This window comes from Paenibacillus daejeonensis DSM 15491, from assembly GCF_000378385.1.
Taxonomy (GTDB): Bacteria; Bacillota; Bacilli; order Paenibacillales; family Paenibacillaceae; genus Paenibacillus_D; species Paenibacillus_D daejeonensis.
The window spans coordinates 1-57671 of sequence record NZ_KB899667.1 but is presented as its reverse complement, the minus strand read 5'-3'; the positions used below and the strand labels follow the sequence as shown (position 1 = coordinate 57671).

The 57671-nt window shown below is 54.6% G+C and carries 40 protein-coding genes, 7 tRNA genes, 1 rRNA gene and 1 riboswitch (1 of these 49 running past the window's edge); of the genes, 5 read left to right on the top strand and 43 right to left on the bottom strand.

The genetic code is table 11. The features are described 5' to 3' along the window. From F556_RS34855 to F556_RS34850, 3 genes are all read right to left on the bottom strand, one after another. Positions 1–1199, bottom strand: the 5' portion of a protein-coding gene (locus F556_RS34855; protein ID WP_211222629.1) for an extracellular solute-binding protein. The gene continues 76 nt to the left of window position 1, outside the view; only the first 1199 of its 1275 coding nucleotides appear in the window; the start codon lies at positions 1197–1199; the stop codon falls past the left edge of the window. An 83-nt stretch (positions 1200–1282) separates the two neighbouring features. Continuing rightward, positions 1283–2920 (bottom strand): helix-turn-helix domain-containing protein, encoded by a 1638-nt coding sequence (locus F556_RS0122105; RefSeq protein ID WP_020619179.1) that lies wholly within the window; start codon positions 2918–2920, stop codon positions 1283–1285. Further along, positions 2910–4727, bottom strand: coding sequence for a cache domain-containing sensor histidine kinase (locus tag F556_RS34850; protein WP_020619178.1), 1818 nt, complete (start codon positions 4725–4727; stop codon positions 2910–2912). Before F556_RS34850 ends, F556_RS0122105 begins: the two co-directional genes overlap by 11 nt. Positions 4728–5048: 321 nt before the next feature. On the opposite strand from F556_RS34850, the gene F556_RS34845 reads away from it, so the two are divergent. The 3 genes from F556_RS34845 to F556_RS34840 all read left to right on the top strand — a co-directional run bounded on the left by F556_RS34845 (position 5049) and on the right by F556_RS34840 (position 12883). Beyond that, positions 5049–7946, top strand: coding sequence for a glycoside hydrolase family 66 protein (locus F556_RS34845; RefSeq protein ID WP_020619177.1), 2898 nt, complete (start codon positions 5049–5051; stop codon positions 7944–7946). A 107-nt stretch (positions 7947–8053) separates the two neighbouring features. After that, positions 8054–11899 carry a TIM-barrel domain-containing protein gene (locus tag F556_RS0122090; protein ID WP_020619176.1) on the top strand — a complete coding sequence of 1282 codons (3846 nt, stop codon included), beginning with the start codon at positions 8054–8056 and terminating at the stop codon, positions 11897–11899. A 266-nt stretch (positions 11900–12165) separates the two neighbouring features. After that, positions 12166–12318, top strand: a riboswitch (cyclic di-AMP (ydaO/yuaA leader). 133 nt (positions 12319–12451) lie between these two features. Beyond that, positions 12452–12883, top strand: coding sequence for an adenine nucleotide alpha hydrolase family protein (locus tag F556_RS34840; RefSeq protein ID WP_020619175.1), 432 nt, complete (start codon positions 12452–12454; stop codon positions 12881–12883). Between the two features lie 98 nt (positions 12884–12981). On the opposite strand, the gene F556_RS0122080 is transcribed toward F556_RS34840, so the two are convergent. From F556_RS0122080 to mgrA, 20 genes are all read right to left on the bottom strand, one after another. Then, positions 12982–15282, bottom strand: a complete 2301-nt coding sequence (locus F556_RS0122080) for a helix-turn-helix domain-containing protein (protein WP_020619174.1) — start codon at positions 15280–15282, stop codon at positions 12982–12984. Positions 15283–15446: 164 nt separating this feature from the next. Continuing rightward, a complete protein-coding gene (locus F556_RS0122075; RefSeq protein ID WP_040717578.1) occupies positions 15447–17447 on the bottom strand; it encodes a beta-galactosidase in 2001 nt (666 codons plus the stop codon). A 2-nt stretch (positions 17448–17449) separates the two neighbouring features. Continuing rightward, positions 17450–18277 carry a carbohydrate ABC transporter permease gene (locus F556_RS0122070; protein WP_020619172.1) on the bottom strand — a complete coding sequence of 276 codons (828 nt, stop codon included), beginning with the start codon at positions 18275–18277 and terminating at the stop codon, positions 17450–17452. Then, a complete protein-coding gene (locus F556_RS0122065) occupies positions 18274–19158 on the bottom strand; it encodes a carbohydrate ABC transporter permease (RefSeq protein WP_020619171.1) in 885 nt (294 codons plus the stop codon). Before F556_RS0122065 ends, F556_RS0122070 begins: the two co-directional genes overlap by 4 nt. A gap of 94 nt (positions 19159–19252) precedes the next feature. Next, positions 19253–20551, bottom strand: a complete 1299-nt coding sequence (locus F556_RS0122060; RefSeq protein WP_026297439.1) for an ABC transporter substrate-binding protein — start codon at positions 20549–20551, stop codon at positions 19253–19255. 104 nt (positions 20552–20655) lie between these two features. Further along, complete coding sequence (locus tag F556_RS0122055; protein WP_020619169.1) at positions 20656–21720, bottom strand: response regulator; 1065 nt, start codon at positions 21718–21720, stop codon at positions 20656–20658. Continuing rightward, entirely contained in the window at positions 21717–23492 is a 1776-nt protein-coding gene (locus F556_RS0122050; protein WP_020619168.1) for a sensor histidine kinase, read from the bottom strand. The genes F556_RS0122055 and F556_RS0122050 overlap by 4 nt, the downstream gene beginning before the upstream one ends. Before the next feature lie 400 nt (positions 23493–23892). Further along, positions 23893–24768 carry a carbohydrate ABC transporter permease gene (locus F556_RS0122045; RefSeq protein WP_020619167.1) on the bottom strand — a complete coding sequence of 292 codons (876 nt, stop codon included), beginning with the start codon at positions 24766–24768 and terminating at the stop codon, positions 23893–23895. A 40-nt stretch (positions 24769–24808) separates the two neighbouring features. After that, entirely contained in the window at positions 24809–25732 is a 924-nt protein-coding gene (locus F556_RS0122040) for an ABC transporter permease (protein WP_020619166.1), read from the bottom strand. A 154-nt stretch (positions 25733–25886) separates the two neighbouring features. Further along, a complete protein-coding gene (locus tag F556_RS0122035) occupies positions 25887–27368 on the bottom strand; it encodes an extracellular solute-binding protein (RefSeq protein WP_051108782.1) in 1482 nt (493 codons plus the stop codon). Between the two features lie 319 nt (positions 27369–27687). Next, positions 27688–28527 carry a creatininase family protein gene (locus tag F556_RS0122030; protein WP_020619164.1) on the bottom strand — a complete coding sequence of 280 codons (840 nt, stop codon included), beginning with the start codon at positions 28525–28527 and terminating at the stop codon, positions 27688–27690. Then, complete coding sequence (locus F556_RS0122025; protein ID WP_020619163.1) at positions 28520–30238, bottom strand: CocE/NonD family hydrolase; 1719 nt, start codon at positions 30236–30238, stop codon at positions 28520–28522. The genes F556_RS0122030 and F556_RS0122025 overlap by 8 nt, the downstream gene beginning before the upstream one ends. A 268-nt stretch (positions 30239–30506) precedes the next feature. Next, a complete protein-coding gene (locus tag F556_RS0122020; RefSeq protein WP_020619162.1) occupies positions 30507–31577 on the bottom strand; it encodes an ABC transporter substrate-binding protein in 1071 nt (356 codons plus the stop codon). A 25-nt stretch (positions 31578–31602) separates the two neighbouring features. Beyond that, complete coding sequence (locus tag F556_RS0122015) at positions 31603–32907, bottom strand: amidohydrolase family protein (RefSeq protein ID WP_157272906.1); 1305 nt, start codon at positions 32905–32907, stop codon at positions 31603–31605. A 214-nt stretch (positions 32908–33121) separates the two neighbouring features. Next, the gene (locus F556_RS0122010; RefSeq protein WP_020619160.1) at positions 33122–33994 is read right to left on the bottom strand and encodes an ABC transporter permease; all 873 of its coding nucleotides are present in this window, start codon (positions 33992–33994) and stop codon (positions 33122–33124) included. A 5-nt stretch (positions 33995–33999) separates the two neighbouring features. Further along, positions 34000–35340, bottom strand: a complete 1341-nt coding sequence (locus F556_RS0122005; protein WP_020619159.1) for an FAD-binding oxidoreductase — start codon at positions 35338–35340, stop codon at positions 34000–34002. A gap of 25 nt (positions 35341–35365) precedes the next feature. Beyond that, on the bottom strand, positions 35366–36139 hold the full coding sequence (locus F556_RS0122000) for an ABC transporter ATP-binding protein (RefSeq protein WP_040717573.1): 774 nt from the start codon (positions 36137–36139) through the stop codon (positions 35366–35368). A 411-nt stretch (positions 36140–36550) separates the two neighbouring features. Next, positions 36551–37282 carry a class I SAM-dependent methyltransferase gene (locus F556_RS0121995; protein WP_020619157.1) on the bottom strand — a complete coding sequence of 244 codons (732 nt, stop codon included), beginning with the start codon at positions 37280–37282 and terminating at the stop codon, positions 36551–36553. A gap of 23 nt (positions 37283–37305) precedes the next feature. Then, positions 37306–38151: an alpha/beta hydrolase gene (locus F556_RS34835; protein ID WP_020619156.1), complete on the bottom strand. Its 846-nt coding sequence runs from the start codon at positions 38149–38151 to the stop codon at positions 37306–37308. Between the two features lie 130 nt (positions 38152–38281). Further along, positions 38282–39280 (bottom strand): L-glyceraldehyde 3-phosphate reductase, encoded by a 999-nt coding sequence (gene mgrA / locus F556_RS0121985; RefSeq protein WP_020619155.1) that lies wholly within the window; start codon positions 39278–39280, stop codon positions 38282–38284. 275 nt (positions 39281–39555) lie between these two features. Between mgrA and F556_RS38005 the strand changes: the two genes are divergently transcribed. Continuing rightward, on the top strand, positions 39556–39732 hold the full coding sequence (locus F556_RS38005; protein WP_020619154.1) for a hypothetical protein: 177 nt from the start codon (positions 39556–39558) through the stop codon (positions 39730–39732). Positions 39733–40121: 389 nt separating this feature from the next. Continuing rightward, positions 40122–40814, top strand: coding sequence for a hypothetical protein (locus F556_RS0121975; protein ID WP_020619153.1), 693 nt, complete (start codon positions 40122–40124; stop codon positions 40812–40814). A gap of 56 nt (positions 40815–40870) precedes the next feature. Here the strand turns inward: F556_RS0121975 and larC are convergent, their stop codons facing one another. The 20 genes from larC to F556_RS0121870 form a co-directional block, all read right to left on the bottom strand. Then, positions 40871–42265: a nickel pincer cofactor biosynthesis protein LarC gene (larC, locus tag F556_RS0121970; RefSeq protein WP_020619152.1), complete on the bottom strand. Its 1395-nt coding sequence runs from the start codon at positions 42263–42265 to the stop codon at positions 40871–40873. Further along, positions 42265–42942, bottom strand: coding sequence for a nickel pincer cofactor biosynthesis protein LarB (gene larB, locus F556_RS0121965; protein ID WP_020619151.1), 678 nt, complete (start codon positions 42940–42942; stop codon positions 42265–42267). Before larB ends, larC begins: the two co-directional genes overlap by 1 nt. Then, on the bottom strand, positions 42939–43772 hold the full coding sequence (gene larE, locus F556_RS0121960) for an ATP-dependent sacrificial sulfur transferase LarE (protein WP_020619150.1): 834 nt from the start codon (positions 43770–43772) through the stop codon (positions 42939–42941). Before larE ends, larB begins: the two co-directional genes overlap by 4 nt. Before the next feature lie 63 nt (positions 43773–43835). Then, complete coding sequence (locus F556_RS34830) at positions 43836–45443, bottom strand: gluconokinase (RefSeq protein ID WP_020619149.1); 1608 nt, start codon at positions 45441–45443, stop codon at positions 43836–43838. Next, positions 45440–46717, bottom strand: a complete 1278-nt coding sequence (locus F556_RS0121950; RefSeq protein ID WP_020619148.1) for a nickel pincer cofactor-dependent isomerase, group 22 — start codon at positions 46715–46717, stop codon at positions 45440–45442. Before F556_RS0121950 ends, F556_RS34830 begins: the two co-directional genes overlap by 4 nt. After that, entirely contained in the window at positions 46714–47481 is a 768-nt protein-coding gene (locus tag F556_RS0121945) for an SDR family oxidoreductase (RefSeq protein WP_020619147.1), read from the bottom strand. Before F556_RS0121945 ends, F556_RS0121950 begins: the two co-directional genes overlap by 4 nt. 180 nt (positions 47482–47661) lie before the next feature. Then, positions 47662–48528 carry a helix-turn-helix transcriptional regulator gene (locus F556_RS0121940; RefSeq protein ID WP_020619146.1) on the bottom strand — a complete coding sequence of 289 codons (867 nt, stop codon included), beginning with the start codon at positions 48526–48528 and terminating at the stop codon, positions 47662–47664. 148 nt (positions 48529–48676) lie between these two features. Next, positions 48677–51820: an alpha-mannosidase gene (locus F556_RS0121935; protein ID WP_020619145.1), complete on the bottom strand. Its 3144-nt coding sequence runs from the start codon at positions 51818–51820 to the stop codon at positions 48677–48679. A 98-nt stretch (positions 51821–51918) separates the two neighbouring features. After that, positions 51919–52977: a LacI family DNA-binding transcriptional regulator gene (locus F556_RS34825; protein WP_020619144.1), complete on the bottom strand. Its 1059-nt coding sequence runs from the start codon at positions 52975–52977 to the stop codon at positions 51919–51921. 113 nt (positions 52978–53090) lie between these two features. Further along, positions 53091–54386, bottom strand: a complete 1296-nt coding sequence (locus tag F556_RS0121925) for a glycosyltransferase family 2 protein (RefSeq protein WP_020619143.1) — start codon at positions 54384–54386, stop codon at positions 53091–53093. Between the two features lie 161 nt (positions 54387–54547). Continuing rightward, complete coding sequence (locus F556_RS0121915) at positions 54548–55426, bottom strand: GGDEF domain-containing protein (RefSeq protein ID WP_020619141.1); 879 nt, start codon at positions 55424–55426, stop codon at positions 54548–54550. Between the two features lie 43 nt (positions 55427–55469). After that, the gene (locus F556_RS0121910) at positions 55470–56567 is read right to left on the bottom strand and encodes a hypothetical protein (RefSeq protein ID WP_026297437.1); all 1098 of its coding nucleotides are present in this window, start codon (positions 56565–56567) and stop codon (positions 55470–55472) included. Between the two features lie 181 nt (positions 56568–56748). Next, a tRNA-Leu gene (locus F556_RS0121905) sits at positions 56749–56829 on the bottom strand. Between the two features lie 9 nt (positions 56830–56838). After that, a tRNA-Lys gene (locus tag F556_RS0121900) sits at positions 56839–56911 on the bottom strand. Positions 56912–56926: 15 nt separating this feature from the next. Next, positions 56927–57001, bottom strand: a tRNA-Gln gene (locus F556_RS0121895). An 8-nt stretch (positions 57002–57009) separates the two neighbouring features. After that, positions 57010–57085: transfer RNA gene (locus F556_RS0121890), tRNA-Val, on the bottom strand. A 5-nt stretch (positions 57086–57090) separates the two neighbouring features. Next, positions 57091–57165, bottom strand: a tRNA-Glu gene (locus F556_RS0121885). A gap of 12 nt (positions 57166–57177) precedes the next feature. Beyond that, a tRNA-Thr gene (locus F556_RS0121880) sits at positions 57178–57253 on the bottom strand. Positions 57254–57256: 3 nt separating this feature from the next. After that, positions 57257–57332, bottom strand: a tRNA-Asn gene (locus tag F556_RS0121875). Between the two features lie 70 nt (positions 57333–57402). After that, positions 57403–57671 (bottom strand): 23S ribosomal RNA (locus tag F556_RS0121870); the annotation flags it as partial.

Genomic DNA, 57671 nt, shown 5'->3' with positions numbered 1-57671 from the left:
AGGATGCGTTCAATCATGCGCGCGAACTCGTCATCGATCTGTGTCCAGGCCGGAACGGGAGGTCTAGGCAGCGCATGATCCAGCTGCGCCGAATACGGCGTAAACCAGGCCTCCCCTCCCGCCGGTTGAACGTCGCGAATGGTTGGGATCAATCCTGTGCGAGCCATGAGCAGCTGCGGCTGCGGCTGCATCATCCAGCGAATGAAGGTCCAAGCGGCCTCGGAATACCTAGTGTTGCTAAATAACACTAAGTTCTCCCCACCGATGATTGAGGTTCCGGGTCTGACGTCATCCGGGAATGGGGCCACCTGCATATCCGACAGCACCTCTGCATGCTCGCCGTCCCGATTGGCGGAGTAAAACCAATGCGCCTCGTCGATCATGAGCAGATCGCCCTTGAGGAGGCCGTCCCAGGTGCCCGGATCGCCGGTCAGAATGGAGCGGCTGATGATTCCGCGCGTCACCCAATCCTGCAGCTTGGCAATTGCCGCTAAACTCTGGGAACTGTCCAGATAGCCACTCGCACGTGTATAGCCCTCATCTGTCAACTGACCGCCGAACGTCCAGAAGTAAGGCAGCGTACCCCAGGATGCTGCGCAGCAGATGCCGACACTAGAGAGGCCAGGGTAGCTGCTATTGAGTTGTTCCTGCGCCGCAATCAACTGACCAAAGGTGGACGGCGGCTCGGACAGCCCCGCCTCCCGCAGCAAACGCATGTTGAAAATGGCAGCCTTGGTGTTGGCGTTGACGGGTAGACCGTAATAGCCCTCACCGTAACGGTTCGTCTCGAGCAGGGAGCCGATGAACTGCGTCTGCAGCGTATCGAACCCCTCCAGCTCAGAGAGCTCCGTCAGCAAACCCTGCTTGGCAAACTCCGGCACCCAAATGATATCCATCCGCATTACGTCTGGCTGCTGGCCGTCAGCTGCGGAAGCCATAATATTAGTCTTGAGCTGCTCGGTGTAATCCTTGCGCACGTCTTGGATGCGAATCTCCGGATGATCCTGCTCGAAGAGCGGCAGAACTTCCTCACGAAAGACCCTTTCCTCGAGCTCACTGTAGGTATGCCAGAATTCCAACGTCGTGCGGGCTGCCTCGGACGGGGGCTCCGCTGCTTCGGGCGGTCCGTTGTCTGGCACCAGACTGCGGGGGGCGCAGGCAGTGAGCAGTGCGGCCATGAGCAGCAGAGCAGCTATCACAGGAAACCCAGAGGTTCGCACACCTCGGGGCCGCCTATGCTTTCTCTGCCATCTTAGCCCGGCTATAGCATCATTCTTTCTTGTCATTCTCCACGCCCCCCCTTCCCATCCGACTGCTCGCCTCCTGCTCCACTAGCAGCTCGCATCCGGTATTCTGCTGGGGTGCAGCCGACCTCGCGCTTGAACAGCTTCAGGAAATGCTTGGGCGAGTTGAAGCCCGACATCTGCCCGATGTCATGAATCTTCAGACTGGTATCCGCCAGCATCTGCTTGGCGTAATGCACCCGCAGCCGGATGACAAAATCAATGTAATTGAGACCGGTTCGTTTCTTGAACTGCTCGCTAAAGTAGTTCTTGCTCATGTGCACATGGTCTGCCACCATCTGCAGCGACAGCTCGCGTCGGTAATGCTCCTGAATATACGCTAGGGCCAGCTGGATGATATGGGCACTGCCGGAATCACCCGGCAGCAGCTCCACGCCCTCGCTTGCCCACTGACGCTCATACTCCTGACGGACGCGATTCATGAGCTCCCGCAATGTGCCGATGGTCCGAATATGCTGCAGCTGATCGAGAATGGTTAACATCATCTGCTCTGACTTGTGCTTGTACCCGCGCGACCATAGGATAGTCAGCAGACTCTGCGCCTGCGAGATGACTTCAGCCCGGCTATAGGTACGAGCCTGCCAGACGTCATAGAGTGCCTCTAACGCCTTGCGTCCGTCCTCCTCGTCGGCAGATGCACAAGCGCGAGAGAATTGCTCCCGGAGCGAATGGAACGGGCCGTGCCAGTCCTCTGGCTGGGCAAGCGATTCGGGTTGCTGCTGGGTGGCAATCTTGCCGGCGAAGCAGCGGCCCTCTCCTGCAAAGAAAGACTCAAAGCTCGCGATCTTGGCCCAGCGGCACGCTTCGGGCAGTGTCTTCCAGTGATGAAAGGCCGGTGAAACCCCCACCGTGAACAAGAGCCCGGTTTCTAACTGCAGCTGCCGCTGAGCCCCCTCCACAGCGGCGAAGCCGTCACGATCCTGGTCGGAGAGCAGGGTCAGGAACTCTTCTTCGCCCATGATAAAAGAGACACTCCGCGGCAGCAGCCGGGGCAGGTGGGACATCGCAGTCTCCAGCTGCAGGAGATGATCTAACGCGCCTTCGGCTTCGCCAGCCTGCGGGACGTGGCGCCAGATTGAAGTCATGAGCGGCCCCCGCATCCACTCGGGCATCCAGGCCGGTGTGGTGCGTTGGCCTGCAAGAATATTGCGCAGCTCTCCCTCCAGGCGCCGCAGTTGGGTACTGTGCTCCACCTGGGCCACCCGCGCCTCCTCCCGAATGTGCTCCTGCTGTTCGTCCAACTTGGCCTTGCAGGTGCGGACGATTGCGAGCAGGTCCTCGGGCTCCATGGTTGGCTTGAGCAGATAATCGACAACCACACCCAGCTTGACGGCTTCACGGGCATATTCAAAATCATTGTAGCTGGACACCAGGATCGCCTGCACCCGGGGATTCAGTGTCTTAGCCTGGCGGACCAGCTCCAGACCGTCCATGATCGGCATCTTGATATCTGTAATCAGAATATCGGCCGGTTCTTCCTGCAGCTTTTTGAGCGCCGCCTCGCCGTTGGATGCCTCCCCCAAGAGGCGCAACCCTTCCTCCTCCCATACGATGCAAGAGATCAGGCCATAACGAATCATGGGTTCATCATCGGCGACAAATACGTTATACGGCATCGTCCACATCCTCCTTCAGGATCAATCGGAGCTCTACCTGCGTGCCTACGCCCGGCTCACTGCTGATCCGCAGTCCACTCTGTTCGCCATAGTAGAGTTGGATGGTCTCATGCACATGGCTCAGCCCAATACCGAGCATGCCTGAGCGTGAAGAGTCCCCCGGACGGAGCAGCTCTTCGAGCCGCTCCGGCGGGATGCCTACACCATCATCCGCAATACTCAAACCAAGCTGTCTGTGGCTGCCCATGGACCCCTGGCTGATCGTAATGGAGATGCACCCGCCCGTTTCTTTGGGAGCGATGCCGTGGAAGATCGCATTCTCCACGACGGGCTGCAGCAGCATGCGCGGTATGGATACATTCAGCAGCGCCGGATCGCAGTCCACCACCAGCTCCAGCCGGGCATCATAGCGAAAGCGCTGAATGACCATATATTTGTCAATCAGGCTCAGCTCATCCCGGATCGTCAGGAACGGCCCCCGCTTCTCCATGCTGGCCTCCATCAGCTGAACCAGTGCGGAGATGCCGTTATACACACCGTCATACCGCTTGAACTTCACCATCCAGCGGATCGTAGACAGGGTGTTATAGAGAAAATGGGGATTGATCTGGTGGCGCAGCGCCCGCATCTCGGCCTCTCTCTTCTTGGACTCCTCCGTGTTCACCTGTAGAATCAGCTGCTCGATCTGACGCAGCATCCGGTTGAACTGCCGGCTCAGCTGTCCCACCTCATCCTGTGAGGTGACCTCGCTGACGGCACGAAAATTGCTCTTCTCAATTTGTGCCATCTGGCGCATCAGCTGCTTGAGGGGCGAGGTGATGCGACGGGAGAATAACCAGCTAACGAACGAGGCGAGCAGCAGCAGAATGCCGGAATATAGCCAGATCTTGTATTGGATATTCTGAATATCCCCGACAATCTCGCTGATCGGTACACTGCCAATAACCAGCCAGCCGCTCTGCATAGGCGAGGACACCGCATAGTAGCGCACGTCGCCCAGGTCCAGCTCAAACTCGGGCGGAAGACTGCCGCGCTGACGCATGCTTTCCCATTCTGTACTTCTGAGCATCTCACCGCTCCAGCTCTGCGCATCCGAATCAATCATCAAGCGGTCCTCGGCATCCACCACAAAAAATTTGCCCGTCTTCCCGAGCCGAATCCGATCAATGGCTTGCAGTACGACAGGACCATCCAAGTTAATCACGATGGCCCCGATGGTCTCGCGCGTCTGCAAATTGCGCAGCGGCTTCACGTAGGTCAGCACCAGCTCCGTATTGGAGCCGCCCCCACTGAACGGGTCGTATTGCAAGGGCAGCCACCGGTCGTCCGACCGCCCCTCGACCACATCGGTGTACCAGTCATGGTCTCCAAGCGTGTAACGGCGGACCTTGGAGGTATTGAACAAGCCGCTGCCCCAATTGCTGCCCTCCTCTTGCAACAAATAAATGCTCCGAATGAACGAATTGGTATACACCAGATTGTTAAGCAATTGATCAACCGTTTCTTTGATACGGAAGCGTTCATCTACCGTGAGCGCGCCACGCGACTCTTCCTGGATCACTCGCTGAATCGTTGCGTCCCGCGAGATTTGGAGGCTCATGTCACTGGCCACGGTCAGAATGAGCGACATATAATCAGCCGACTGCTTGGCGGATTGTCTCGTTGACTCACGTACCTGGTCAGCGATAATCCCGGTGGAATCTCGATAATACAACAGGCTGGTAAAAGTAATCGATACTCCCAGCATCAGCAGCATGGTTACGACCAGTTTGGTCGACAGACGGCGACTGAACCAGTTTCGGAGCATCTCCGCCGCCCCCTTTTCTCCAGAGAATTCTGCCGCGGCAGTGTCATTATTTGTATTGTCATCCAGGACTGCTCTGCAAGTAAAGCAAAAGAAAAGGGTTCATTTAAAATGACGAAAATAGCATACCAAATCGGAATAAACTGCCTCATCGCCATTACCTATAACGCGCTATAATGGGAGGAGCTCCCATACGATGGGGACAAACCCGAGACTAGCAAATAGGGAGCGCCAGCTTCATACCAAAGGGAAAGGAGAGGCAGCGAAAGGTCGAATGTAAGCGGTTACTACCCTAGTATATCATGAGAAAGCAGGTGACAGTTAATGGCAATCCAAAAGAAAGGCTGGCTGCTTCTTGTCCTTGCCCTGCTGCTTGTCTTGCCTCCCTGGCAACCGGCAGGCTTGGAGCAAACCGCTCTTGCAGCAAGCGGCACTGTCGAGCGCGTCTATACGGACAAATCCCGGTATGATCCCGGCGACCCTGTCGTCATTACGGCGCAAATCCGCAATACAGATTCCGCTGCCTGGACAGGTACCGTCCAGCTCCGGATTCATCATTTGGAATCCCAAGTGCATACGGCAACCCAGACGGTGACAATTGGCGGCGGACAAGCTCAGGACGTCCTCTTTACCTGGACAAGCCCCGCGACTGATTTCAAAGGGTATCTGGCCGATATCGATGCTGGTGCGCTCGGCAGTGGAACAACCGCAATTGATATCTCGAGCGATTTTACCCGCTATCCACGCTATGGTTATGTGAGTGAGTTCCATCCCGATGAGACGGCCACTGAGAGTGCCGCCAAGATCGACGAGCTCGCCCAGGAATACAAAATCAACGCTTGGCAGTTCTATGATTGGATGTGGCGCCATGAGACCATGATTAAGCGGACCGGCAGTACCATCGATCCGACCTGGATCGATCTGTTCAACCGCGAGATCTCCTGGCAGACACTCCAGAACCAAATCGATGCCGTCCACGCCCAGAACGGTGCTGCTATGGCTTACGCGATGGTCTACGCTGCCCGTGAAGATTACGAGAGCTACGGCGTCGACCACGAATGGGGCATCTTTCAGGACCCCAACCGCCTGAAACAGCTGGACGTCGATTTTGGCAACAACTCGACCTATATGTACCTCTTCAACCCCGCCAATCCCGATTGGCAGGACTTCATCAATGCTCAGTATCTTGACGCTGTAAACACCGCAGGCTTCGACGGCATCCACGTCGATCAGATGGGGCAACGCAACAATGTCTACGACTACTGGGGCAATCCACTCGACTTCCCATCGACCTTCACACCCTTCATCAACGAAGCCAAATCGGTTCTTACCTCCAACAACCCAGACAAAGACAACATCACCTTCAACATCGTCGACGGCACCGTGAACGGCTGGGCCGCGAATGACGTCAGTACGAATGCCGATGCCGACTTCCTCTATAGCGAAATCTGGCATCTCTCGGACAGCTACATTCAGCTTAAGGATTACATTGACAGTCTCAAAGCAAACAGCGGCAACAAAGCCGTTGTCCTGGCTGCGTACATGAATTACCGCGAAAATATCGGCGACCGCTACGAAGCTGAGAGCGCGACACTGACGGGTACGGCCACCAATACCAATCACGGTGGGTACACGGGCAGCGGGTTCGTGGACCAGTTCGCTGATCCCGGCGACGCTGTCACCTTCTCCATCACCGTGCCGGAGGATGGGTATTACTCGCTCGTCTTCCGATTCGCCAACAATTCAGGCTTCACGGCCACGCGCAACCTGTACGTGAACAATCAGTTCGAGATCGAGCTGCCGTTTCAGAACCAGCCAAACTGGGGCACCTGGTCGCATGAGACCTGGCACCAGGTTGAACTGACGGCGGGTACGCACACGATCAAGCTCGCCTATGATTCCGGCAACACCGGGGCGATTAACCTGGACAGTCTGACGCTCGGTACGTTTGACCCGCACTCTATCCGTCTGGCCAATGCGATGATGGCTGCCAGTGGAGCCACACACATCGAGCTTGGCGAGGATAGCCAGATGCTGGCGCACGAGTATTATCCGAATCGCAGCAAGAGCATGCGCAGCGAGCTCAAGGACGCGATGAAGCAGCATTACAATTTCATCACCGCCTATGAGAATCTGCTATTCGATCCCGATGTTGTCGACAATGACTCAGGCAGCCAGTTCGTCAATTTGGACATGGTATCCGCCAGCGGCGATGCTTCGCCCAACACCGTCTGGCACCAGGTGAAACGGACACCAGAGTACAATATCGTCCACTTCATCAACCTGGTGAACAACGACGATCAGTGGCGCAACAGTGCCAATGCTCCGACCAGCCATACCAACATCGCCACCAAGGTGTATCTGAGCCCCGACGAGACCGTATCGGGCGTCTATCTGGCCTCGCCAGATCATGACGATAACCGGACCCAGTCGCTGGCTTACACCACCGGCACGGATATCCATGGCGACTATGTCTCCTTCACCCTGCCGTCGCTCGACTACTGGAGCATGGTTTACATGAAGCGCTCGTTCACGCCACCGGTCGATAACATTTATGAGGCTGAGCTGGCGATCAAATCCGCCACAGCCTACAACAACAATCACAGTGGCTATACCGGCACCGGATTCGTCGATCAATTCAGCTCTATTAATGACGGCGTGTCCTTCATCGTACCGTCGGATGGCGAGGATTACGCACTGCGCTTCCGGTATAGCAACGGCGGCACCGCGGCGACCAAGGATGTTTTTGTCGATGGACGCTACGCCGGTCTGGTCCACTTCCCGAACACGGGTGGCTGGGATCAATGGGGCTACGCCGAGCTGACTGTCTCGTTGCCGCCAGGCTACCGCAGCATCGTACTCTGGCACGGGGACCCCAACTATGGTGCGATTAATCTCGACCATATGGAGCTGGCCAAGACGTACATCTGGCAATTCGACCGGCAGATTACGTCCGTTCCTGAGGGCTACCGCGTCACCTTCCGCGCCGGACTGCCGGGCTGGGTCCACTGGGGCGTGAATGGCTGGCAGAATGTCACGGACACGAAGCTGGTCGCCAACGGTTCGACCAATGGCAATCTTGATTATGAGAGCTCCATCGGACCGTTCACATCCGGGGACAGCGTTGATTTCACCTTCCTCTGGGATGACAATAACAACGGCATCCTCGAACCCTCCGTGGACCGTTGGGAAGGCACGGATTTTGAAATTGAAATAGATTGAGGCTTAAATCAAGTTCAAAAAGGTCGCTTTTCAGCAAATGCTTCCCAGAAATACATCGTGATCAAAAGTGGCCTTTTTGAACAACTACTAAATTGGGAGGTATATCTATGTCTTTACCTGTCCACAAGCCTTTCGTGCGGCGCATGCTGGCCGTCCTGCTTGCTCTGGCGCTGATCCTGCCGATTGTCCCGCCATGGCAAGAGGCAGCGGCAGCTGGCCTTGGCAACGTGACGGCTGTCACCGCCAGCGGCGACAGCCTCACCCTGACCCTTGACAACGGCACGAGTGCCAGCGACATACTCGATCTGGACGTGTTGAGCGAGGAGCTGTTCCGGGTCGACTACCGCCCGTCCGGTACCACACCTTCGCCGAGCACCCCGATGATTGACCCGGACGCCTCATGGGACGCCGTAGGCGCAACCATCGACACGTCGGGCGATCCGATTCTCGTCACGACACCGCGCATGCGGATCGAGATTACCCGAAGCCCGGCACGTATGACTGTCAAAAAAGCCGACGGCACCACGCTGCTCTGGGAGCCTTCCACTGGCGGTGTCTTCGAGGATGGCGTGCGTTTCCTGCGCAATAGCACGGACAATATCTACGGGATTCGCAGCTTCAACGCCCAGGAGGATGTAGGCGGCCTGCTGCGCAACAACTCGGATCATCCGGCCCATGCCGGTCAGCAAGGCGACGCTGGCGGCCCGTTCATGTGGTCGACGGCTGGCTACGGTGTACTCGTTGACAGCGACGGTGGCTATCCGTACTCGGATACAACCGGCAAGCTGGAATTCTATTATGGCGGCACCCCGACCGAAGGCCGCCGCTATACGAAGACCAATGTCGAGTACTACATCATGGTCGGCGAGCCCAAGGAGATCATGACCTCCTATGCTCAGGTCACCGGCACTTCACCGATGCTGCCGAAGTGGTCGCTTGGCTTCATGAACTTCGAATGGGGAATTGACCAGGCCGAGATGGAAGCGCATGTGGACGGCTATCGGGCCCGCAACATCCCGATAGACGCTTTCGCTCTCGACTATGACTGGATGCGCTACGGCGAGGACAATTACGGCGAGTTCCGTTGGAATACGGATAACTTCCCGGATGCCGCGACGACGGCGCTCAAGGACAACATGGAGGAGCAAGGCATCCACATGATTGGGATCCGCAAGCCGCGGATCATTACGCGCGACTTCGGCAATCAGCGGACTCAGCAATACTATGATGCAGATAGTAATAATTATTTCTACCCTGGACACAACGAATATACCGATTATTTCATTCCTGTCACCGTACGCAGCTTCGACCCGTATCCACAGGCCGCCCGCGACTGGTGGTGGGAGAACTCGATCGACGCCTTCGACAAAGGCATCGTCGGCTGGTGGAACGATGAGACCGACAAGGTCGACTCCGGGGCAGCGCAATACTGGTTCGGCAACTTCTCGACCGCCTTCACCTCGCAGGCCATGTATGACGGCCAACGCGATTATACCAATGACGGGGTCCGCGTCTGGCAGACGGCCCGCAGCTTCTACCCTGGTGCGCAGCGCTATGGCACGACGCTCTGGTCCGGCGATATCGGCACCCAGTTCTACAAGGGCGAGCTCTTCAACTGGGCCCCAGGCATGCAGGAGCAGCCGCGCATTATGCTCTCCTCGGCTAATCTGGGACAACCCAAGTGGGGCATGGACACCGGCGGCTTCAACAGCTTGGGCGGTTCCAGCGGGCCGAACCCGAGTCCGGAGCTATATACGCGCTGGATGCAGTTCGGTGCCTTCACCCCGGTCTTCCGGGTCCATGGCAATTACAATCAGCAGCGCCAGCCATGGCTGTACGGTGCGACAGCCGAGGAAGTCTCCAAGGCGGTTATGCACACACGCTATTCCTTGATTCCTTATATGTATGCCTATGAACGCGAAGCGAGCGAGACGGGCCTGGGCCTGATCAAGCCGTTGCTCTTCGACTACCCGAACGATCCGCAGGCAGCCGACTATACCGAAGCCTGGATGTTCGGCGACTGGCTGCTCGTGGCCCCTGTCCTCGGCGAAGAGCAGCATAGCAAGCAGATCTATCTGCCTGCCGGGACCTGGATTGATTACCATCGCGGCCATGTGTACAACGGCGGCCAGACGATCCATTATCCGGTCAACGCCGATACGTGGACGGACATTCCGCTCTTCGTGAAGCAAGGCGCGATTATTCCGAACCAGCAGGTGCTGGACTATGTCGACCAGGAAACGGTGACTACTGTAAACGTCGATATCTTCCCAAGCACGGCTGAGACGAGCTTCACGTACTATGACGACGACGGCAGCAGCTACGATTATGAGACAGGCGGCTCCTTCGAGCAGCAGCTTACCGCCCAGAACCTGGGCACCAGCGTACGTGTCGAAGTGGGCGCAGGCTCGGGCAGCTATATCCCGGATGTCGAGCACTATCTGCTCAAAATCCATGGCCGCGCAGGCACCGCTGTTACAGCAGCGAGCAGTGCACTGACCGCCTATAGCGATCTGAATGCGCTGCAAGCAGCCACAGGCAGCGGCTGGGCGACAGGCCGGGATATCTACGGCGACGTCACCTATGTCAAAGTTCCCGCAGCGGCCTCATCCGCCACCACCATTCAAGTGAGCGGCTCAGCGCCTGTCGCAGCTACACATGCCACTTACGAAGCCGAAAACGCCTCGCTCTCGGGCACGACGCCAACGACCAGAGCGAGCATCAATACCAACCACAGCGGGTACTCCGGCTCCGGATTTGTCGATAAGCTCGACCTGCCGGGCGCAGCCGTTACCTTCTATGCCAACACAGCTGTAGGCGGAGACTATGAAGTAGATCTGCGCTACGCTAACGGTTCAAGCACAGCCAAGACATTGAGCGTCTACGTGAATAGCGACCGCGTGCAACAGCTGTCGCTTGCCGGTACGGGTGCCTGGAATCAATGGGGGACAGCAACGACGACCCTGCCGCTGACCGCAGGACAGAACATCATTACGTACAAATATGATACCGACGCTGGCGACAGCGGCGGGGTCAATCTGGATAACATCCGTGTGCCATTCGAGCCGGTTCAGGCCGAGTATGCAGCCGAAAGCGCCCGGCTTGCTGGCGGCGCCTCGACCAACCAGAACCACTGGTTCTACCAAGGCGCAGCCTTTGTCGATGGCATGACCGGCATCGGTTCCGATACGACGTTTGATGTGTATGTGCCGAGCGCCGGCAGCTACAACCTGTCGCTCCGGTATGCCAACGGCACCGCCGCCACCCAGACGCTGAGCGCTATTGTGAACGGTGCTGCACCATCAACCGTTAGCTTCCCAAGTCCCGGCATGAACTGGAACCTGTGGAACGAGCACACGATGACGGCCACACTGACGGCCGGCCGGAACACGATCAGCTTCCGCAGAAACAGTGGCAATAGCGGCAATGTCAATCTTGATCGTCTGACCGTCTCCGCAGGAACCATCACCACGCTAACCAGTGAGCGTAATCTGCTGGACAATGGTGACTTTGAGCGCGACACAGCCTTTAACAGCAACTGGACACAGTGGCAGCCGACCGGCCAGCCTTCAGCCTTCGGTATTGATAACGGCACAGCCCTTCATCCGCCGGAAGGTCCAGCCCGGCGCAATCAGCGAGCCTACTTCCACAGCGATAACGCGTACCAGCAGAGCATTCATCAGGTAGTGAACGTGCCCGTGAACAATGCCTCGTATCGGCTCGAAGCCAAGGTGCGGCTGAAGAACGCGACGCCGACTACCGCACGCGCTGAAGTACAGGATTACGGCGGCTCGCCACTGTACTTTAACATCAGCAATGACGGCGTCTGGAAGACGATTGTCATCGACAACATCAACGTCACCAGCGGGGTTATTGATGTCGGCTTCTATGTCGACTCGCCGGGCTTCAGTACACTGCATATTGATGAAGTCCAGCTGACCTTGAACGAGTAATAACGAGACTTATGGCCCATTGCTGCTCTTTTTCGAGCAGAATGGGCCATTTTTGTCGAAAAAACATGATTACGACCCTTTTAAATAGGGAATAGTATAGAGAGGAGCTTAAAGAAGATTTTTGCCCGTCTGCATACGGCTTGAACCGATTAATACGCTTACATCGCCTGGAATGAACGAATTTTGACTTAAAATCACCGAAAATGGGTTTTACATTGGCTGCAAACAGGAGTAAGATGCCAAGAGTAAGATTTTTTCCAAAACCGCATAGCAAAGCGCTGAATTCCTGATGCATCAGGAAACGGGGGAACCAAACGAAGCGGCAGCCAGCTTCAGGGGTGAATCCTTAAGTAAGAAGGACGGGTACTCTCAAACCCGAATCCGACAGCTAACCTCGTAAGCGTATTGAGAGAGAAGAACCTCCCTGTGCGTTCGATATACACGAACCCTGGGAGCAGGATTTCTCTGCTCCCAGGGTTCTTTATGGTGAAACCGTCCAGCAGGTTAGATCGATCAACTCATGTCAGACATGACTAAAGGAGCCGAATAACAATGACAAACGACGAAAAACTGATGGTATGCATCTCTTGCGGACCCAATGGAGAGAAACTGATTGACCGCGGAGGCCAGCTAGCCGAAGTATTGGAGTCACCGCTCTATGTGCTGGCGGTTACCCCTTCGGGCAAGTCCGAAACCGAGCTGCAACCACGTATCGCTTCCTGGCAAGCGAAATGCTCGGAGCAAGGCGCAACCCTAATCGTCAGACAGCCAGAGCATCAGAAGATTACTGAGCTTATCGCAAAAACCGCGAAAGACCACGGCATCACCCAACTAATCATCGGTCAATGCGGTCAAACGCGTTGGCAGGAAATTATGCAAGGTTCAATCGTGAATGAGCTGCTCAAGCGGATTGAAGATATCGATCTGCATGTGGTTTCCGTCGAGCGCAATGATGTGCTGACACCGGTTAGCGTAGGCGTATAGCTCCCGCACCGATAGCAAGATCTCCACAGAGCTGACTATATAGAGAGGGGTCCCTTCGGGGCCCCTCTCCTCTATGTCTTTTTTACTATGCTCTATACTTAGGCTTTGGCGTATTGGCTTCTGTACTGACCAGGCGTCATCCCCTCTTGCTTGCGAAACGCCCGGATGAAGTTATGCGAGTTGGTGTAGCGAAGCCGGTCCGCAATATCTTTTACCGTCATATCCGTTTCGGTCAGCCATTGCTTTGCCAACTGGAGACGATAAATGGCCAGGTAGCTGCTGAAGGTGTGGCCGGTTTCTTTTTTGAAGACACTGCTGAGATAACTCGGGTTATAATGCAGCTTCGCTGCGCAATCCTCCAGTGTGAACTCCGTATCATAGTGATGCTGAATCAGATGAATGATCTTCTCCGACAGCTTCCGGTCCTGCGACTCGCTTCGCTCGCCAAAGATGGTGACCAGCGGAATGACTAGCTTCTCCTTGAACCACTCCTCGATCTCTTCGCTCACATGCAGCGAGAGCACCTCTTCATAGACTGAAGCCTTATGGGTACCGGTCTTGCCAAAGCTGACTCCCGCTTCCTGTCCTACAATGAGTAAACGATTCAGCAGACGCACCACCGAGATTTGATACGATTCCGGATGACTAACCGCCTGTGTGGCCTCTTCCATCCAGTTGCCCAGCGCTTGTAACGCCTCCGCCTCATTGGCTGTTCGAATGGCATCCATCAACTCATGCTCGGTCCGGTCAGGATATTCGTAAATGACTGAAGGCTTGCCTGAATTCACGCTGCTGAACGGGATAATGACGCCTTTGCCCAGCCGCAGCCGATGCCGGAGTGCCTCCAGCGCCTCCTGATGCGCTCGGGGGGTTAACATGATATCTTGATATGGAAGCGCGATACCGACGCTAATGGACAGCTTAAGGTACTTCTCCACCGCAGCCATGACTTCTCCTGCTAATTGACTGAACGCCTCCTCCACCGCCTCCATCTCATCCAGATCGTAACCCACCAGAATGACCAGTGAACGGTCCATCATGACCACGGGCAGCCGGTTGCTCGCGGGAATGAGTTCCTCCGCAATATTCATGGTCGCAAATAATAGCAGCTCGCTGTCCTGGGTTTCGTAACGTGTATTGTCCAGCGTGTCTACCTGGATAGCCAGCACGGTCATGAGCTTCCAGGTGCCGGCCAATTCGCGGAAGCCAAAATAGGTCAGCTTCTCGTCAATCTCCGACGGATGGAGGCTGCCGCTGAACCAGCGATAGAGAAACAGAGAACTGATCTGCTGGGCGTGATTGCGAATTTCATGCTCCAGGCGGGAATTGGAATGAAACAAATGCTTGATATGCTCCTCAATGACCTGCACTTCGCTCTTGGGAGCGCTGGTTCGATCAAAGGGCCGGCCTCCAATCATCTGCATCAGACGGTCAAACGGTGAATACAGGTTACGCGTGCCCAGCCATACAAACAAGATGGAGAAGCCGATGATACCCAGGCAGATGAAGACGGTCAGCCAGCCGATCTGCCGTGACTCCTTGGTCAAATGCTCGATAGAAACCAGGGACAGATAAATCCAGTCGTTAAAGGGAGACTTATAGTAAGTCAAACTGTACGCCTGATTATTATGCTCCACTTGCAACTGACCATCTGTATCGGCAAATTCGATATCCGAGGCAAGGACCGGGTGATCCGACAATCGTGTCCCGATTTGCGCCGTATCCCGGTGTACCATGATCTGCCGTTCCTTGTTCAATACGATGACTTCACCCGGCTGGTCGCTGTCCGTAATCATCGCTGCGATACTACAAGCTGGAATATTGGCCATGGCAAGCCCATACTTCCCTGTAGGCGCATTGGGCAGCTTGATCATGAAGCTGATCAGGTGCGGACACGTATGACTGGAGATCGCCTCTGCGAAATCCTGCTTGCTCAGAAGCGTCCAGGCAGCCGGGTATTCCATATCCAGGTACGAGAGAAAGGTGTCCCGGTCCGGATACTCACTCAAGCGTTTGATTCCCGAATTGCGTACCAGCCAGTCCTGCCGCGCGTTATACACGATGACCTCCTCCACCTTGGTGTCAAAGGATTGCAGATGTACAATTTCACTGCGAAGGTTGTTGTACAGCTGAAAATTAACCGCTTCCAATTTATTGTATAATGCATCCTCCATGACCTGTGAGTCCGCCATCTTGATCATGGTGTGTTCTACCGTCTGCAGTACAAGCTCGATATTGGAATTTACCTGTCTCAGGAATTGAACTTCCCCCTGATTGACCCGGTTCTGAACCTGCTTGGAGGATTGAATATAGGAAAACGCGCCGATGAACACAACGGGAATAATGCTGAGGACGCAGCCGAATAGAATCATTTTGACAAACAGGCTTTTTCTGTGCACCCGGTCCGCCTCCTTCTTGTAGCGAGATGCTGCAGCCAGCGGCCGCTTCTACATATTCGACAAATATCCACTATTCCCTTGTAGATACCCGGGCAAACCTGGCCTCATCTCTTGGCACACACAATTAAAAAAGGATGACCGCTCATCTTGGTCACCCCTTCATGTTATTCAATGACAATGGCAAATCCCCAGGCAGATAATGTGATGGCGTCCCCTTGCTTGACGCGCTGGTCTTGCAAGACATCTGTTCCTCCTTCATGCGGATAGGTGAAGACAGCTGGCTCTCCTGCATAATTAAAATAATATCTGACCTGCCGTCCCTGTCGGTTCCTGCCTGAGCGGACAATGATCGGAAAGGACAGCTCCTGGTTCCGGCCCCACAGGCCAGCTGCCGTCACCGCATGTCTCAGCGCACGCTGCATCGATTGTGCATCGAGGAAGCCGCCGATATAAGTAGCCTGCCCCCTGCCATACCGGTTATGGGTGACTGCCGCATATTCCCCCCACTGCGGATGGTCGTAGCTCGCCAGCACCTGGGCAGTCGTCACTGTCAGCAGCTCCATCCAGCCTACAACCTTGCCCTCTGCCCCATCCGGCAGCAGCGGACCACGCAGCCCCACTTCATGCGGCTGTACGAATTGGGTATACGACACGCCACAAGCTTCCGCTACCACGCCAGGCTGAACCGTCGTGCGGACCTTCACTGCATCATTGGCAAAGCCGCTCTTGAAGGAATAGACCACATGCCCACCGCCAGCCGTATACTCGTTCAGCCGCTTTAACGTGGCATCAGGCGCCGCATAAAGTGCCGGGACGACGATTAATTCGTATTCAGCCAGCAATTCTTCCGATGCATCAGCCGGGATGAAATCACAACCGATATTCATACGGTACAAGGGGTCGTACATTGCCCGGACCACATCATTGTAGGTTCGGCCGTCGGGCAGCTTGAACCACTCCAACGCGGTTAAGGATTCATTGCTGACCATCACCGCCACCTTGTTGGCGACCTGCAGGTCGATAAGTTGATCACTAAGTCTGGCAAAATCGCGTCCAATCGTCTTCGCTTCCTCATAGACCGGATTGGGCTGGAAGTCATGGCTGAGCAGCCCCTTCCAATACGTCTCGAAGGAATTATGGATCGAATGCCAATGCCAATATGCCACCAGATTGGCGCCGGAAGCCAGATGACTAAAAGCCAACTGCCGCAGCTGTCCAGGGTACGGTGTCCAATGCGGGAAGGCCTGCGCCTGTGTCTCGAGTACCAAATAGTTGGTCCGCTTCAGCGAGCGCGCCATATCGCCGCCGAACGCGATCTCTGTGCCTGTCAGCTCATGCTGGGAAGGATGATAGATATCGACACCAGCGATATCCATCGCCTGAGCTGCCTTAAAATGATCTACCCGCGGCTGCACGCCGTAAGAATAGCCTCTCCATTCAAAGTCGAAGTTCTGGGTAACAAACTGCCCCTCCTGCTTATATTCGTTGACGAGCGCGACCTGCCACGCCAAGAAGTCTGTAACCAGCTGTCGCTGGAAACGGGCAAACTCGGCGCCGAGGCTGCCATTAATCGTCCCCACTGTCGAAGGGAAGTCTTCCCAGCTATTGACCCGATTGCTCCAATAATCCAGGCCCAGCGCATGGTTAAGCTTGTCCGTTGTCCCGTACTTCTCGCGCATCGCTTGCACAAACCGTGCCTGAACATTGGGTCCTGCCGTATCATAGTGCTTGGTTTCGTTGTCTACCTGGTAGCCGATGACAGCCGGATGGCAGCTAACCCGCTCGATCAACCGGCGGATGATCCGTTCCGCATAATAGAGATAGACGGGGTGTGTAATATCCATGATTTGCCTTGCGCCATACTTGCCCTGGCCTCTGGGTGTCTCTGCAAGCACGTCGGGGTGCTGCTTGACCATCCAGGCTGGAATCGCATAGGTAGGTGTCCCGACGATGACATGGATACCCGCTTCATGCATGGCATCCAGCACCCGGTCAACCGACGTGAAGTCGAAGACGCCGTTGTGCGGTTCATGCGTGCTCCAGGTCGACTCCGCAATCCGCACCATATTGATACCGGCATCCTTCATCATTGCGATATCCTCTTGCAAGCGATCATAGGGCATATATTCATCATAATACGCCACACCATACATCAGTTTGTTCAGCATCAGCCTTTGACCGCTCCTTCCGTAATGCCTGCCATAATATAACGTTGAAAAAACATGAAAATCAGCACGACCGGAATCGCTGTCAGAACCAGTGCCGCCAGTACCAGCGACCACTCTGTGTTATACTCCCCAAACAGCTTGTTGGTGGAGATAATCAGCGTATAGGAGTCGGCGTTGGTCAGCATAAGCAGCGGCAGCAGAAAATCGTTCCAGATCCAGAGAAAGTCCAGTATCGCGATCGTCACTGTAATCGGCAGCAGCAATGGAAAGATAATCCGAAAGTACGTTTGCCACTCGTTGCAGCCGTCGATATGGGCCGATTCCTCCAGCTCCCGCGGCACACCTTTGACAAAGCCATGGTACAGGAAAATCGCCATATTGACGCCCAAACCGATGTAGATCAGCGAAAGGCCATAGATCGAGCCCTGCACATTCAACTCCTTCGCCATCCGGGTCAGAGGAATCATAATCGAATGAAACGGCACCATCATGGAAGCGACGAACAGGTAGAAGATGAACTGGCTCAGACGGCCGGGGGTACGTGACAGCTTATACCCTGCCAATGAAGCACATAGAAGAATGCCGCCAATGCCCAGTACGGAGACCGTTATGGAGTTGGCCAGGCTGCTCATCATCGAGAGTCGGGCAAAAGCTTCCGTGTAGTTGTCTAGCCGCAAGGATGTCGGCAGCGCTGTAAAGGAAGCAAACATCTCGCCTTGTGTTTTGAAGGAATTAATAATGGCCAGATAGATCGGAAACACGGCGATCAGGGAAGCGAGGACAAGCGCCAGCGTAATGAGCAGAGAAGAAAAACGTCCGGTCCTCATGCCTCCACCTCCCGCCGCTTCGTGATGCTGATCTGAATGAACGTGAAAATAAGAATAACAAGAAATAAAATGACGGACTTGGCACTGGCGTATCCGTATCGGAAGTTATTGGAGAAGGCCTCTTCATAAATATTCAAAGTAATGACTTGCGTTGAGCGTCCCGGCCCACCACCTGTCAAGCCGTAGACAACCTCGAACACCTTGAAGGCCCCGTTGAGCGTCAAGAACAGACAGATCGTAATCGCATGCGTAATCATTGGCAGGGTTACATGACGCAACACTTGCCAGGGCCTGGCCCCGTCAATCACCGCCGCTTCCCGAAGCGACTGCGGGACGCCTTGCAGTGCAGCCAGATAAATGATCATCATGTAGCCAACACCGTTCCACAATGAGACGATGAGGATGCTGTAGAACGAGGTGCCAGGATCGCCGAGCCAAGATTGATTAAGGAAGCCTAAGCCTGCTCTTTCCCCCAATTGTGGCAGCACCTGAGAGAAGACGAACGTCCACATGAACGCGCTAATGATCGTGCTGATCATATTCGGCATGAACAGCACAGTACGGAACAAGCCCTTGCTGCGAAACTTCGTCTCAATAAACAAGGCCAGCAGCAGCGCGAAGACATTTTGCAGTACCAGCATGAACATCACATACTTCAGAGTGAACCATAAGGAATGGACGAAGTCCGGATCCTCTCGCAGCGCTTCAACAAAATTGGCAAAGCCGATGAATTCATAGGCTCTATTCAAGCCGTTCCAATCGGTAAAGCTGTAGTACATGCCGCCTATGGTCGGGACCAGCAAAAACAAGGTGTACAAAATAAAAGCCGGCATTACAAACGCAGCCAGCGACAGCAGCCTCTTGTAGCTTTTAGCAGCCATGGCAGCTTCACTCCTTCATCCGGTGTCTAGAAAACCGCGGGACAATTGTCTTGAGCCCAATGGCCCGCGGCCTGCTCTGTTAGCTGTTCTACTTCTACTTGTTCACCTTGTTGTAATCCTTCCAGGCCTTGTCGAGCGCCTTCAGCACAGCATCCTGGTCCATTTGGCCAGCTACATAGGATTGGAGTGCCTTGCCTACTTCATCCTTAACAGCCTGTGGAATTCGGGGATCCTGATAAGACTTGCCTTCCTGTACGTACGCCGTTGCGTCGTCCACCCACGGGTAGCTCTTGAACGTATGCACCGTCGCGATGGGGTTGAATTTCAGTGCCTCGTACAAGACATTGGATTCTTGATCGTCCAGCAGGAAGTTCAGGAACTCCAGCGACAACTCTTTGTTCTTGGTATCTGCGTACATGGCCATCGAGGACGATACGCTCAGATTTATGAGTGACGCATCGGGATTCTCGCTTACCGGCAAGGCGGCGACACCGAAGTCGATATCCGGATTGGATTTTAGAATCGTATCGGCGTACCACGGTCCTTGCAGCCACATGGCGGCTTTGCCTTGTGCGAAGGCCGCAGCTCCATCATCCGGACCAACCTCCAGCGCACGGTCTGTACCGTTGCTGTTGACCAGATCAATAATGTCGAACATGGATTTCATTTCACTGAACGAGCCTTTGTCTTCATTCATCCGTTCAACGAAATCCTTCATACCGTCTTCTGTCTGGATTGCAGCTCCCACGGTCAATGGAAGGAACAACTGCGGAACCCAGGCTTCCTTGTAGGAGAGAATAAATGGTGTGATGTTCTGCTCGTTCAACTTGGCGATGACCGCCTCCATCTCTGACAACGTTGCTGGCGGGGTCAGTCCGTTCTCCTCAAAAATTTGCTTGTTGTACAAGTACCCCCAGGAGAGAGACTCGAGCGGCACGGCCACGACCTGACCCTCGCTGTTCGTCACTGCTGGCTTGACACTGTCCAGCAGCTTGCCTGCAAATGGCTGATCCGACAGGTCCGCCAGATAACCGGCTTTGGAATACTGCGGAATGTCATTGATGGCATGGATGACGAACAAGTCCGGTGCATCGTTGGAAGCCAGTCTGGTCTTCAGAATTTGGGCAGCATTGTCCTGGTTGGGCATCTCCACTTGAACTGTCAGATCAATATTTTTCTCTGCTTTGACCTTTGCTTTAAATTTCTCGATATGCGCATCATATTGCTCCTTGAACCGCGGCTGTGCAATGAACATTTTCAGTGTCGCGCTTGTTGCTTTCTCGCCGCCGGCTGCGCTTCCGTCATTCGTCCCCGTTTGCGCGTTGCTTCCGCAGCCTGCCAGCAGAGCCAGGCTTAATACCAGTCCGACAAGGACACTCCCTTTTTTCTTCATCATTGTGAGACCTCCCAGAGGTTTGTTTGGTGATTACGCTTTCATTATAGATCTAACATGTAAGCGTTTAATTGGACGGAATTAACCTGTCGGATTGGATAATATTAAGGACGACCTTGTTTACGCATTTCTCCGGGAGCCACGCCATAGTGCTTTTTGAACACGCGATAAAAATAAGACATATCCTCATAGCCCGTCATTTCTGCGATCGTTTTAATGGAGAACTCCTCTTCCTCCAGCCATGCTTTGGCCTGCTCCATCCGGCGCTGCAGCACATAGTCCATCACAGTAATGCCGTAGGTTTGTTTATACAGCTTGCTCAAATATTCTTTGCTCACGAAGAAGATGCGCGCTACCTGCTCCAGCGACAACGGCTCCGCAAAGTGAAGATCGATATACGTCCGCACCTCGTCCAGCTTGAACTTGTGCTTGAGCTTGCGGTTCTGCTCCACCCGATGCATGGCCGCTCCGTATCTGTCCGCCATCGCCGCAACCGACTGCTCCAGAGTGTCGTAACGCATTACGGCTTCCGGCTCGGGCTCCAGCCCATTGACTGCCAGCAGCTCTGCCAGCAGCAGCTCCAGCTCATGACGAATACGCTCCGCCAGTGCCGCATCCTGTTCGCTGCCATTGCCGCCTTGGTTTAACTCTTGGGCCATCCGATCGCACGTGGCTCGGATCCCGTCCTCATGAAGATTATTGAAGTGCAGCCTCAGGAGATGCTTCAAGCTGGAGAGCGATTGCTGCGCCTCTCTGTCGAGCGCCGCCAATCGCGGCTGAGCGGAGCTGCGTGACTGCTCCGCTAGTAGCTTGCAACGGCCCAGCGTATCATTCAGCTCCTCAGGGTCGATTGGCTTCAATAGGTATTCGACCGCCTGATGACGAACAGCGGGCTTCGTATATTTGAAATCGTCGTAGCCGCTAACAACGATAATTTGTATTTTGGGCAGCAGCTGACGGATTTGCTCCAGCAGCCAGATGCCATCGGTCCCCGGCATTCTCATATCAGTAATCAGTATGGTTGGCTGCAGCCGCTCTGCGAGCTCCAACGCCGACTGGCCGTCCTCTGCCTCTCCGACGATCTCCAGGTCCAGCTCCTCCCAAGCTCCGAGCGTTCGGATCATGTCTCTGTTCCATCGCTCGTCGTCCACAATAATGACACTCATCATCCGTGCTCCCCCTCCTCTTCGTGTGCAGGAATCCGAAATGAAATCGTCGTTCCCGCGCCTGGCCTGCTCTTGATAGACAACCGATTGTCGTCTCCGAAGTGCAGACGCAGCCGCGACGCAACGTTAGACAAACCGATCCTGCCATTAGTGGACCACATCTGCTCATGTGACGCATCCATCCTGTTCAGAACCTCCGATCTTCTAGATTCCGTCATCCCCGCCCCGTTGTCGCACACCTCAATCAGAACATCCGGATATTGATACAGCACTCTAATGTCCAGATTCCAACTGCCCGCTTGCTGCTCCAACCCATGTACAAACGCATTTTCCACGAGGGGCTGGAGCGTCAGTCGCGGCAGCTTGCAAGCCAATGCCGCATCATCGACGTGAAGAGAGCTGTTCAACCTCGACTCATAGCGCCATTGCTGAATATATAAATAATGTCGCAAATGCTCTACCTCTTCCTTAATCGTAGCCAAATCGTTAGGCTCACGAATGATGTAGCGGAACATCTGACTTAGCGCGCGGATAATCGCGTAGCTCTCCGCAGGTGTGCTTCTGAACAAGGTGCTTCCGATCAATTGCAGCGTATTCTGGAGGAAGTGAGGATTAATCTGAGCCTGCAGCGCCTTCAACTCCGCTGTTTGCTTCTCCAGCTTCATACTATATTCATTCTTAATATGCTCACGAATACGGCTGGTCAGATTGGCGAATTTTGTCTCCAATAGTCCAATCTCATCTGTACGTCCGCTCGGGACCACCGGATGATCCTTCATTGGGTTCAACACCTGCATGGAACGCGCCAAGCGGGTAATCGGCCGAGCAAGCCGCCAGGCCAGGATGCCAGCTGTCACAATTGCAGCAATGACCGAAATCGCTCCGATAATGAGTCCGTTCGTCATCGTTCTCCAAGCGCTCTGGTTAATGAAAGCATCAGGAATCAGCTTGAGCATAATCAGATCGCTTGGCTCAACTCGATCATAGAACACATAGTGTCCATCGATTCTCCCATAGCCAAGCTCACCCGCCCGCGCCGCAGCTTCAGTAATCATGCGCTGCGATAGCTCCTGGCCGTCGGGATGGTACAGCACTTCTCCGCTCCCGTTCGCTATCAATACCGTATGACGCGTTCCGGGATTCAGCAACTCCAGTGCTTGATCCAGCATGGACCATTTCAGGGTAAACGCGATACCGCCGTAGGGTTGTCTTGTCTCGAATCGGTTGATGCTGCGAATCAGCTTGAACTGTCCGGGCTGCCCCGGAAGCGGCATGATTACACTGGCTTCGCCACTCTCGAATAGCTCTGCGTATTCTGGCGGTGACGTTGTCTGCGGCAGAATATTGCTGCCGTCCGAATTAATGACAAACCGTTTCTGGGCGTCTGGAAGATACAGCTCTATAGCCGTTACATTCTTGTTGGCGGAGTAGTAACTCGCTGTCAGCCCCTCCAGCAGATTACGCTGCGCGGTATATTGACTGGAGAGTTCTGCTTGGTCAACATACCTTAAATAATCGTTTAGATTCTGATTAATCATAATGGAATACATCAAATTATTGAGCTGCACGAACTGATCGCTCAGATACAGACGCGTCCAGGTCATGTTCGTCAGATTCGACTCTACGACCTCGGCTTCAATGGACTTTCGATTCGTGTCGGCCGCCATGCCGGTGACGACGGCAACTGGAACCGAAGCAACCAGAATCATCGCAAGCATCAGCTTGCTGCGGATACTGCTCCGCAAGCCGGTCAGGTAACGCCATATCTCTCGCATCCTATCGCTCTCCCCTGGTACATCCTCTGCCGAGTTCTCTTGATTCGTATAGATTCTGCGGCTGTATTAAGAAGAATACCAACGTTAAAACGTTTTCACCATGTAAAATTATAGGAGTCTATATACAAGAATAAACTTCATCCGTGGGACAATTCTAAGAGAGTGCACTCCAAGCTCTGATGGCGACCTGGTGCGTTCAACGGACAATCAGCGGGTTGCCGAGCAAATAGAGGAACAAAAAGTGCGTTTCAGAGGGCGCGTGGCGGGAGTCCGAGCAAATAGAGGAACAAAAGTGCGTTACTGCGAAGGTTGGCGGATTGCAGGGCAAGCCTATGCACAAAAAAAACCGCTCTTCGAGGAGCGGCTTCCCTTATTCTATTATTCTTCACGCATTGAAGGATTACGCCTTCACGGAACCAAGCAATGCACCCTTGGTAAAGTGTTTCTGCAGAAACGGATAGAGCAGCAGAATCGGCATCGTCGCGACGACAATGACAGCCATCTTGACCGATTGCGCAGGCGGCGGGACGTCGGTATAGACCGAGTTGTCAAAGTTCATGCCGCCAGCCAGGATAACGATCTGACGCAGGAGCACTTGCACCGGCCATTTGGCAGCATCGCTCAGATACATAATCGCATGCATGTACGTATTCCAGTAAGTCACCGCGTAAAATAACGAAATAGTCGCAATGGCCGGCATGGAGCAGGGAATCACGATGCGGAACAGAATTCCCCAATCGTTACAGCCGTCAATCTTGGCCGACTCCTCCAGCCCGTCCGGCAGCCCCTGGAAGAACGTCTTGAGGATAATCATGTTGAAAACATTAATCGTCACCGGGACGATCAGGGAAAGATAGGAATCCAGCAGTCCCGTCTCCTTGACGACGAGAAAGGTAGGAATCATCCCCCCGCTGAACAGCATGGTGAAGACAAACAAAAACATAATCACCTGACGGCCAATAATATCCTTGCGGGACAGCCCGTAAGCCGTCATCACTGAGATCAGCATGCTCCAGAACGTACCGAGCACCGTAACAAACACCGAGACCCCCATCGCCTTCATGATCGTATTCGTCGAGAAGATATAGCGGTATGCGTCGAATGTAAAGGTGGTTGGAATTAATAAGAACCGCTTGGCGGCAATCTCGCCCGCCGTGGCAAACGAGCTGCCGAAGACATGGATGAACGGCAGCACGGTTGCCAGAGCAAACAGCCCCAATAATCCGCCGTTGATTAGCGCAAACATCCGACTGCTCCAAGATTTGTCGCCTACCATCATTTTTCCTCCTCCCGGCCGGCTTCTTACCAGCGTTTCACTAATAGATGCCTTCTTCGCCGTATTTTTTGGCTAGCCAGTTCGCGCCCATGACCAGGATCAGACCTACAAACCCCTTGAAGAAACCAACGGCTGTAGAATAACTGAATTGGCCCTGCAAGATCCCAGAGACATAGACATACGTATCGAAGATCTCGGCTACTTGGCGGTTGGTGGCATTGAGGAGCAGATACACATGCTCAAATCCCAGCTCCAGTACATCTCCGATCTTCAGAATTAACAGTACGACGATAACCGGCTTGATCGAGGGCAATGTGATGCTAAACATCTGCCTCAGTCGGTTGGCCCCGTCCATCTTGGCCGCTTCATAGAGCTGAGGGTCCACGCCTGCAATCGCTGCCAGGAAAATAATCGTGCCCCAGCCAGCTTCGCGCCAAATTACCTGCAAAATATACATCGGCCGGAACCAAGACTCCGACAGCAAGAAGTTTATCCTCTGAAAGCCCATACTCTCCAACGCACCATTGATGAGTCCACCATCAACCGTGAAGATAACAAAGCTGATGGAGACGACAATGACCCAGGACATAAAGTGAGGCAGATAGATGAGTGTCTGGATGCCCCGCTTGTACTTCTCGGACCGCAGCTCATTGAGCATGAGGGCTAGAATAATCGGAATCGGGAAGAAAATAAGTAACTGCAAGCCAAACAAAATAAGCGTGTTTGAAAAAATCATCCAGAAATCCGGTGATGTGAACAACCGTTGAAAATGCTCAAAACCAACAAAGTCGCTTCCCATAATGCCTTTATACGGTCTGTAATTCTGAAAGCTGATGATAAGGCCGTACATCGGAATGTATTTATAGATCAGAATAAACAGCAATCCCGGCATGATCATGACGTAAATCCATTTGTTCCGCTGCAGATTGCGTATCCAGCTGCTGCCAGCGATCGGTTTGCTCATCTGTTCTACCCTCCTAAAAGTTTTGCGAAGCAAAACTCTCTACGTAAGCATCGACTTAGTTTTCCGAAGGAAAACTCTCTTCGTAAGCATTCGCTGGAGCTGCGAGGCCGCCCTCCCCGATGAGGAACAAGCGGCCTGCATAGCCCCAAAATGGCTATGATTTTAATTGATCGTAGGCCTCATTGAACTCCTCGATCATGCGGCTGCCGCCCTCTGATTTCCAGCGTTCCACCGCATTGTTGAAGCCGGCCTCATCCATCTCGCCCAGAATATAGTTGTACGTCGCATCTGTAATAATCTGAGCCAGCCGCTCTTTGTGCTGTGTCATCGTATCGGAATCAAGCGTCAGCGTTGGGTTCTGAACGACGTGCGGCTCATTGTCGGCGAATAGCTCGATTGCTTTTTGGGCTGGCGCATAGTCAAACTTGCCCTCCAAACGTCCGCTGGTGGTTGGTTCACCGACTTCCAACGGATTATATGGCTTCACTTCCCTGTCCAATTTGCCTTGATCAGAGACCGGTACTGCGTGGCCATCCACGACATTGTAATGCTCGCCCTCAACGCCCCAGTACAGCAGGTTCGCAATTTCCGGTGTCATCAGACTGTCCATGAAGGCCAGCACCTTGAGCAGCTCTTCTTCTGTCTGCACGGCAGATTTCGGGAATAAATAGGGATGATTGAAGCCCGGTCCTGACAGCACCGTAAATTCACCGCTTGGTCCAACGACACGATTGTGAACATCCAGTTCAGCGTCAGGATTCAACTGGCTTGCTCCAGTATAGAGGGACTGCACATCACACATACAACCAATGTAGGCACCAGCTCTGCCATTAATAATCAGATTCTGCTGGTCGGTCTTGCTCGTCACCGGGAAATCGGCATTAATATATCCATTCTCTCGGATCTTGCGGAAGAAATTCATGGTTTCCATATATTCCGGGAACATAAAGGCCGGCGCCAGCTTGCCGTCCTGCTCGCCCCATTCATTAGGAACCCCATTCCAAGAGGCAACTGTATTGAACGCACCGGATACCAGATCACCGCGGTCGGCCAGACCGAAGGTATCCTGCTGACCATTGCCATCCGGGTCGTTCTCGGTAAACTGCTTCAACATTTCATACAACTCATCCAGGTTGGCAGGAGCGGATAATCCCAGCTTATCTGCCCAATCCTTGCGGTAGATTAACCCTTGACGCGAAAACGGACGTCCTTGATAAAGCGCATACAGTTTGCCGTCAATTCGGGTATTGTCGAGAATTTCAGGTTTCAGCTTCTTCAGATTCTCAAACTGGTCAAGGTACGGCTCGATCTCCCAAAACTGTTCGTCCCGAATCGCTTCTCGATTGCCCCCGGTAATGGTCATACTCACGATATCCGTAAGATTGCCGGTCGCCATGGCTGCATTTATCCGATCATTCCATGTTGCGGCGGGGATGTATTGAATTTCAAGGTCTACATTCAACTTCTCTTCGATGAGTTCTTCAATTCGAGAATCGGGCACTTCGGCATGATGCAGAGGTGTCACCCAGCTGATCTTAGTAGGAGGCTCGGGAGCAGGGTTCCCTTCCCCATTAGTTGATGGTGCGTTCGTTCCCCCTGATTGGCCATTACCGCTGCTGCAAGCACTAATCATCATGGATGCTGCAAGCACACTAATAATCCATGTTCGTTTCACTTATCTTCAACCCCTTCGTCCATTTATCAATTTCGCTTACCGGTATTAGCATACGACCCGGTCTTCCATATCGGCTATACTCATTTCGCTGTATCCCTTGCCCAGCCTGCATTTCTAATCAAATGATTATGCCCTCCATACCCATATATCCAGCGTACTGCAAGTCCATCTCAAAAGAAAGTAGACCTATGCGCATGCGCATAGGTCTCTTGGATCCGGATACGCAAGTTGCGTATTCGGCGTATGATGAATTCTGCTACCGGCAATCGTTTCTAAAGGCTCAAGCGTCTCGTACCGCCATCTCTTCTCTTGGGGCGGACCGGACCGTGCTGATCTCAAATGTGGCTAATTCCTTCAAGGCAAGCGCAAGTGTCGTTGCACATCGACTCAGAATTAAATCTCCTTTGGCCGAAGTCGCCTGTGTGGAATCACCCATCGCACCGCTCGAGGAGATATCGCTCATGACCCATGCGAACCGGGTCTTCCCTTCTAACGTCAGATAACGAAGTCCTGACAGGTCCGGAATCTCCCTCACCAGCTTATCGGTGTGAACCCATGCCGGCTTGATTGCCATGACAAGCGAAGTCTCGTAATCCCCAGCATGAATGCCATACTCCTTTTCCTCATCGCTTAGCAAATCATGCGCTGCATTCAAGCTGCTCGGACTCAGGAAGAAAACCATCAGACCGGTCGAGATCCGCAGCTCCCTGGCTGCCACATTCAGCAAATCCGTATTGCCACCATGCGTATTGAACAATACCAGCCGCCGGAATCCTGCCTTGGCCACACTTGTGGCAATATCAGTGACCACCCCCTGCAAGGTGGACGCGGAAAGCGAGATCGTTCCAGGAAAGTCCAGATGTTCATTGCTCTTGCCGTAGGCTAATGGAGGGAGGAGCCATATGTTGCCCTCCTCATCCAGTTGATCCAGAGCATGAGTCAGCACAGCCTCACCAATCAAGGCATCTGTCATCACTGGCATATGCGGCCCATGCTGCTCGATAGCCCCGATGGGCAGGATGACCAGTGCATCTTCCTTGGGCAATGCTGCAATTTCCTGATACGTCAGCCGGGGCAGAAAACGCGCCTCCCAAGCTTCACCCGTATAGCGCTCAAACATGCGATCCCTCCCTTTCTGTCGCTGTGTTGAGAATAGGCAGCTGAATCCATGACGGCAACGATTCACTCCTGCCAACTGCCACTGCTGTCATCCGGAGCTGCTCCGGCCTCGCGGTTGGTAATTGCTCAGCTGCGAGCCCATTGGGGTGTCTGATGAACAGAGGAAATGCACTGCCCGTCAACTCGATACGAATGGACATGCCCGCCTCCAGCTCCATTGCTAGCGGCCGCATGGCAAACGTGACCGGACTCCACTCCGTCAGCCCACGCTCCCCGTCGCCGCCGATCTCTCCTCTGCCAATCGATAGAAAGGTAGCCTTGCCGCCCGGACTGACCGCGGACAAGATGGCGACCAAATCGGTCGTTCCCTCCATCGACTGACACCAGATGGATACCTGCGGCGCGCCCCAGAGCCGCATCGCCTGCGCTAATGGCTCGCTGGTGTAGTTCAAGATTTCGTACCGGTCCTGAATCGAACTGCGGTCCATCGGGAGATAACCGCTGCAGGGCATCGGCAGACGCGCATCATACACATACACGTCAGCTTCCGGCCCGGCTTTTGAAACGGACTTCCCGACTGTCAGCAGGCCACCGCCCGAGGCTCCGTTGGCCGGCTTGCCGTTACTCGTGAGGTAATAGGTTACGCCCTCCGAGGAAGAGATGTCGGTGGTCGGCGGGAGCATCTCTGCCGCTTGCCATGTCTTGCTTCCAAGTTCATAGTAGCGCACATTAGGCTCGTGTTGGAGTCCTTGCCCTTTGCCCTTCAGCCAGTAATCGAACCAGTTGAGATGTGCCTCATGCAGATTCCCTTCAGCCTCCGGCCCGTAGTCCTCTCCGCCTGCCTTGCGTCCCCAGGGGATATGCCCCCAGGGCCCAATAATCAGGCGGTGGTACCGTTCACTACTCTGCGGCAGGCGCTGGAGCGCTTCGTAAGTCTGCAAGGTTCCGCCAAGATAATTATCGAACCAGCCACCGATATGAAGGGCCGGTAGCGGCTCCTGGAGCGCCTGCGGCAGGAAATTACGGGCCTCCCAGTAATCGTCATACAGCGGATGTCCGCACCATTCATAATAAAAGGGGAAGTAGCTGGCGAGCAGCGGATGTTCCTGGAGCAGCGGCAGCTCCGACAGCAGGGCATCCGGTTGGCGCATGAGCTGCGAACACAGCTGCTCCGCTTCGCCGTCTTCTGCCCGCCGCGCCTCATCCCGCGCTAACTGAAAAGCCCAGGGTAGAAAGCTGCCTACGGCAAATCGGCCATGCGGGTAGAACATCCCATTGTACAAATCAGCTGCGCACATGGCAGGCGCAATCGCCGCCAGATGCGGAGGACGAGCAGCAGCCGCAGCCCATTGCGTTGTGCCCTGATAAGAGAATCCGTACATGCCTACCTTACCAGTGGAGCCTGGCAGGGCCGCCGCCCACTCTACCGTATCGTACCCGTCCTCTACCTCCTGGATGAAGGGCGTGAAGCTGCCCTCCGAATCGCCCCGTCCCCGGACATCCTGAATCACGACGATATACCCTTGCCCGACATACCAGACGGGATGGGCATACGTGACCGTCGAAGCCAGCGTTCGGCCATACGGCTGCCTCATCAACAGCACCGGGTACGACCCTGCGTCCGCAGGGCGGTAAATATCTGCATAGAGCGTCGTCCCGTCGCGCATGCGGCAGGGCGCTCCGCGTTCTACGTTTACACCTGCGAATTGCATCGTATCTCCTCCTTAACATCGCTAGAGGTGCGGTGAAAAATACCTGCGTGGAGCGGATCGTTCTTACGATCGCTGTTGTCCCCAGATTTCTTGATGATTTAACCCCTGTATTGGGGGAAATCCGGGGACAGCGCATGCTTTCGAAGCTAGCTTTTCTGCGAAAAGCTTTCAGGCGAGCGCTACGCAGCTTATGCTCCCGATGTCGCTTTCTTCCAGAAAGCGTTGACCAGAATCGATTCCACCCACTTCGGTAATTTTCACCAATCCACTAGTCCTGGGGTAAGTACTCGTTGGTATAGACCGTCTCGACATCGATGGCTTCTTCCAGGAGGCCCAGCTCAAGCAGCTGATCCATCAGGGTCTGCCAGCGCTCCTGGGTCATGTAGCCCACGCCGTGCTCCTCAGCCTCAAAGCCGTACACGAGCGGCTGTAGCTCCTGGGCGCTGTATTCCAGCTTGTCAATCGGCATGTCGGGGTTGAACTCCTGAATAAATGCATTGACCTCGGAGTAATTGTCCTTGTAATAATTCCAGCCCTCGATGGAGGCCTCGACATAGGCTTGGACGATATCCGGGTTTTCCTCCAGGAACTTCTCGGTCGTGAATAGGATATTGCCGTATGGCATGTAGCCGGAGTCAGCATTGAGTAGATAATCGACCTCGATGCCTTCCTGCGCGAGTGTGAACGGCTCGGAGGTCATATAGCTTTGGGACACCGCTGTTTCGTCCTCGAGGAAGCTGGCGAGCTGGCCGTTGTAGGCAAACTGCTCGACATTGTCGAGGTTATACTTGGTGCGGATATACTCCCAATAAGCCACGCCATTGCCCACGTACACCTTACGCCCATCCAGATCCTCGAATCCCTGGATATCCTGGCCTTTGTGGAACATCAGCGCCTGGGGATTCTTCTGGAAGATGCCGGCGAGAACAACGAGCGGAATGCCATTTTGTCTCGCGAACAGAATCTCATCTCCCTGACCCATCCCGAACTGCGCATTTCCCGAAGCCACGATCTGCGTTGCTGAAATGCCTGGTCCACCTGATTCAATTTCCATGTCCAGCCCAGCTTCCTCGTAGAAGCCTTTAAGGAGTGCCGCATACTGTCCACCGTGCTCGGCCTGCGCGAACCAATTTGTAATTTGCTTGACCTCAACCAACTCCTGCGGCGCCTCCACCTGATTGGTACCGGTGGTCGTCTCGGGCTCTGCATTTACTGGTGCATTGGTGCCACCTGTCCCTCCCGCATTTCCACCGCAAGCATTGAGAATGACGGCCCCCATGAGCAGCATCGCGGCCAGGGCCGGTTTCGTCTTTTTCTTGTTCTGGTTTAGGTTTCGCATGGTTTCTCTCTCCTCCTGGAATCGATTATTTAGCGATTCTCTCTCTACTCTCCCTGCTCCATCTGTCCTCACGGCTGATGCTGATCCATTCCCCCTTGCGGCCGACCCACCGCCCTGCCGGAAGCCAGGACAAGAGGTCGTGGACTGTCCGGGCATCAAAAATGACAAAATCTGCGGCCTGCCCAGGCTGCACACCATAGTCCTTCAGACCAAGGATGGCGGCCGGGACCTCCGTCATCATCCGCAGCAGCAGCAATAACTCCTGCTCACTCGCCAGATGCGAGGCATAGGCGGACAGCAATCCGATCTGCAACAGATCGCCCCTGCCGAACGGGTGAAACGGATCCTGAATGTTGTCGCTGGCCACAGCCACCGGAACCCCAGCCTCTACCAGCTCCTTCACCCGGGTGACCCCGCGGCGAACAAGCCCCCGATCCCCTCTTCCCTGCAAATACAGATTGGCACCAGGGAGTGTAATCGCCCGGAGTCCCGCGTCCGCCATCTTCCGCATGACACGCTCGGCTGTCGGGTGATCCATTGATGATAAGGAGCAGAGATGGCCAGTGGCCACTCTGCCTTGGAAGCCATACCGAAGCGTCTGCTCCGCGATGAACTCCACCGTGCGGATGGCGGGATCATCATTCTCGTCCGCATGAAGATCAATCGGCAGGCCCAACTTGTCGGCTAACCGGAAGAGGTAGGCGATGCTACCCTCCGGATCAGTGGACAAGTGCGGAGCGCCACCGACGCCGTCCAGACCTAGCTTGAGCGCTTCCTCATATGCTTCCGCCACGCCTCTAGCCCCTGGATCGTAGGGACACATCGGAAAAAACTGAAGCTCCATCACATCCTGCATCTCTTCCTTCAGCTCCAAGGCAGCATAGACCGTACGCATGGCCACGTCGGTGCTTTCCCTGCAGTTGAAATCCAGGTGCGAACGAATCGAGGTCGTTCCGTAAGCCGCCGCTTGCCGGATCGCCTCCCGCATCCGATCCTTGATCTGTTCCCGGGTGAAGCCCGGGGCTGCAGCGCTATAGTTCTCAATCGCCTCTCGCAAGGTGCCGGACCGGTTGCCAACCGATTGAATCGTGAAGGCTTTGTCCAGATGCATATGGCTGTCCACCAGCCCCGGCAACAGCAGCCGGCCCTGCACATCCACCGTGATTCCTTCGGTAGCCTGCTCAGGAGTAAACGCCTCTAACATAACAACGGTCCCCTCGGCAGCGGGCGTCTCCTGCTTGCGCACATACGACCACTTGCCTCCCGCAATCCCGACTTCATACAGGCAGCCCGAATCTCTCAAAGGCAGGGAGACATTAACGAATCTCATATCCAAATCAGATACCATGGTTGCCCCCTTAACTACTTTCTTTAAAAGTATAGTGAAAAGTGCCGGAGAGGCGCGGAATCGTTCTGGAGAAATGAAATGCTCGCCTTTGTCCCCGGATTTCCCCCTATACAGGGGTTAAATCATCAAGAAATCTGGGGACAACAGCGATCGTAAGAACGATCCGCTCCACGTAGGCATAGCCTTCACCAATCTTTTAATGCTTCATTTCGGACTCATGCCAAGAGCTAAGTAGCTTTTTGGAAATATAGTTGATCACCAGATAGAAGCCAATCCCCATCACTGAGGCGGCCAAGCCGCAGGCGAACAGGTAGGCCGTCTGCAGCCTGGAGGCTGCAACGGTAATCGCATAACCGAGGCCGCCCTTGCCGCCGCCGATACCAGCGATGTATTCACCGGCGATGACGCCGATGACAGCAAGCGTACATGAGATTTTGAGCCCGGCTACAATATACGGCAGCGCCGCCGGAATACGAAGCTTCCACATGGTCTGAATTGGATTGGCATTGTAGAGGAAAAACAGATTTTTCAGATTATTCTCTGTAGAATTCAAGCCCACCAGCGTGTTGGACAGCATCGGGAAGAACCCGATCAAGAAGGCGATGATGACGATGGCATTCGTTCCTGCTCCGAACCAGATAACGATAATGGGCGCGATGGCGATGATGGGGATGGTCTGAAGGATGATGACATACGGATATAGACTTTTTTCAACCAGCTTGGAACTGGCCAGCAGGATGGCTCCCGCGACACCGAAGATCACGCTCAGGATAAAGCCAATCAGTGCTGAAGACATCGTCTTGTAGACGGAGTTGAACAGGTTGACGTGATTTTTGATTCCGGCTTCCAGAATGTCCGTAGGCTTCGGCAGAATGTACGCGGGAATACCCGACAAGATGCCGAACAACTGCCAGCCGCCGACAAACACGATCAAAGCGACGACAGGTGGAAGGAGCGAGCTCAGCAGCGAGCCGCCCGTTCGATTCATGCCAGAGAGACCACTTAGGAACGGCAAGCGGATTCGCCGTTTGGCTGGTCCGAGATAAAGGGCTTTTTTGTCCATAGCCATGAGAATCACTCCCCGAATATAGGCTTCACATTCATTTTCCCCGGATTAAGCAGCACGCGGGGATCATTGGCCTGCTTGGCCCCCAGCATGCGTTCGTAGGATGCGCGCGAGCCGTAATTGAGTACGAACGTATGCGGATCATTAATACGCACACCAACCGATTCAAAAAAATCAATCATCTCATACAGATGCTCTTCCGACTGATAACAGACCACCGGCAGGGCCGCAGGCATCAGCTTGCCTCCGCTCAGCACCCATTCAAAATGCAAATACACCCCGTCCGGGTACTTCTGCTTGATGTCCTCGATTTGCTTCAAATAAAAGGTAGGCGAGAAGGCCGACTGCAAGTAAGTAAGCTTGGGATCGGCCTTGATGGCCCAGAGTGTCGTATGATTCCAAGTAAAATCGGACAGGCCCAGCGTCTGATGATACTTATCGGCCGGAATGACATGCTTGACCTGGCCGCCATTTTCGCTGGCATACGAAGTAAGGGCGGGCAGGGTACCTTCCTCTGTCTCCAACAGGACAACTGCACTCCCCTCCTCGATATGCTGGGCAAAGGGGAGAAAATAGGAGGGAATCGGCCACTCCACTGTACTGACCAGCCGCTTGCGGATAGCCGGGTCCAGACAGAGCTTCTCCGAAAAGAGCATCGCTGAAGTCAAATTGTCGAATTGGACAATGGTTTGCATCCACTCGGTTCGCTTGGCAGTGCGCAAGGTTAGCTCTGTGACAATCCCTGTTGTTCCATAGCTGTGAATATAGTTAAGCAGCTCTTCTCCCGAAACCGTCAGCTTGCGGGGTTCTTCTTCCATGGTATAGACCACCGCTGCCAGCACATTGCCGTCCCACAGGTTGCCCCAGGAGATCGATCCAATGCCGCCTGAACCGCCGCTGACAAACCCACCCACCGTCGCTTTCATATAGGTGCTAGGGTAAATGCATAACTCATGTCCGTTGGCCCGCAGCTCTTTCTCGAGCACGCCCAGCTTCACTCCACACTGCACTCTCGCGTAGCCATCGCCAATTTCCAGAATCTGATTCATCTTGTGCAGCGCCATCACGACGCCGCCGGTCAGCGGTACGGCTTGACCGTAGTTTCCCGTGCCGCCGCCTCGAACCGTGACAGGAATCCGGTGCCTGTAGGCGCAAGCGAGGGTTGCGGCTACCTCTTCCTCATTGACGGGAATTACTATGCCTTCGGCGAGCTTATCCTTTAGCTTCTGATCCAGGACTGGAGAGTACCAATAATAATCTTTGGACAACTTGCTTCTCGTCGTTGAATCGAGCACAAACCCGTTCTCGCCAAGCAGATCCATCATTTCCTTCTCCCATTGCACCGCCATGCCGTTCTCCCCCTTTTTAACTAACTTATCCATGCTTTAAATGTTGAGATACAACGCCGACCAGCCGGCTAAACTCCGGGGTCGTCCTGAACGCATCCCCCCTCGGAAATGGGGTGGGAATCTCAACGACAGATTCAACTTTTCCGGGCCTTGGCGTCATCACGACAACCTTGGTGGACAAATAGACGGCCTCAAAAACGTTATGGGTAATAAACAGCACGGTCATGCTGCGATCCTGTTGCCAAATATGAAGCAGCTCCTGTTGCAGACTCTGGCGAGTGATCTCATCCAGCGCGCCAAACGGCTCATCCATAAGCAGCAGTCTTGGGCGAGAGATCAGCGCCCTTGCGATTGACACTCTCATCTTCATGCCCCCCGATAACTCGCGCGGCAGCATCATCATCGTATCCTGCAGACCGACGAGCTCCAGGACCCGCTCGGCTTCTTCTATCTGTTGTTTCTTCGAAACGCCTCGAAGGTTCAGGGGCAGACATACATTTTCCTTCACAGTTGCCCAAGGCATTAAGGTGTGATCCTGAAACACAAACGCCACTTCGTTCTTCTTCCGTGCTGCGTTTGGAGACATGCCAAAGATATCGAGTTTCCCTTCCGTATGTGTCTCCAGACCGGTAATCATCTTAAAAATGGTCGACTTTCCGCAGCCTGAAGGACCAACGAAGCAAAAAAACTCGCCTTCACTAATATCCAGGTTGACATTTTGGACAGCAACCGTACCGTTTGGATAGACCTTGTTCAGATGCTGCATGGCAACTAGCGTGTTGGCCGTAATGGTGGACATCAGCAACACCGCCTCTCCTGAATCATCATTCTTAGATCAAATGTTAGATGTATGCATAGTTTATGTCAACTTATATAACTCTTTATTGTAATTGAAGATAAGATATGAGAAGGTTTTTGTGCTCGTGCACAATAGATCTGATTCACACTTTCATATAACTGAAACTACCTAACTTATATATAACTCTATTTGTAACTTATTAGTCATTTATACTAACTCTTCATGACATATCTAAGTCATATATTAAAAAATCAAAAATAAACCTCCCTTTATATCAGGGAGGTTTGCAGCTTAAACGTCACTCTTCTATTCCTTCATCTTCCGCACTGCGACCTACGGTTTGCCAGGAAGGTCGATACGTATCGTTCCGGCAGCGCCCGACTGTCTAGGCCGCCGGGAGGACCCGAGGACCTATATGGCGACGGCAGAGAGCAGGAGGAACATCGGTCGCCGCCGCTCGTTGGAATAGTCCGGATGCTGGGCCAGCTCCGGTGCAGGCTCCGGCTCCGCCACTTGCTGCAGGGCAAATCCGCTTGCTAGCAAAGTGTTCAAGTACGTAGCAACTGTACGGTGGTACTTGGTCACATCTTCGCCCAGGAAGCGCGTATGCCGGACGCCTTCGTCTTGGTAATCGTCGACTGGCCAATGCATTGGCGCGCCCTCTGCATCATAGTGCCATTCCTGCTGCGCCCGCGATGTGAAGACCGGGTGCTCCAAAGAGAGGACGAAGCTGCCGCCCGGTGCGAGCGTGCGACGGACACTCCTGCAGAGCTGGTCGAATCGCTCCACATAGTGAATGGCGAGCGAGCTGAGCACGACATCGAAGGAGGCTGGCTCGAAGTCAATGTCCTCGATTGCCATCTGCCGGTACTCGATATCACCGGTCCCCGATAGCTCGCGAGCCCGTGCCAGCATCTTCTCCGACAGATCGACACCAATAACCCTGCTCGCCCCCTGCTCCAGGGCATACCGGCAATGCCAACCATAGCCGCACCCCAGGTCCAACACCCGCTTGCCACTCAATTCTGGCAGCATCAGCTGAAGCACATACCATTCGCCAGCACCCGCCAGCCCCTGGATGGAACGCCCCATCTCGCTATACTTCTCATAGAATGCTGGATCGTCGTATTTATTTTGCCGCATTGACTGCACTCCCATCGTACGTACTAGTAGACAACCTCCAGCCAACCGAGCCGAATAAAGTACTGGTCAATATCCAGAATCGCGCGTTCAATTTCCTCATCGGTCGCTGTGTATTGATACAGAATAAATGCATGCTTGGTCTGCGGATACAAAATCAGCTCCGAGCGGTTCCCACTGGCGAGCAGCGCCTGATGCATCCGAATCGACTGATGGGGCTCCACCGTCCGGTCCTGTACACCATGCAGATGGAGCATCGGCGGCAATCCGCTGCGTACCTGGAAGATCGGGGACAGACACTTGGCCTGCTCATACCGGTTCATGTAGCGCTGCCCCTCATCCTCTGTCTCTTGCTCATACTGGAGCGGAATATTGGGGAAAGCGATGGTTAAATCCGTAATTCCGTTCAGATTGACTACAGCATTCGGGACAGAAGAAATCTTCTCATCCTCATGTGGATTCTCGCAGCCTGACACCGTGGCCACCGCCGTCGCCAGATGTCCGCCCGCCGAATCGCCGATCGCGGCAATCCGCTCGGGATCGATGCCGAGCTCTGAAGCATGTTCGCGGATATAGCGAATTGCCGACTTGCAATCCTCCAGACAGGTCTCTACCGTAATCTTGCCTTCGATCACCGGCTCCGGCTCAATCAGCCGGTAAGTCACGGAGACATTGACTGCGCCGCGCCTGGAGAAGTACTCCGCATGCGGCAAGAACATCTCCGGATGACCACTGCGCCATCCCCCGCCATGAATCCATACGATGGCAGGCATCCGGTCACCCTCATCCCAATCTGGCGGCTTCACCACCAATAGCTCCAGCTCGACGCCGTCCCGCTTCTTGTATATCAGCCTCAGAGGGTTCACTGCCACGATTGCATTCTCTCCTTTGCAGAGGTGCTCTTACACATGATGTTAGTATACCAGAAGCCTGAATAGTCGAAAAGAACCGTCCCAGCGCACGTGGCCAGAGACGGTTCTAATGAATGATGAGAGATAGCGATCAGTTCTCCGAGAGAATTGCATCGATGCGCGACAATTCATCTTCGGTAAAGGTCAAGTTCGCCAGCGTACCGACCGCATCGTCCAGTTGGCTAATTTTGCTGGCGCCAATCAGTGCCGAGGTTACCGTCTCCTTGCGCAGCACCCAAGCCAGCGCCATCTGGGACAGCTTCTGGCCGCGCTCATCGGCAATGGCCTGCAGATTGCGGACCTTGGTCAGCACCGTATCTGTCAGCTCCGAGGTGCTCATGAAGACACTGGCACCCGCTGCCCTGGAGTCAGAAGGAATGCCGTTCAGATAACGGTCTGTCAGGATGCCCTTCTGCAGCGGAGAGAAGACGATGGAGCCAATTCCCAGCTCGCCTAACGTATCCAGCAGACCAGTTTCCTCTGGGCGGCGGTTCATCATGGAATAGCTTGGCTGATGGATGAGACACGGCGTACCCAGCTGCTTCAGAATCGCTGCGGCTTCCTTGGTCTGCTCCGTGGAGTAGTTGGAGATTCCGACATAGAGGGCTTTGCCCTGACGGACGACGTGATCGAGCGCGCTCATGGTTTCCTCAAGCGGCGTATCCGGGTCTGGACGATGATGATAGAATATATCGACATAATCCAGTCCCATCCGCTCCAGGCTGCGGTCCAGACTGGAAACGAGATATTTGCGAGAGCCCCATTCATTGTATGGCCCTTCCCACATTTTGTAGCCCGCTTTGGTCGCGATGACCATCTCATCGCGGTAAGGCGCCATATCCAGCTTCAGGATGCGGCCGAATTGCTCCTCTGCCGAGCCCGGCGGAGGGCCGTAATTGTTTGCCAGGTCAAAATGGGTGATTCCCAGATCAAACGCATGGCGAATCAGGCCACGGCCTGTCTCAAATGGCGTTCCGTCGCCAAAGTTATGCCATAGCCCGAGCGAAATGGCCGGCAGCTTCAGTCCGCTTTTGCCGCTCCGTCTGTAGAGCATTTCTTGGTATCTTGCTTCGTTCGCTTGATAAACCACGAAGATCTTCCCCTTTCAACATGCACGATGGTGGGCAGACGTGCTGCCTATAGGACGAGTATAGTGCAGGAAGAGCGCCTTGCGTATACCTAATGGTCATATGGTTATAGCACGATGTCAGGAGATCCTCTCCGTGGCGGAATTTCTTGTGACATCCTGTCGTTTGGATACGCTTTAACTTGGTTAAAAAAGGTATAGCAAACACAGCTGAAATGCTTGCCTATACTCACGGAGTCCGTCAGGTTAGGCAAATCGTGAAGGAGGACCCTACCGTTATGAAGTCGTCTTCAAACGCTGCCGCCCTGTCGGCCACCGATGAACTGGACGCCCTTACGGAGCACATCCGAGCCTTGCTGACACGCATCGACCGTCTGGAACAGCAGCACAAACAGCGCACAGTGGTGAAACGCCGCTATCGTCATTTAATGAGCCTAAGCCTGCCTGCAAGGTGAAACCGTTTCGTCGTCCTCTGACAAGCCAAGCACCTGAACCGCTGGCCCCGTCCCGCCGCAGCCCCTCTGCAGCCGGACGGGGCCAGCGGTTTTTGTTGTGGAGCTACTGTAGGGCAGCTTGTTGCAACAACTCGGAGCATGGGGGGACTTTATATTAGCTTTATATTAGCCTTCCCGCCCAGAGTATTCCGTTCCGTCAGCCAGACACTGCTGAGTTGTCCCCTCCTAATCCTCTGTTATTTGCATCGCTAATAATACATCCCGTTGAATGCTTAGCCTCCTTATCTTTCGCTCGCTGTATCCTTAACGGACTCAATAATTGATGCCATGGCCTATTGCACGCCAACCGATCTTGCCCGGGTCAGTCAGCCAAGCTGACGTATGGAGCCGTGCCTACTACCAGGGCAACCGTCGATTCTTTCGTTACAGCGGTGTGTGGAGGGCTGTTCGGCATTGCAAGGAAAGTTTCTTTCGTTGCAGCGGCGCATAGGGGGCTGTTCGGCATTGTAAGGAAAGTTTCTTTCGTTGCAGCGGCGTGTGGAGGGTTGTTCGGCATTGCAAGGAAAGTTTCTTTCGTTGCAGCGGCGTGTAGAGGGCTGTTCGGCATTGCAAAGAAAGTTTCTTTCGTTGCAGCGGCGTGTGGAGGGCTGCTCGGCATTGCAAAGAAAGTTTCTTTCGTTGCAGCGGCGTGTGGAGGGCTGCTCGGCATTGCAAGGAAAGTTTCTTTCGTTGCAGCGGCGTGTGGAGGGCTGTTCGGCACTGCAAGGAAAGTTTCTTTCGTTGCAGCGGCGTGTGGAGGGTTGTTCGGCTTTGCAAGGAAAGTTTCTTTCGTTGCAGCGACGCATAGGGGGCTGTTCGGCATTGTAAGGAAAGTTTCTTTCGTTGCAGCGGCGTGTGGAGAGTTGTTCGGCTTTGCAAGGAAAGTTTCTTTCGTTGCAGCGGCGCATAGGGGGCTGTTCGGCATTGTAAGGAAAGTTTCTTTCGTTGCAGCGGCGTGTGGAGGGTTGTTCGGCACTGCAAGGAAAGTTTCTTTCGTTGCAGCGGCGCATAGGGGGCTGGACGGTACTGGTCAGCAGGCCTAGTGTCTACGCGCAAGCCAAAAACTCCCCTGCCTGATGGCAAGGGAGTCGGTGGATTTTTAGTTTTGTTGCGGGATGAGGCGTTTCGCTTCATCATACACGGTCTGCAGCGGGACCCGATGCTCGCGGGCCGCGCGGGCCGCATCCTCGTATTCGGGAGATTGGTGCCACAGCACGCCATCCCGGTGGGCCTGCTTGACGCGGATGGGGCCGAAGCGGGTATCCGCTGTCACCCAGCTCCGGTCCAGAATCTGGCGCGTCCAGCTGCTGCGACGGACCCCGAGCGTTGAGGTCTCCTGCAGCATCAGACGCTCGCATGCATCCACTTGTGCCTCATGGCACAGTGCCGTGAGCAGGATGCCTGGGCGGTTCTTTTTCATCTGCACCGAGGTACAGTAGACATCCAGGGCGCCGCCCTCCTCAAGCAGACGCTCCATCGCGTAACCGATCACTTCGCCCGGACAATCATCCATCTGCGCCTCCAGCACCATCACCGTTTCGCGATTATTGGCTGCCGATGAGGCATCATCCAGGACCAGACAGCGCACCACATTGGGATGGTCAAAATCCTTTTTACCAGCGCCGTAGCCGATTCGGTCGATGATGCCGCCGTCCAGCGGACCAAAGCTCTCGGCGAGCGCACGCAAAATGCCCGCTCCTGTCGGCGTCGTCAGCTCGCCCCGAACGTCGAGCGGCGCAAGTGGAATCCCGCGCAGCAGCTCAGCTGTAGCCGGGGCCGGGATCGGATATAATCCGTGCGCCATCCGCAGCTTGCCGCTGCCTGTCGGTACAGGGGAAGCAGCGATTCGATCGATGTCGAGGCTCTCCAGAGCCAGACAGACACCGATGATGTCGATGATGGAGTCCATCGCGCCCACCTCATGAAAATGCACATCCTCCGGCGGCATGCCATGGATCTTACCCTCCGCTTCGGCAATCGCTGTGAAGATTGCCCGGCTGCGCACCTTCACACGGGGAGGTAGCTCCGAATTGACGATCCCTTGAAGAATATCCGATGCCCGTCGATGATCATGGTCATGCCCGTGGTCGTGGTCATGGCCCTCACCATGGCTATGCGTATGACCGTGTTCGTTCTGCACATGGATGTGTGTGTGCCCTTGCGTGCTATGGTCATGACTATGCCCTTCATCCCCATGGTCATGGTCATGTTCATGTCCATGCGCATGCGTATGTCCATGATCGTGATCGTGGCTGCCCGCCCCATGAGAATGATCATGCCCTTGCTCCTGGGATCCAGGGAACACTAACGAGAGCTGTTTGGCCGCTATCCCCTGCTTCATCACCGGCAGCACCTGCATGTCGAAGTCGTCAAATGGCAAGCGGCGCAGGTGCGCGACGATATAGTCTAGATCAGCTCCTGCATCAATCAAGGCCGCCAGAGTCATATCCCCGGCAATGCCAGAGACGCAATCGAGATAGAGTCGCTTACCCATCAGTCATTCGCCTCCTTCACCAGTTGCAGGATGGTGCTGGCGTAGAAGGCGGCGCCAAAGCCGTTGTCGATATTCATCACAGCGACACCAGAAGCACAAGAGGTCATCATCGCCAGCATCGGCGTCACGCCCTGCATATGCGCTCCGTAGCCAACAGATGTCGGAACCGCAACGACTGGGCGCCGCACCATGCCGCCGACCACGCTGGCGAGCGCGCCCTCCATGCCGGCGACAACGATTACAACATGCGCCCGGCGAATCTCCTCACGGTAAGCAAGCAGCCGGTCGATACCCGCCACGCCTACATCATAGATGCGCTGCACGCGGCAGCCCATCCATTCAGCGGTAAGGGCCGCCTCCTCGGCAACCGGGATATCACTGGTACCACCGCACAGTACCGCTACATGACCGGGGAAGCGTACCTCGGCGTCACCAACCTGCAGCAGGCCTGATGCCTCGTGGAAGACCGCTCCGGGAACCAATGCCGCTAGCTGCTCTCCCCGCTCGGGCGTTAGCCGGGTGACCAAGGCACGGTTGTGGTGCGTGATGAGCCGGCGCACAATCGCCTCAATCTGCTCGATCGTCTTGCCTGCACCGAACACCACCTCGGGAAATCCGGTCCGTTCCTCCCGGTCTATGTCCAGCTTGCAAAAGCCCAAATCCTCAAATGAACTCACGCGCCCGCCTCGCTTTCTAATACCCGATTCATGCTGCCGCTCTTGTAGCCGGTCAGATCCATCGTGACGTAGGTGAAGCCGAGCGACCGCAGATAGCCGGATACCGATTCGCCCACCTCCGCCAGCGCGGGCAGCAGTGCTGGTTCCACTTCAATGCGGGCCATCTCACCGTGCACCCGCACACGCACCTGGCGGAAGCCCAGGCCATGCAGGTACTGCTCCGCCTGATCGACACGCGTCAGCTTGGGCAGCGTGATCTCCTCACCATAGGCAATTCGCGAGGACAAGCAGGCAAAGGAAGGCTTGTCCCAGTTGCTGACCCCTAGCTCCTGGGCCAGGGCCCGGATCTCATGCTTGTGCAAGCCAGCTTCCTGCAGCGGTCCTCGCACACCCAACTCCGAAGCAGCACGCACACCAGGGCGGTGCTCACCCATATCGTCGGCGATCAGACCGAACACAATTGTCTGGTAGCCTTCCCTGGAGAGCAGCGGCAGCAGTTCTTCGAACAGGTTGCGCTTGCAAAAATAACAGCGGTTTGGCGTGTTCTCGGCGTAGCCGGGAATCGACAGCTCGGAGGTATAGACCACCTCATGCCGCGCACCCAGCTCAGCCGCTAGACGGCGGGCATCCTCCAGCTCGCGGGAAGGGTACGTCTCCGAATCAGCGGTGACGGCCAGCACCCGGTCACTGCCCAGCGTATCAAGCGCTACTTTGAGCAGCAGCGTGCTGTCGACGCCGCCCGAGAAAGCGACGATGACCCGGCCCATCTCGGAAAGCAGGCCTTGCAGCCGTGTATGTTTGTCCTGCAGCATCGTTATCACTACCTTCATCGAAGTAAGGATAGAGGGGAGCGCGTCAGCCGCGCCTCCCCTCTACCTTCGGTTACTTATCTATTAGTTCAATACGCCGGTCAGCTGACTCTCGTCCGCTGCCTGCAGCTCGGTTATCTCACTGAACGTATCCTTCAGTCCTTCATTCACCTTGGCATGAAGGGTCAGCAAGCGAGCATACAGCTCGCGGTGCGCCGGATTCGGTTCGTAACGCACCTCTTGCGCTGCGCCCTTCTCCGCTGCCGCTGCAACCGCCGGGGCCTCCGGCTCGCCATCCTCGCCAGTGGTATGCATGTTCAGACCAACCGCCTCAAAGCCGACCATCGCAGCGCCGAGTCCGGAGCTCTCGATGACTTCCGGCACGATAACCGGCAAGCCAATCATGTCCGCCAGCAGCTGGCAGATGAAGCGGGAACGCGTCAGTCCACCGGAGGCGCAGACCTCCTGCGGCCTTACGTCCATTCGCTCCATCAAATGGACGATGGATGCAATCTGGACCAGGATGCCCTCGATGGCAGCACGCACCATGTGAGGCTTGCCATGCGACAGCGACAAGCCGAAGAAGACACCGCGGCTGTTGGCATTCCAATAAGGGGCACGCTCGCCGGTAAGCATCGGCAGGAACAGCAGACCGTTGGCTCCTGGCTGCACTTGCTCCGCTTGGGCCAGCAGCTTCTCGAACGGATCCTCACCCGGCGTGCCATGGATGCCCGGATCGTCCTTGAGCAACTGATCAGCCAGCCAGCGCAAGACAATGCCTGCATTGTTCGAAGCGCCGCCGATGGCCCAGTGGTTCTCATCCAATGCATAACAGAACAACTTGCCTTCGCTGTCGAGAGTGGGCTCTGGCACGATCGTACGGACGGCACTGCTCGTTCCGATGGAGACGGCTACCCGCTCCGGGGACAACACGCCGATCCCGAGGTTGGCCAGCACCCCGTCCGAAGCACCGATTACGAATGGCGTCTCCGGGGCAAGACCCAGCAGCTTGGCATCTTCCGCCGACAGACCGCTCAACTGATACGATACCGGTACAGGCCTCGGCAGCTGATCCTCGCGAACCCCGGTTAATGCCAGTGCTTCACGGTCCCATGTCAGCTCGCGGAGGTTGAACAGACCGGTCGCACTGGCGACGGAGTAGTCGACAACCAATTGACCGAATAACTTCAACAGAATATATTCCTTGATGCCTACATACGCATGCGCAGTGGCCGTCACATCTGGACGATGCTCCTTCAGCCACAGCAGCTTGGTGAGCGGGGACATCGGATGGATCGGCGTGCCCGTGCGCTGATAGATCGCCAAGCCTTGACCGGAAGACTGCAAGGCCTCCGCTTGCGCCGCCGAGCGCTGATCCGCCCAGATAATGCTCCCTGTGAGCGGACGCTCCGCTTCATCGAGAGCAATCAGGCTGTGCATCGCACTGCTGAAGGAAACACAGGCGACCCGCTCCGGCGCGCAGCCAGTCTGACTCATCAATGAGCCGACACCTTGCTTAACCGCAGCCAGAATGACGTCCGGGTCCTGCTCCGCCATGTTGGGACGGGGCAGGATCATCGGATAACCGACCGTCACACAGTCAATCACCTTGCCTTTCTGCGTAATCAGCAGCGATTTCACGCTGGTTGTTCCTATATCTACTGCTACAACAACAGGGGATTGCTCATTCATTTGGGCAAATATCCTTCCTCATCAAAAGTCCATTCGTACGGTTCGCTGATCACTTCAATCTGCGGATGCTGCTTCGCTTCCTCTAGCAGCGTCTCAGAAATCTCGATCTCCCCCAGATGCAGGGTATCCCGAATGCGGATCAGCTTGCACGTGGTATAATCCAGGATGTTGCACGTCTTGACCGCCGCCTTAATGGCATCCCGGTCATTGGCCAGCGTAGTTGCTTGCTTGGTAGGCGCGCACACGGTCGACGTCAGGCCATTGGCATAGGTTCCCGGCCAGTCTGCCTTGGACACCAGACGCGTTGTCGTGAAGTCAGCCGTTCCCACACCGTTGGCGTTGCCCTTGGATTCAGGGGTCAGGTCCAGAACAACCATCTTATTGACGTCCGGTCCGCCATGCGCATAAGGGGTCGGATAACGTCCCGTCACATTGGGGTCGGCACCGTCGCCGCTAATATTCTTGCCAATGTAGTCCATAACCAGCACGTCGAAGGCATCGAAGAAGAACTTCGGCAGATTCGCCTTGGCTTCCTCCAGCAGCACTTCCTCACGAGCTTCCATTTGTTCAGCAGGAATGGCCTCCACCCGGCGAATCCGGTCGTAGGCGTTCTCGACAACAGCCACACCGAACACAATCGGCAGCTTATCCAGCATCACACTTGCCATTGCCGGCACATTCTCCGCCATATACTTGAAGCCGAGCTGATGGCAGGCTTCGGCGCCCTTTTGCTTGCCTAGTCCGATTGCCACCATCTTCAGCAGCCCGCTCTCGATCCGTCCGCGGAACGCCGTGTGCGGCTTGACGCGGTTCAGCACGATGATCGCATCCGCTTCCTCCGTAGCAATTCGGTCGGCATACACTGGCAACCCGTTCTCGAGCTTATCGAGCAACACGACGTCCATCGAGGATTTCACCGGACAGCCCATCCGTTCCTCACTCATGCCCAGATGTGCCAGTACCTCCGTCTGGCCTTCAGCCGTTGCTCCGCCATGACTGCCCATACAAGGTACCAGGAACGGCTCGCCCCCCGCCTCTCTGACGGCATCAACCACGCACTTGGTCAGCTCATCGACGCGCGAGACGCCGCGGCTGCCAACCGCAATGGCCACTTTCATGCCAGGTGCAATTCGGTCCATACAGCCTTCCCCTGCGAGCTGCTCACGCAGCACGGCGATCGGGTCCTCCAGCTCAGTATCGTCGAACCGCTGGCGGATCTTGACCATCCGGGGCAGCGGGATATCCCGCACTAACTGGCTTAACAATTCACTCATATCGTCATCGCTCCGAATCCACCGTCAACCCGCAGCAGCGTGCCTGTCACAAACGAGGATGCTTTGCGGGAAGCCAGATACACGATAGCTCCCTGAAGCTCCTCGGGCTTGCCGAAACGATCCATCGGCGTGTGTGACATGATCGATGCAATGCGTTCTTCGGATAATATTTTGCGGTTCTGTTCTGCCGGGAAGAAGCCCGGAATAATCGCATTGACCCGGATATCATGCGGTGCAAACTCACGGGCCAGAAACTGGGTGACGCTGTTGACCCCCGCCTTGGAGGCGGAGTATGTGAACACCCGGGACAATGGGGGGCCGGACGAAACGGACGAAATGTTAATAATGGCCCCGCCTTTACCCTGGGCAATCATCTGCTTACCGAAGATCTGACTGGAGAGCACCACGCTCTTCAGATTCACATCCATGATTCGATCCCATTCTTCCATCTCAATTTCCAAAAAAGGCGTTGCACTGTTGGCTCCCGAACAATTGACCACCGTATCAATGCTGCCGCTCCAGTCCAGCACCGCTTGCCGTGTCTGTTCGAGGTCTTCTGGCTTGGTGACGTCCGCTTGGAGGCAAATCGCCTCACCACCCGCTTCCTCGACGCGCCGTTTCACCTCCTCGGCTTTGTCCATATCACGGCCAACAATGGCTACCCGTGAGCCGTGGGCACCCAGCGCTTCCGAGAGTGCGCCGCCCAGCACGCCATTGCCGCCCAATACGATCGAAGTGGTACCTTTGAGGTCAAATAAATTCATGTTCTATCGCTCCTGTCTTCATCTGTATGATTAGGATCCGGCCCGCTCTGTCAGAGCAGCCGCTTACGCCCAGCATAACGCATAAGGCTCGTCCCCGCTTATCTGCCATTGCCCAAGATAAGGTCTGACTTAACTGTGGTTGCCTTGTTGGAAGCGATTTTTTCGAGTCCTGGCAGGCCGTTACGCCTCCCCTTTCTCAGAACGCTCCAATTGTTTGCGATATTGCTCAGGGGTAACGCCGACATAACGCTTGAAGACACGGGTGAAGTGTGCCGGATGCTTGAAGCCGACCCGGTAGGATATCTCAGTGAGCGTCGATGACCGGTACATCGCCATCAGAATGCAGGATTGATTAATCCGGCGCTCGAACAAGTAATGAAAAATCGTAACCCCCGTGACGCGTTTGAACAGCTTGGACAGATAATGGCGATTCAGATGCAGCTCCCGTTCCAGATCCTCCAGATGAAGGTCTTCCATATAATGTTGCTCAACATAGGTAATCATATCCTGCACATGCTGCAGCTTCTCTGACGAGGCGGCTGATGGCTCGGCCAATAGCGTTTCACACCATCGGCAGATCCGCGTCAACAGCTCGAGAAAAGCCAGATGATACTGGACGTGAGCCAGCTTGTCCTGTGGCACATTGCATTCGTGCAGGCGCAGCAAAAGTCCCTCCACCTCTGCCTGCTGCCGGGGCTGGAGGCGCAGACGGGCATTTTTGAGCCGGGTGAAGGGCTCCAGAATGTCCGCGCCACCGGGAATCCGCAGCATCTCCTGCACATAGCCGACATGAAAGTGACAGACCGAACGGATATAGGGCTGGTCCTTGGCTGCATTGGCGCAATGGAGCGTCATGCCGTGCATGATGATCAGATCGCCGGGCTCCAACTCATAGATGCGCTCCCCGATCAGGAAACTGCAGGCGCCTTCATGAAAATAATAGATCTCATATTGCGGATGCGAGTGAAACACAGCCTCAATCGGCTGCTCGTCGCGGTATCTGAAATAGATCGTCTCGGTATGGATGCTCCAGCGGGAAGCCAGCACGGCGTCCACTCCTAAATTAAATTTACGACCCTCTACTGCCTTGTAGTGAAGCTGGTTCAATTATAACAAAAAAACCGGCAGATCGTCATATCCGCAAAAAACGATCCTGCCCGGCATCAAAGCCAGACAGGACCGTTCATAGAGCGAATTAAGAGAGTTCGAACAGGAAGGTAAGGAGCTCATAAGGCTTAATCACTGTGCGAATCTCGCCACTCGTGGCGCGCTCGCCCTCTGGACGCTCCAGCAGATCGCATGCCTGCCACGCGCGGATTCCGTAGTCGCTTGCAATTCGCACCTCGCCGCGGCTGCCGCCATACTCATGCAGTCGGAGGACAACAGCCGTACCATCCTCGCTTTTCTTCACCGCGTCGACCAGTACATGCGCATCCCCTTCGATCGTGAAGAGCGATGCCGCCAGTCCAACGGCTGTACCCCGGGAGACAGACAGCGGCTGATTCAGCGCAAAGGCAGAGGTCACCGTCTCGCCCTCCAACCAATCGCCACAATGCGGGAGCAGAGAATAGGTGAAGAGATGCTCTCCCAGATCCGCTGTCGGGTCCGGCACGATAGCCGACTTGATCAGCGTCAGACGCATCGTGTGATCCTTGATGTCGTAGCCGTACTTGCAATCATTCATCAAGCTGACGCCATAGCCACGCTCGGACAGATCGGCCCATTGATGACCAACCGATTCAAAGCGGGCGTAATCCCAACTCGTATTCCAGTGCGTTGGCCGGCGAACGTTGCCGAATTGGATATCGTATGTTGCTTCTGTCGCCCGGATATCCACTGGAAATGCCACCTTCAGCAGCTGACGCTTCTCCTGCCAATCGGCACGGGTAACGAAATCGATGCGACGATCGCCAGCATGAAGGATCATCCGCTGCTCGATGGTCGAATCCATGTAAGTCCAAGAGAAATCAACGGCCACATAGAGCGGACCGCACTCTGCAACCCGTACTGCCTCCAGTTTATCGACCGTACGCATCTTCTCTTGATAGTACAGATCGATATCCCACGCCTCGTGGCGGCTCTTCGGCTTGTCCTCGAACACTTGCAGTACATTGCCTTGCTCCCCGGGTGCAAGCACCTCGCGTCCTGCTTCTTTGTCGAAGACTCGGCTCAGACGTCCTGCTTCATCCCATGCGATAATGTAGAACGGCGACTCAATCTCGGATGCGCCGATCCGGAATGGACTGTCGCCCGTCTGATTCTCCTTCTCCGAACGGAAATAGATCGTCCGCTGCCCCAGACCCGGCACATCCGGAACAAGTACGCTCCAGCGGTTGTTAGTTCCATCATACTGGGCGACGAGCGCCTTGCCCTGCTCATCCTCCCAGCTCCCCGACACGTCCGAGAGGCTGAGTATAACCGCTTCCTCCGTGCGCGACCAGTTTGCACTATTCCACACTGTAAAGGCTTGGCGCTTCTCTTCTGCTTCTGACTCGTTAGTAAGGGCCTCAGCTGCCGCTGTCCAGGCTTCGCTGGCTACACGTTCGGCTTCTGCATACTCCTCCTTACAGTCGTCGTATACTTCCTTGATGGAGGAGCCAGGAATGATATCGTGGAACTGATTGCGCAGCACGATGTTCCATCCCTCATATAGCGCTTCCTGCGGATAGCTCTGCCATCCCTGTGCCAGCGCCTGCCGGACCGCCAGCCATTCGGTTTCCCGGTACAACAGCTCCAACTTCCGATTCATTCGTTTGATGAAGGCCTGACTGGTATATGTCCCCCGGTGCAGCTCCAGATACAACTCGCCGTCCCAGGTATGGATATACTGATCACTACTCGCGACCGTCTCTTGCAGCTCTTCAAAATAAGCGTCCGCCCGGCCGGTCGTTACCTGCGGCAGCCCTGGCATATCTGCCAGACGACGACGCATTTCCAGCATCTCTCGGTTTACGCCTCCGCCACCATCGCCATAGCCATAAGCGAGTAGAAGCTTTTGATTGATATTCTTGTCCCGGTAAGCATCCCAGATGCCTTGAATGGTCTCCGGCATGATGGCTCCATTGTATGTGTAGTAGAAGCTGCCTTCGGAGCCGCCGGGGTCCGGGGTCGTAATGAAGTGTGTGAGAATCTCCGTTCCATCAATGCCCCGCCAGGTGAAAGTGTCATGCGGCATCCGATTGTATTGGTTCCAGCTAATCTTGGTCGTCATAAAGGTCTTGATGCCGCTCTTCGCCAGAATCTGCGGCAGCGCCCAGCTGTAACCGAACACGTCAGGCAGCCACAGGTAGTCGCAATGGGCATCGAATTCGCGCTGGAAGAACCGGATGCCGTGCAGCAGCTGGCGCACCAGAGATTCACCAGATGACAGGTTGCAGTCGGCCTCCAGCCACATGGCGCCTCCTGCCTCCCAGCGTCCCTCCGCTACGCGCTGCTTGATGCCCTCGTAGATCGAGGGATAGTCCTTCTTGATATACTCGTAGAGCTGGGGTTGAGTCTGCAGGAATACATATTCCGGGTCTTGCTCCATCAGGCGCAGCACGGTTGCAAACGAACGTGCCGACTTCTCACGGGTGTGCTTCAAACGCCACAGCCAGGCCACATCGATGTGGGTATGGCCGATGCATTGAATCGTCACGGGATGATGCTTGGGCAGCTCGCTGAGCGACTCCCGCAGCGCCAGACGTGCCTCTGCCGCCGATTGATAGAACGCCTCTGACCCTGGGCGTGACCAATCCAGCAGGCGGAAAGCACGGTCGAGCCGGGTCAGCAGCTCATGATGCTCGGCGGTATTGTCACGCAATTCGTGAACGGTAGCCAGCATTGCCCGAGCGGTATAGTATAGATCGTCTACGGCTTCATCCAGCCAGCATAGCTCAGCCTGCTTGAGCTGGTGCTCATTGATTGCCTGACTGTTATAACCGCCTAGCCCGGACCACAACCGGAAGGCTAATTGTAACGTACGGCCTGCGGCCTCACCGGCAAAGAACACTTCCTGGTGATTGGTATCTACGCCTTGATACGGCTCCCCGTCTACGAAGAGCAGCGACTCGAAGCCGCTGGTTCCCGCGCCAACGCCGAAGTTGAAACGTCCGAGCACTTTGCGTCCTTGCCACTCTGCCGGAATCGGTGCCTCACTGGTCAGCCAGATATAGCGGTCCTTGCCTAACCAACGTGTCCCCAGTTCGACCGGCTCTGCAGCTGAAGGGTTCGGTGGAACAGTACCAATCGCACCTTCTTCATCATCCTGCCAATGACAGCTCAACGTCATCGCATCCCTGTAACGGAGCGGTTCAAGCATCGTCAGACGGTCCTGCAGCTTTTCCTTTGTCCAAAACATCGTCGTTTCCTCCTCTAATAGAAGCCATTATATGATTACACGTGTTATCAAAAGTTATGAGAAATCGGCTCGCGGTCACCCGCTGCCGAATGTATTCCTTAAGAGCCTGGACCCTTGACCACCTGACCGGCCGCAGCTCCCGTGCTCTCTCGCACCGTCAGTCTGGCTGGAACCCATAGTTTGGTGCCCCTATCCACCTGCCGCCCCTCAATCATATCGAGCAGCCGCTCCGTCCCGGCTCTTCCCATCTCCAGATAGGGTACTTCCACAGCCGACAACGGGGGAACCAGATAATCGTTGGCCTGCTGGGTATCATCCGCCGCCATCACATACACATCGCTGCCAATTCGCTTCCCTAGCCGATACGCAGCCTCATACAACCGCCTGCTTCCGCTCGACCAGTTCGTTAGCACCGCTGCCGTCTGGCCCAGTTTCTTCAGCAGCTCCTGCCACCACCTGGATTGATCTCCCCCCTCATCACAAACCTGGTGAATGACGGGTTCCCATCCTCGCTCGGTCATCCAGTGAAGATACGCCTTTCGCCGATGCACATCGCCCCAGTTCGGCGCATAGACTGGCGGATTGTAGAGCTCTACGTAGACCGGCTTCAGCGAAGTCGCCTCGTACAGGTGATTTAATGCCAGGGTCACACTATGCTCGTAATCCATCAGCACCGATGTGACATCCTCCCGCTCGGGGTAGCCTTCTACAGATACATAAGGCAAGCCCGCCTTGTGAACGTCATGTACCCAAGTCTCTTGATTGTAGCCGGTTACATCCTTGGTGAGCAGTCCATCGATTCTGCGCTGACTGTACAGCTCAATGAGCCAACGCTTGTTTTCTTCCAGCTTATTATGACCATAGAGCAGCAGATGATATCCCCGCTCCGTACATACTTGCTGTACACCCTGCAGCACCTGCAGAAAAAAAGAATTGTCCAGATTACCATAGGCCGCAATGCAGTTGCTCTTCCCCAGCCGCATACTGCGCGCCTGTGCATCCACCGTATAGTTAAGCTCGGCAATCGCCTCCAAGACTCGCTGTCGCTTCTCTTCACTAACCCGAATTCCCGGCGTGTCATTAATGACTGCCGAGACGACGCCACGCGAGACGCCGGAGAGCTTGGCCACGTCGTGGCTCGTCACCCGTTTCTTCATGACGTTCACCTCTCCTGTAGGATAACACGTGTCAAAATGCAATTTCAAGTTAAAATTATCACCAAAAAGGCGAAGAGGCACGGAATCGATCTCGTAAGATCGATCCGTGATGATTAACCGAAACGCTGGGTTTTGTACCATTTGGTCTTGCGGCCCGTCACTTTGTCTACCATTGCCGAGATGACGGCCTTGAGCGAAATCAGAATAAATAACTGCGCGTAAGTGAAGTAGGACAGACAGGATAAGATAAAATTCTGCGTATTGCTCTGTCCAATATCCGAGGCCAAGGCCAGATTAATCTGTAATACGTACAAGTAATACATCAGCCCCCAGGCTATGACGAGGTAGACATAGACATCGCCTGAGAATTGGAACGGCAACTCCACTTCCTTGAAGAAGAAATTAATACCCAAATAGACCATATTAATAACAAAAATAACATCCGAGACGATAATCGCAAGCATGAACCAGAAATAACTTGCCGCATAATACAGAACATGCAGCTTGATCCGCCAACTGGACTTGTTAAACAAATGGTGCAGGTTATCGGTTACAACGGCAAAGTTGCCCTTGGCCCAGCGTTCACGCTGTTTCATGTACACTTTGAGCTGCTCCGGTTCCTGCTGGTAAGCTTCTGCCTGCGGAGCCAGCGCGATCAGTTGGTCCCGCTTGAGAATTTCAAACGAAATGGCCGTATCCTCCGTAATCGCAGTTACGTCCCAACCGCCAATTTCACGAATCAGAGACGACTTAACGATGAAGTTGGTACCTGGAATCGTCCCTAGCTTGAAGAGTTCCCATAGGCCCGTATGGTAGATACGTTGAGCGGTGACCAGCTCCAGATTAATGCATTTGGACAGAAAGTTTTGCTCGCGGTTACGCGCTTTGTTGCGTCCGAACACGGCACCGTATTTCTCCGGGTTTTCCATAGCCTTGTGCATCAGAAAAAACAAAGCATTTCGTTCAGGCGCCGCATCCGCATCAAAAATACAAATCCATTCGTTTTTGGCATGCTCCAGCGCATCATTAAGCGCTCCGGATTTGCCGCCTGTCCCTTTACGCTCCATAATATATAGGTCGCGGTGACGGTAACTCGCCTTCTGCATCAACGTTCTGAGCCGGCCGGCCGTATCATCCGAACAGTTATCTGCAACGATGATGACCTGCACCTTTTCGGGAGGATAGTTCAGCAGCAATATATGCTCAGCTGTCGCCGCGATGACCATTTCTTCGTTATGGGCGGGAACAATCACGGTCACTGTAGGGTAATCGTCCATATTGTCGGGCGGCACGACCTTATTCCGATTTTGACGAAAGATAAAGCGGATCGCTCCACTCATAATAAGAATGGATTCGAACACAGCGAACCAGATACTGATGATGGATAAAATAAGCAGGGTTTCAGCCACTTAGCCGCCCCCGATCATATTTTTTTCGGACGGCAGCCCGGAAGATCAGCGTCGCAATCGTAAGGATGAGGATAGCAATGGCAAAGATGACGCTGATTATAATACACAAAGGGATAAACCAGCTCAGGTAGGACACGGTCTCACTCCTTTAGATGCTTGAATTAAATATATTCGCCAATCAAATCCGTTTCTGTATTGCGCTCCAATGCCGCAATGACCTTATCCACGTTCTCATATTGGCTGAATTGGTCCTTGGTAAAGACGAGTCCTCCCGTTCGAATAACCAAATTCAGCTCTTTCCCTTTGCGATCAACCAGCGGCATTAGCATCAACGCCTGTTGAATACGCGCCATGGTCAGCTTCAAATGATCCAGACTCGTCATGGGGAGTAGCAAGATAAAGCGCCCTTCATCGATGGAGAACTTATAGTCTTCAAAACGGATTTGCTTCTGGATAGCATTGGACAATTCAAGGAGTAGGGTAGCATACCCCTTGGAACCGAGTGACTCCCTGACGAGGGGCAAAAAGTCGATTCGCAGCATAGCTAGGCAGAAGTTGTACTGCTCTGGATAACGCTGCGCCAGATTGGAGTGTTTAACAATGGCATCCTCCAGGGCAGGCTTATTGCCAAGCTCTGTCGCCAGATCAACCTCGGGTATACGATGCTCCAGCTCACGCAGCCGCTCCGTGAAGCGTTTGGAGCGAATCATGGTTACTTTGATTACAGAAGCCGCCAGAATATTAGCCGGCAATAATAACAGCCAGGATACAGTCAGCATATCCGTTTCTGCAAACGTAGCGAGCCAGACAAAGTAGGCGACCAAATAGACAAAGGTCAGGACAACCGATACCCCGACTGGCACAATCAGACCCAGCAGCAGGGTTGCTAGAGCTGCCAAGCTGAAAACCAGATCTCCCCAGGTAAACACCTGCTCCACATACACGTTAATATAAACCAACAGCTCCTGCACCATAGCCAGTGCAATTAGCAGGGCATAGCCATAGACCATCCGCCTATAGGGCAATTGATTCGTGTTCATTGCTTTCTTGTCTCCACCTCTCCCTGTAATCTAGGTGCGCTTGTTATTGGGTTTGATGCAGAGTCGCACCGCCGATGAGCGGAAACAGATTATCGAAGATATGCGTGTCGCCATCAAACACATAACCTCCAGGATATGCAGGATCATGATCCCGCATCCCAAGCATCCTCTCATTCAGACGGTCAGCTAGCTCTCGGTCCTCCCACCTCACGGCAAGGAGAATAGCCAAGCCATACACGGAAGGTGACTCAAATTGTGCGGCGGGCTCTCCAGTCGACCGATCATATCGTCCCATCAATTTCCCCGTCCGCTCCAACGCCTCGCGAATAAAGTCGAGCAGCGGCCGGCTGTCTCTTCCCGAATCCGCCGCGTGCAGGCCAACAATCAATTGGTCAATCAGATTAACCTCGTCATCAAAACCATACTCGCCTGCATCTACTTCGTAATACTTAGGGTAAAACGGCGAATCCTCTGGCATATCAACCAGCAGCGTAACGTACTTGCTATACTCTTCTTCTGACAACAACCCGTGACGTTTCATTTCCTCCAACGCTCCGATGTCCACATAAACCAGACTCAAGCGCGTTGGACGTTCATGTCGTTCAAAATCATAGAAGTCTACCAAATATCCGTTGTGCTGACCCCGCAAGAGCAGCGTCTCAGCAAGGGCAAGGCCACTTTGCGTATAGTCCGGCTCGTTCCATTGATCCCCGGCGCGAAGTAAAGCACGAAGGATACGCAGATCGTCCCCCAAAGCGGTTGTGCTTATTTCAGCATGCCCTTCTTCATTGAGCTTCCAATAAACATAGCCATAGTGATGTCGGAACAGATTCTTATACACTTCGTAGCTATCGGCGAAAGTAGAGGCTTGCTGACGTAACACAGCTGCTTCCATCCATAGCCCTAATGATTCTGACAGAGCCTCGCGACCAGCAGCCAACTCCGGATCCGTCGAGAGGGCTGGCTTCAAATACGTGGCCAGACTGCCATTGTCATTCATCATATGCGTTGTAATAAAACGTTCCGCTGTCACCAGTTCATCCTCTTGATCGGACAGCTTCCAGCCCAGCCATAGGCCGGCACAGCCTACCAGCAGCACAACGAGCCCGATCCACCATCGACTGCGCACTCTTTTACTCATTGGTTCACCCATTCGACACCATATTTTCGATTCCGTCAAATTCCCTCCTTTATCTACAAAGGATGAGTATGATTATACACGATTGGCCAAGAGGGGAAAAAGGAAAATCTTCCATGTTAACCGGTATAACGAAAAACAAACAACAAAAAAACCCTTGGTTACCAAGGGTTTTCGTGATTGATGCGCATGGAGGGACTTGAACCCCCACGCCAAAGGCGCTAGATCCTAAGTCTAGTGCGTCTGCCAATTCCGCCACATGCGCGAGAAACAGTGAGCCATGAAGGGCTCGAACCTTCGACACCCTGATTAAAAGTCAGGTGCTCTACCAACTGAGCTAATGGCTCAAACAAATAAAAAAATGGCTGGGGCACTAGGATTCGAACCTAGGGGTGACGGAGTCAAAGTCCGTTGCCTTACCGCTTGGCTATGCCCCAACGCTTCATGGTGGACGCTGAGGGGATCGAACCCCCGACCCTCTGCTTGTAAGGCAGATGCTCTCCCAGCTGAGCTAAGCGTCCTTGTATGGTGACCCGTAGGGGATTCGAACCCCTGTTACCTCCGTGAAAGGGAGGTGTCTTAACCCCTTGACCAACGGGCCTTGAAAAAGAAATGGAGCTCTCAACCGGGATCGAACCGGTGACCTCATCCTTACCATGGATGCACTCTACCTACTGAGCTATGAGAGCAAATGGCTCCCCGAACAGGACTCGAACCTGTGACAACTCGATTAACAGTCGAGTGCTCTACCAACTGAGCTATCAGGGAATGTGTTACAGTGCGTCTTGCACACTGAAAACTGGATGCGAATCAAGCAAGTGAATCTTAGCTGAGGTATTAGGATAAGCCCTCGACCGATTAGTATCCGTCAGCTGCATGCATTACTGCACTTCCACCCCGGACCTATCAACCTGGTCGTCTACCAGGGGTCTTACATACTGGGAAATCTCATCTTGAGGGGGGCTTCACGCTTAGATGCTTTCAGCGTTTATCCCGTCCGTACATAGCTACCCAGCGGTGCTCCTGGCGGAACAACTGGTACACCAGCGGTACGTCCATCCCGGTCCTCTCGTACTAAGGACAGCTCCTCTCAAATTTCCTACGCCC

What these genes read in the sequence shown, in the direction of transcription:
- F556_RS0122105 (WP_020619179.1), bottom strand. Translation starts at nt 2,920, where the DNA reads ATGCCGTATAACGTATTTGTCGCCGATGATGAACCCATGATTCGTTAT.
- F556_RS34850 (WP_020619178.1), bottom strand. Translation starts at nt 4,727, where the DNA reads ATGCTCCGAAACTGGTTCAGTCGCCGTCTGTCGACCAAACTGGTCGTA.
- F556_RS34845 (WP_020619177.1), top strand. Translation starts at nt 5,049, where the DNA reads ATGGCAATCCAAAAGAAAGGCTGGCTGCTTCTTGTCCTTGCCCTGCTG.
- F556_RS0122090 (WP_020619176.1), top strand. Translation starts at nt 8,054, where the DNA reads ATGTCTTTACCTGTCCACAAGCCTTTCGTGCGGCGCATGCTGGCCGTC.
- F556_RS34840 (WP_020619175.1), top strand. Translation starts at nt 12,452, where the DNA reads ATGACAAACGACGAAAAACTGATGGTATGCATCTCTTGCGGACCCAAT.
- F556_RS0122070 (WP_020619172.1), bottom strand. Translation starts at nt 18,277, where the DNA reads ATGAGGACCGGACGTTTTTCTTCTCTGCTCATTACGCTGGCGCTTGTC.
- F556_RS0122065 (WP_020619171.1), bottom strand. Translation starts at nt 19,158, where the DNA reads ATGGCTGCTAAAAGCTACAAGAGGCTGCTGTCGCTGGCTGCGTTTGTA.
- F556_RS0122060 (WP_026297439.1), bottom strand. Translation starts at nt 20,551, where the DNA reads ATGAAGAAAAAAGGGAGTGTCCTTGTCGGACTGGTATTAAGCCTGGCT.
- F556_RS0122055 (WP_020619169.1), bottom strand. Translation starts at nt 21,720, where the DNA reads ATGATGAGTGTCATTATTGTGGACGACGAGCGATGGAACAGAGACATG.
- F556_RS0122050 (WP_020619168.1), bottom strand. Translation starts at nt 23,492, where the DNA reads ATGCGAGAGATATGGCGTTACCTGACCGGCTTGCGGAGCAGTATCCGC.
- F556_RS0122045 (WP_020619167.1), bottom strand. Translation starts at nt 24,768, where the DNA reads ATGGTAGGCGACAAATCTTGGAGCAGTCGGATGTTTGCGCTAATCAAC.
- F556_RS0122040 (WP_020619166.1), bottom strand. Translation starts at nt 25,732, where the DNA reads ATGAGCAAACCGATCGCTGGCAGCAGCTGGATACGCAATCTGCAGCGG.
- F556_RS0122035 (WP_051108782.1), bottom strand. Translation starts at nt 27,368, where the DNA reads ATGATGATTAGTGCTTGCAGCAGCGGTAATGGCCAATCAGGGGGAACG.
- F556_RS0122030 (WP_020619164.1), bottom strand. Translation starts at nt 28,527, where the DNA reads ATGTTTGAGCGCTATACGGGTGAAGCTTGGGAGGCGCGTTTTCTGCCC.
- F556_RS0122025 (WP_020619163.1), bottom strand. Translation starts at nt 30,238, where the DNA reads ATGCAATTCGCAGGTGTAAACGTAGAACGCGGAGCGCCCTGCCGCATG.
- F556_RS0122020 (WP_020619162.1), bottom strand. Translation starts at nt 31,577, where the DNA reads ATGCGAAACCTAAACCAGAACAAGAAAAAGACGAAACCGGCCCTGGCC.
- F556_RS0122015 (WP_157272906.1), bottom strand. Translation starts at nt 32,907, where the DNA reads ATGAGATTCGTTAATGTCTCCCTGCCTTTGAGAGATTCGGGCTGCCTG.
- F556_RS0122010 (WP_020619160.1), bottom strand. Translation starts at nt 33,994, where the DNA reads ATGGCTATGGACAAAAAAGCCCTTTATCTCGGACCAGCCAAACGGCGA.
- F556_RS0122005 (WP_020619159.1), bottom strand. Translation starts at nt 35,340, where the DNA reads ATGGCGGTGCAATGGGAGAAGGAAATGATGGATCTGCTTGGCGAGAAC.
- F556_RS0122000 (WP_040717573.1), bottom strand. Translation starts at nt 36,139, where the DNA reads ATGTCCACCATTACGGCCAACACGCTAGTTGCCATGCAGCATCTGAAC.
- F556_RS0121995 (WP_020619157.1), bottom strand. Translation starts at nt 37,282, where the DNA reads ATGCGGCAAAATAAATACGACGATCCAGCATTCTATGAGAAGTATAGC.
- F556_RS38005 (WP_020619154.1), top strand. Translation starts at nt 39,556, where the DNA reads ATGAAGTCGTCTTCAAACGCTGCCGCCCTGTCGGCCACCGATGAACTG.
- larC (WP_020619152.1), bottom strand. Translation starts at nt 42,265, where the DNA reads ATGGGTAAGCGACTCTATCTCGATTGCGTCTCTGGCATTGCCGGGGAT.
- larE (WP_020619150.1), bottom strand. Translation starts at nt 43,772, where the DNA reads ATGAAGGTAGTGATAACGATGCTGCAGGACAAACATACACGGCTGCAA.
- F556_RS34830 (WP_020619149.1), bottom strand. Translation starts at nt 45,443, where the DNA reads ATGAATGAGCAATCCCCTGTTGTTGTAGCAGTAGATATAGGAACAACC.
- F556_RS0121950 (WP_020619148.1), bottom strand. Translation starts at nt 46,717, where the DNA reads ATGAGTGAATTGTTAAGCCAGTTAGTGCGGGATATCCCGCTGCCCCGG.
- F556_RS0121945 (WP_020619147.1), bottom strand. Translation starts at nt 47,481, where the DNA reads ATGAATTTATTTGACCTCAAAGGTACCACTTCGATCGTATTGGGCGGC.
- F556_RS0121935 (WP_020619145.1), bottom strand. Translation starts at nt 51,820, where the DNA reads ATGTTTTGGACAAAGGAAAAGCTGCAGGACCGTCTGACGATGCTTGAA.
- F556_RS34825 (WP_020619144.1), bottom strand. Translation starts at nt 52,977, where the DNA reads ATGAAGAAACGGGTGACGAGCCACGACGTGGCCAAGCTCTCCGGCGTC.
- F556_RS0121915 (WP_020619141.1), bottom strand. Translation starts at nt 55,426, where the DNA reads ATGAACACGAATCAATTGCCCTATAGGCGGATGGTCTATGGCTATGCC.
- F556_RS0121910 (WP_026297437.1), bottom strand. Translation starts at nt 56,567, where the DNA reads ATGAGTAAAAGAGTGCGCAGTCGATGGTGGATCGGGCTCGTTGTGCTG.